We start from the raw sequence: 57,671 nt of genomic DNA, 5'->3' as shown, positions 1-57,671 counted from the left end.
CGACTGTGTGGACACGCCGCATCGGCGGCACCGGACAAAAAAAGCCCGTCCACATGGAACGGGCTTCGAGTCGTTAGCGTGAGCAGCCTCGACTGCGGCACGCGACGGGTTCGTTGCAGCGCTTACTTATGCTTCGCGTTGATCACGGCTTCGGCCACGTTGCTCGGCGTTTCGGCGTAGTGCTTGAACTCCATCGTGTAGGTGGCGCGGCCTTGCGTGGCGGAGCGCAGCGACGTCGAATAGCCGAACATCTCCGCGAGCGGCACTTCGGCGCGCACCAGTTTGCCGCCGCCGCCGGCGATGTCTTCCATGCCCTGCACGAGTCCGCGACGGCTCGACAGGTCGCCCATCACGTTGCCCATGAAGTCTTCCGGCGTTTCCACCTCGACGGCCATCATCGGTTCGAGCAGCACCGGCTTGGCCTTGCGCATCGCTTCCTTGAACGCCATCGAGCCGGCCATGCGGAACGCGTTTTCATTCGAGTCGACGTCGTGATACGAACCGAAGGTCAGCGTCACCTTCACGTCGACCACCGGATAGCCCGCCAGCACGCCGGCCTTCAGCGTTTCCACAATGCCCTTGTCGACCGCCGGAATGTACTCGCGCGGAATCACGCCGCCCTTGATCGCATCGACGAACTCGTAGCCCTTTCCTTGCGGCGCCGGCTCGAGCGTGATCACCGCGTGGCCGTACTGGCCGCGGCCGCCCGACTGCTTGACGAACTTGCCTTCGACATCCTCGATCTTGTTGCGCACCGTTTCGCGGTACGCGACCTGCGGCTTGCCGACGGTCGCCTCGACGCCGAACTCACGCTTCATCCGGTCGACCAGAATCTCCAGGTGCAGCTCGCCCATCCCGGAGATGATCGTCTGACCGGATTCCTCATCCGTTTGCACGCGGAACGAAGGGTCCTCCTGCGCGAGACGGTTCAGCGCGATACCCATCTTTTCCTGGTCGACCTTGGTCTTCGGCTCGACGGCCTGCGAGATCACCGGCTCCGGGAAGATCATCTTTTCGAGGATGATCACGTGGTTCGGATCGCACAGCGTGTCGCCGGTGGTCGCTTCTTTCAGGCCGACCGCCGCGGCGATGTCACCCGCGTAGACTTCCTTGATTTCCTTGCGCTCGTTCGCGTGCATCTGCAGGATCCGGCCGAGGCGCTCTTTCTTTTCCTTGACCGCGTTGTAGACGGTGTCGCCCGAATTCACCACGCCCGAATACACGCGGAAGAAAATCAGCTGGCCGACGAACGGGTCCGTCATGATCTTGAACGCGAGCGCGGAGAACGGATCGTCGTCGTTCGGATGACGCTCGATTTCCTTGTCGTGTTCATCGTGGCCGGTGATGGCGGGCACGTCGACCGGCGACGGCAGATAGTCGATCACCGCGTCGAGCATTGCCTGCACGCCCTTGTTCTTGAACGCACTGCCGCACAGCATCGGCACGATCTCATTGGCGATGGTGCGCGCGCGAATACCGTGCTTGATTTCCTCTTCGGTCAGCGTGTGGCCGACCAGGTATTTCTCGAGCAATTCCTCGCTCGCTTCGGCGGCGGCCTCGACCATCTTGTCGTGCCATTCCTTCGCGGTGGCCGCGAGTTCCGCCGGAATCTCGCGGTACTCGAACTTGATCCCCTGGTTCTCTTCGTCCCAGAAGATCGCCTTCATCTTGACCAGGTCGACCACGCCCTGGAAGTGTTCTTCCGCGCCGATCGGGATCTGGATCGGCACCGCGACGCCTTTCAGACGATCGCCGATCTGCCGCTGCACGCGGAAGAAGTCCGCGCCGACGCGGTCCATCTTGTTGACGAACGCGATGCGCGGCACCTTGTACTTGTTCGCCTGGCGCCACACCGTTTCAGACTGCGGCTGCACGCCGCCGACCGAGTCGTACACCATGCACGCGCCGTCGAGCACGCGCATCGAGCGCTCCACTTCGATCGTGAAGTCGACGTGGCCCGGGGTGTCGATGATGTTGATCCGGTGTTCGGGATAGTTGCCGGCCATGCCTTTCCAGAAGGCGGTGGTGGCCGCCGACGTGATGGTGATGCCGCGCTCCTGCTCCTGTTCCATCCAGTCCATCGTCGCCGCACCGTCGTGAACCTCGCCGATCTTGTGGGTCACGCCGGTGTAGAACAGGATGCGTTCAGTGGTGGTGGTTTTGCCGGCATCGATGTGAGCGCTGATGCCGATATTCCGGTAGCGCTCGATGGGAGTCTTGCGGGGCACGTGAACCTCCTTGGAATAGCGCGCCTGAAACGCTCGCCGGACGGCAGTCTGTGCTACCCGGGGAGCCTGGGTGCTGCTTTGCTGAGATTACTAGGATAGCGCGTCGGCCTGTCTTTTGCAGGAATCTTGCCAGCCGGGCGCGGCCGCCTGCCGGCGGGCTTCGGCCACCGGCGATCAGCGGCGCGGCGCTTGCTGGCGCCGCGGTGCCAGAAAGAAAAAAGCCGGCGCCTTGCGAAAGGCACCGGCTTTTCCGGGGGCGGTGAAACGCAGCGGCGGCGCTCGCCGCCGTGGCCGCCGCGAACTACTGCGGCACGGCCGGCAAACCCTGGATCTGCATGCCCGGTCTGATGCCCTTCGACGTGAACCAGCCCTTGGGCATCTCCAGTGCAAACACGCCGTTGTGCGTCGGGCAGTGGTTGTTGGTGGTCTCGGCCTGCATCTCGTCGATGTCGGTGATCGTGCCGTCCGCGCGCATGAAGGCGATCGACAGCGGGATCAACGTGTTCTTCATCCAGAAGCAATGCCCGGCGTTCTCGTTGAAGACGAACAGCATGCCTTCGTTCGGTCCGAGATTCGTGCGATACATCAAACCTTGTTCGCGGTCCGCGTCGTTGGCGGCGACCGCGGCATCGATCACGAACATGCCCGCGGTCAGCTTCACGCGCGGAAATTCGCTGGGCTGCTTCGCGCCCGGCGGCATCTGCTGCGCATGAGCAGGCGCGGCGGTGGTGGCGGCGAACGACAACGCCGCGAGCGGCAGCGCAACGGCAACAGCGAAACGCGCAATCAACGAGCGCATGGAAAATCGCACGGCATGACTCCTTGCTGGAAATTAACCCGCGAATGTTACGCGAGCGCGTCAAAAACAAAAAGGCAGATCGCCTTGCGGTGATCTGCCTTACAACGCCGTAAGAACGGCAGTGAAGCTAGTTCTTGACTGCGTTTTTACAAGCAACTTACTCCGAAGCTGCAGCAGCTGCTGCTGCCTTCTTGTGCGACTTCTTGTGAGCGTGCTTCGTGGTCTTCTTTGCCGACGAAGCTGCTGCTGCCGGAGCTGCCGAAGCTGCTTCCGGTGCCGAAGCTTGTGCGAATGCTGCCGTTGCGAAGAGGCCAGCGACCAGAGCGGCGATCAGTTTGTTCATTTTGTGAATCCTCAGCTTTAGTTAATTAACCAAATGACCCGGCTATATGTAGAGTCATGTCGGTAAACGTGCCATCCACCTTTCGGTTGACAGCCGTATCGAACAAATTTTCGACACGTCTGCTTAGCGCTCAGACTCCCTGCGCTCACTTCTAAAACGGTTTGCGCAAAGGCCCTTAAGGCTGAATGCCGGATAGCTTCGGGCGGCATCTGCGTCGAATAACGCGTGAGCTCGCGCACCGGTTGACGTAAATTTTCTGGAAATTTTTATTGCGACAGCGCGATGCAAATGAGTGTCTTCGTTGCTATCGCGAACGTATTTGTTTCACGCCTTTTTCGCGATAGTTTCACGCGTGCTTTTGTTTGCGGATACAACGAGTTAGCTTATTTATTCGCAGTGGGAAACAGAGGCGTGAGCTGAGATTGATGGGCGCGTGTGCTGACGCGCGCGGGTTCAGGCGACACCTTCCCACGGTGCCTTCGGCGGCAATTCGACGCTCTCTCCCGGTTGGAGTCCGAGTGAAAAAACGTCAAGCGCGCCGATGCCGACGCGCACCAGACGCAGCGTCGGAAAACCTGCCGCGGCTGTCATGCGACGCACCTGACGGTTCTTGCCTTCGGTGATCGACAACTCGATCCACGTGGTCGGTATCGCGGCGCGATAGCGAATCGGCGGTGTGCGTGTCCAGAGCGTGTCGGTCGGTTCAACATAGTCGGCGCGGCAGGGGCGTGTCACGTAGTCGCCGAGATCGACGCCGCGCGCGAGCTTCTTCAATGTCGCCGCATCGACCGCGCCTTCCACTTGCGCCCAATAGCGTTTGACGAGCTTATGACGCGGTTCGGCGATGCGCGCTTGCAGCGCGCCGTCGTCGGTGAGAAGCAGCAGGCCTTCGCTGTCGGAATCGAGCCGGCCGGCCGGATAGACGCCGGGCACTTTGACCCAGTCGGCCAGCGACGCGCGTGTCTCATGCGGCGAGAATTGACAGATGGTGCCGAACGGCTTGTTCAGTGCGAGAAGGCGCATAGCGGGAATGGATAAAAGTCGCGCGGACCCGGTCACGGCGGCATGCGTCGCGAAGGCCTTCGGGAGAGCCGCCGGTCCGGCGATGGATCGCGCGATGATAATGCAAAAATGGAGATGGCGACTCTTCTATCTTATAAAAGACACAGGAGCGATGCCTTGCTATGTCAGGTTTCGTCCATGTTGGAAAACCCCGAGCCCTTGCCGCCTCGTTGCGGCGACTGCGTGGGCTAGAATAACTGCCAGGCCGCTTGCGGGCGTCCGGCATTGCGCGTAGCGAGGAGCGCCCATTTTCGCAGTCTCCCATCAGCTTTCTGCACAGCCTTCACTGGAGTCCGATCATGCCGTATCAGCACATCAAGGTTCCGACCGGTGGTGACAAGATCACTGTCAACGCCGATTTCTCGCTCAATGTTTCCGACCAGCCGATCATCCCGTTTATCGAAGGCGACGGCACGGGTCTCGACATCACGCCGGTCATGATCAAGGTCGTGGATGCCGCGGTGCAGAAAGCGTACGCAGGCAAGAAGAAAATCCACTGGATGGAAATCTACGCGGGCGAGAAGTCGACCAAGGTGTACGGCCCGGACGTGTGGCTGCCGGAAGAAACGCTGCAGGTGCTCAAGGAATACGTGGTGTCGATCAAGGGGCCGCTCACGACGCCGGTGGGCGGCGGCATCCGTTCGCTGAACGTTGCGCTGCGCCAGGAACTCGACCTGTATGTTTGCCTGCGTCCGGTGCAGTATTTCAAAGGCGTGCCTTCGCCGGTGCGCGAGCCCGAGAAGACCAACATGGTGATCTTCCGCGAGAACTCGGAAGACATTTACGCCGGCATCGAATGGCCGGCTGAATCGGAACAGGCGAAGAAGGTCATCAAGTTCCTGCGGGAAGAGATGGGCGTGAAGAAGATCCGCTTCCCGGAGTCGTCGGGAATCGGCATCAAGCCGGTGTCGCGCGAAGGCACCGAGCGTCTGGTGCGCAAGGCGATCCAGTACGCGATCGACAACGATCGCCGCTCGGTCACGCTGGTGCACAAAGGCAACATCATGAAGTTCACCGAAGGCGCGTTCCGCGACTACGGTTATGCGCTCGCGCAGAAGGAATTTAGCGCGGAACTGATCGACGGCGGCCCGTGGATGAAGGTCAAGAATCCGAAGACGGGTGGCGACGTCGTGGTGAAGGACGTGATCGCCGATGCGTTCCTGCAACAGATCCTGCTGCGCCCGGCTGAATACGACGTGATCGCCACGCTGAACCTGAACGGCGACTACATATCCGATGCGCTGGCCGCGCAGGTCGGCGGTATCGGTATCGCACCGGGCGCGAACCTGTCGGACTCGGTCGCGATGTTCGAAGCCACGCATGGTACAGCGCCGAAATACGCGGGCAAGGACTATGTGAATCCGGGCTCGGAAATTCTCTCGGCGGAAATGATGCTGCGCCACCTTGGCTGGACCGAAGCGGCTGACCTGATCATCAAGTCGATGGAGAAATCGATTCTGCAAAAACGCGTCACCTACGACTTCGCGCGCCTGATGGAAGGCGCGACGCAGGTGTCGTGCTCGGGCTTCGGCCAGGTGCTGATCGAGAATATGTAGAGCGTATAGAACGAAGCGGGCTGAAGTGATCCAATTCGCATAGAACACCCCGGCGTCGCGACGCGGCCGGGGTATTTTTTTGCCCGCTGAAGCGAGCAGCCACTATCGATCGAGACAGCGGCAAGCGCGTCTCGGAAATGCGCCGGGAACGGCCAGATGCGCATGTGACCGATAGTTGGGAGCCACGCTTGTCCGATAAGAACTAGACCGGACAAGAAGGCGTCGCACAAAAAAAGAAACCCGGCATGAACCCGGGTTTCAAAGGACGGGTAACGAACAGTCTCAGGTAGGTGCCTGAATGTTCGATGCCTGTTTGCCTTTCGGGCCTTGCACGACCTCGAAGGTTACCTTTTGGCCTTCCTTGAGGGTCTTGAACCCATTCATCTGGATGGCCGAGAAGTGTGCAAACAGATCCTCACCACCTTCGTCAGGCGTGATGAATCCGAAACCCTTTGCGTCATTGAACCATTTGACCGTACCAGTTGCCATGCCAACTTCCCCTGTAACTCATGTCACTACCACGAGCCCTCGAAAAGCTCCGCGACCACGCAAGGCAGCCGCTCCCTCCTCACAAGCTCACCATCGGCATTTTTTCGAAATTATGGCTCAGTGAAAAAAGTGCCAGCTTGATTGTTGGGGCTCTTTATTCGAGTGTCAAGAAAATTTTGAGATGTCGTTGCCGCGTTGCAAACAGGCGCTTTCCAGGGTTTTTCCCGCTTCCGTTATGTGCGGTTGCGCAAGCGGGGCGGCTTGAAAAGTCGCATAATCGACGCACATGCTGTGCTACGGGTCGCCCGCCGCTGCCAGGCTCCGGCGGGCGCCAGCAGCCAGCTCCGGCAGGTTGTGCGATACTCGATCCGACTGCGGTGCAACACGGCCGCTGCATCACTGGATAGGGGCCGGCTCCGCAATCGGCTCGTCGAATTGCGCACGCATGGCGGGTCATTACCCATCAGGCGTTAGCGAACGGGCTCACCGGCCGGTTGGCCGGGTTTTGACAGGATTGCGGGCCTGTCCTAGATGTTTAGAATGGGTGTATGGCGATTATCCCGGACAAGCAGGACGGCACCGTACTGGAGCGGCAGGAGAAAAAGCTCAAGCCGCCATCCATGTACAAGGTGGTGCTGCTGAATGACGACTTCACGCCAATGGAATTTGTCGTGATGATCGTGCAGGAATATTTCAATAAAGATCGTGAAACCGCAACGCAGGTGATGTTGAAGGTGCATCGCGAGGGCAGGGGAGTTTGTGGGGTCTATACGCGGGACATCGCGTCGACCAAAGTCGAGCAAGTCGTTACCCACGCACGGCAGGCCGGGCATCCGCTGCAGTGTGTGATGGAGGAAGCATGATTGCCCAGGAACTGGAAGTCAGCCTGCACATGGCGTTCATGGAAGCACGCCAGGCGCGGCACGAGTTCATAACGGTCGAACATCTTTTGCTGGCACTGTTGGACAATCCGACGGCGGCGGAGGTGTTGCGTGCATGCGCGGCCAATATCGAGGATCTGCGCCAGAACCTGCGCAACTTCATTCATGACAACACGCCTACCGTGCCCGGCACGGACGACGTCGACACGCAGCCCACGCTGGGATTCCAGCGTGTGATCCAGCGCGCGATCATGCATGTGCAGTCCACCTCGAATGGCAAGAAGGAGGTGACCGGCGCGAACGTGCTGGTCGCGATCTTCGGCGAGAAAGATTCGCACGCGGTGTACTACCTGCAACAGCAGGGCGTAACGCGTCTGGACGTGGTCAATTTCATCTCGCATGGCATCGCCAAGACGAGCAGCACGGACGCCGCGAAAGCGAGCGACGCGAATGCCGAGTCCGACGACGCCGCCGCGCAGAAGGAAACGCCGCTCGCCCAGTTCACGCAGAACCTGAACCAGATGGCGAAAGACGGCCGCATCGATCCGCTGATCGGGCGCGAGTCGGAAGTCGAGCGTGTGGTGCAGGTGCTGTGCCGCCGCCGCAAGAACAATCCGCTGCTGGTCGGTGAAGCAGGCGTAGGCAAGACGGCGATCGCCGAAGGGCTCGCGTGGCGCATCACGCGCGGCGAAGTGCCTGACATCCTCGCGGATGCGCAGGTGTACTCGCTCGACATGGGCGCGCTGCTCGCCGGCACCAAGTATCGCGGCGACTTCGAACAGCGCCTGAAGACGGTCCTCAAGGAATTGAAGGAGCGCCCGCACGCGATCCTGTTCATCGACGAGATTCATACGCTGATCGGCGCAGGCGCTGCGTCGGGCGGCACGCTGGACGCGTCGAATCTGCTGAAGCCGGCGTTATCGTCGGGCACGCTCAAGTGCATCGGCGCGACTACGTTCACCGAATATCGCGGCATCTTCGAAAAAGACGCGGCATTGTCGCGCCGCTTCCAGAAGGTCGACGTGACCGAGCCGACCATCGAGCAGACGGTGGCGATCCTGCGTGGCTTGAAGTCGCGTTTCGAAGAGCATCACGGCGTAAAGTATTCGTCGGGCGCGTTGTCGGCGGCGGCTGAGTTGTCGGCACGCTTCATCACGGATCGTCATTTGCCGGACAAGGCGATCGACGTGATCGACGAAGCGGGCGCCGCGCAACGCATCCTGCCGAAGTCGAAGCAGAAGAAGACCATCGGCAAGAACGAGATCGAGGAAATCATCTCGAAGATCGCCCGCGTCCCGCCGCAAAGCGTGTCGCAAGACGATCGCAGCAAGCTGCAAACGCTGGATCGCGATCTGAAGAGCGTGGTGTTCGGGCAGGATCCGGCCATCGACGCGCTGTCGGCCGCGATCAAGATGGCGCGCGCGGGTCTCGGCAAGCTGGACAAGCCGATCGGTGCGTTCCTGTTCTCCGGCCCGACGGGCGTCGGCAAGACGGAAGTGGCGAAGCAGCTGGCGTTCACGCTGGGCATCGAGCTGATTCGCTTCGACATGTCGGAATACATGGAGCGTCATGCGGTCAGCCGGTTGATCGGCGCGCCGCCGGGCTATGTCGGTTTCGACCAGGGCGGTCTGCTGACCGAAGCTGTCACGAAGAAGCCGCATTGCGTGCTGCTGCTCGACGAAATCGAGAAGGCGCATCCGGACATTTACAACGTGCTGCTGCAGGTGATGGACCACGGCACGCTGACCGACAACAACGGCCGCAAGGCGGACTTCCGCAACGTCATCATTATCATGACGACGAATGCGGGCGCCGAGGCGATGGGCAAGTCGGTGATCGGCTTCACGAACCGTCGGGAAACCGGCGACGAGATGGTCGACATCAAACGCATGTTCACGCCTGAGTTCCGTAACCGTCTGGACGCGACGATCAGCTTCCGTTCGCTCGATGAAGAAATCATCATGCGCGTGGTCGACAAGTTCCTGATGCAGCTGGAAGATCAGCTGCATGAGAAGAAGGTTGACGCGCTCTTCACCGACGCGTTGCGCAAGCATCTGGCCAAACACGGTTTCGATCCGTTGATGGGCGCGCGGCCGATGCAGCGTCTGATCCAGGACACGATCCGTCGTGCGCTGGCCGACGAACTGCTGTTCGGCAAGCTGATGAACGGCGGCCGGGTATCGGTCGACGTGGATGCGGAAGACAAGGTGCAGTTGACCTTCGACGAGCATCCGGCGCCGCGCAATCCGAATCCGGAAGCGGTTGAAGTCGAGTAAGTCTCAGGCAGTATCGAAGAAAGCAGAACGGCGCGGGTTCAACCCCGCGCCGTTCTGCTTTTTACGCTCTGCTTTGCCTCGGTCGATGCTCCGACCGAAGCAACCGGTCAGTGCTTGCCGGTGCTGCCGAACCCGCCCGCGCCGCGCTCGCTTTGCTCGAAGTCGTCGACGATGTTGAACTCGGCCTGCACGACCGGCACGATCACCAGTTGCGCAAGACGTTCCATCGGATTCAGCACGAACGTCGTCTCGCCGCGATTCCATGTCGAAATCATCAGTTGGCCTTGATAATCGGAGTCGATCAGGCCGACCAGATTGCCGAGCACGATCCCATGCTTATGGCCCAATCCCGAACGCGGCAGAATGACCGCTGCATAGCCCGGGTCGCCGACGTGAATCGCCAGGCCGGTCGGCACCAGCGCGGTTTCGCCGGGCTTCAGTGTCAACGGTTCGTCGAGACAGGCACGCAGGTCGAGGCCCGCGCTGCCGGTGGTGGCGTAAGCGGGGAGTTGCTCGCGCATGCGCGCGTCGAGAATCTTCAGATCGAGTTTCATGCAGATTGGAGTGAGGTTAGGGCGTGGTGGTATTTGAGCCGAGCTGGAATGCGTCGGCGAGAAGTTCGTAGGAGCGCAGCCGCGCGCGATAGCTGCCCGCGACGGTGAGCACTATCAGCTCATCGGCCTTGAATTGTTCCTGCAATGCGTGGAGCCGCTCAGTGACGGTCTCCGGCGTACCGATGATGCTGCGCTGCTTTTCCCGATCGACCACGAGCTGCTCGCGCTCGCCGTACTCCTGCGCGAGACCCTGTTCGACAGTCGGAATGGGTTCGTTCAGGCCATACGCCATTTGCACCCGGCGCAGATCGACGGCTTTTTCGAGGTCGGCGGCTTCCTGCTCGGTGTCCGCGCAGATCACGAAGACAGCAGCGGCCAGATACGGTTGCGCCGCCTCCTGACTGGGCTGGAATCGCTCGCGATAAGCAAGCGCGACTTGTTCGCCGAAGTGCGGGTTGATGAAATGCGCGAACGAGAAAGGGATGCCGAGCTGTGCCGCCAGCAGGCCGCCGAACTCGCTCGAACCGAGCATCCACAGTTGCGGACGGGTTTCGATCTGCGGCTGCAGCAGCACGCCATGCGCGATGTGGCCTGCGGGCAGCGCCCCGTGCATCAGGCCGATCAGATCGGCCACCTGCTGCGGGAAAATGTCGCCGCGATTGTACTCGCCGGCGGCGACCGCTTGCGTCGCGCGCATGTCGCCGCCCGGCGCGCGTCCCACGCCCAGATCGATACGATTCGGGAACAGCGCCTCGAGCATCATGAATTGCTCGGCGACCTTGAACGGGCTGTAGTACGGCAGCATCACCCCGCCGGAGCCCAGCCGAATGCGTTTGGTCACGCTGCCCAGATGCGCCAGCATCACCTCGGGGCATGGATTGGACACGCCACGCAAGCCGTGATGCTCGGCGCACCAGTAGCGTGTGTAGCCGAGGTCGTCGGCGAGCTGTGCGAGTTCGACGGTGGAGGCGATTGCGTCGGCCACCGAGCACCCGGCGATCACAGGCGTTTGATCGAGCACGGAAAGTAGCGTCATGTCAGTACGGCTCCAGATGATTCCACTCGTCAGAGCGACTCGCGGCGACTACAACGATACGCCGTCCCAGATTCAGCGAATCAGACTTGTGTCGGGCAGGCGCTTCGCGATTTCCGCGATCAGCGCGCGCGCGAGCGTCAGCTTGTCAGCGCGCGGCAGCCTGGTGGCGCCGCCTGCTTCAAACAGGATCACTTCGTTATCGTCGAGACCAAAGGTGAGGGGGCCGAGATTGCCGATCAGGAGCGGCACGTTTTTGCGCACCCGCTTTTCTTCGCCATGTAGCTCGAGGTTGTCGCTTTCCGCCGCGAAGCCGACCGCGAACGGCGGATGTGGCAGGTTCGCCACCGAGGCCAGAATGTCCGGATTCTCGACGAATGTGAAGCTTGGCAGCGCGCGTCCGGCGGTCTTCTTGATCTTGTGTTCGCTAGCGTGATCGACGCGCCAGTCGGCCACCGCGGCGACGCCGATGAAGATATCGGCGTCCGCGACCGAGCGCATCACCGCATCGTGCATCTGCTGCGCGGTTTGCACATCCTCGCGGAACACGCCCCACGGCGTTTCCAGCGCGACCGGGCCGGCGACCAGATGGACGTCGGCGCCTGCCTGCTGCGCGGCGCGGGCCAGCGCGAAACCCATCTTGCCGCTGGAGCGGTTGGTGATGCCGCGCACCGGATCGAGCGGTTCGAAGGTCGGCCCGGCGGTCAGCAGCACGCGCCGGCCGGACAGAATCTTGGACGAGAAGAACGAGGCGATCGCTTCGTAAGTGGCCGCGGCTTCGAGCATGCGCCCGTCGCCGATTTCGCCGCACGCCTGCGGACCCGAGTCCGGGCCCAGCACGTCGACGCCGTCCGCGCGCAGTTGCGCGACGTTGCGCTGCGTCGCCGGGTTCTGCCACATCTGCCGGTTCATCGCCGGGACCACTAGCAGCGGACAATCGCGTGCGATGCACAGCGTCGACAGCAGGTCGTCGGCCATGCCGTGCGCGAGTTTGGCGAGGAAGTCGGTGGAGGCGGGCGCGATCACGATCGCGTCCGCTTCACGCGACAGATCGATGTGCGCCATGTTGTTCGGCATGCGCGCGTCCCACTGGCTGGTGTAGACCGGGCGGCCCGAGAGCGCCTGCATGGTGACGGGCGTGATGAACTGGGTGGCCGCTTCGGTCATGACGACCTGCACGGTCGCGCCTGCCTTGGTCAAGAGACGCGTGAGTTCGGCGATCTTGTAGCAGGCGATCCCGCCCGTCATGCCGAGGACCAGATGTTTTCCTGCGAGTTCAGCGGTTGCCAACGAAAGCCTCCGACAAAGCGTGGTGGCGGGCGGCAGGGCGGGGCGTTGCACCCCCGCCGCCGCGCCTTTCAAACCGGACGCGAAGCGCGGACGTCGGCGCCTCGCGTCCGTGACGTTAGCGTGTGCGGCGCACGCGCCGCAACTCGTCGACCACGAGCAGGATCGCGCCGATCGTGATCGCGCTGTCGGCGAGATTGAACGCCGGCCAGTGCCACGCGCGCACGTGGAAATCGAGGAAGTCGATCACGTGGCCATATGCGAGCCGGTCGATCACATTACCGAGCGCGCCGCCCAGAATCAGCGAGAGCGCCGTGCAGAACATCTTCTGGCCGCCGTGACGCTTGAGCAGATAGCAGATCACCAGTGCGGCGACCACGCCGAGCGCGGTGAACGCCCAACGTTGCCAGCCGCCCGCCATCGCGAGGAAGCTGAATGCCGCGCCGCGGTTGTACACCAGTACCAGGTTGAAAAACGGCGTGACCTCATGCGGAACACCGTAGGCGAACACCTTCTGCACCGCGATTTTCGTCAACTGGTCGAACAGGATGACGATCAGCGCGATGCCCAGCCAGGGCGCCAGCGAACTGCTTCCGGTGGACGTTTTCGACACGGTTCTCGCCATTATGCCGCGCTCCTCGTTTCGCCGTTGCCGAACAGGTTGCTGAAGCAGCGGCCGCACAGCGTGGGGTGCTCCGCGTTCGCGCCGACGTCCGCGCGATAGTGCCAGCAGCGTTCGCACTTCAGGTACTTCGAGGCGATGACTTCGACGCCTTCTTCCGCTTCGCTATCGACCTTGGCGACGTTCGCGGCCGACGTGATCAGCACGAACTTCAGGTCGTCGTCGAGGCTCGCGAGCGCGTCGTAACGCGCGCCGCTCGCGCGGATTTCGACTTCCGCCTGCAGCGACGAGCCGATCAGGTTCGCGACGCGCGCTTCTTCCAGCGCCTTTGTCACGTCGCTGCGCGCGGCGCGCAACAGCGTCCATTTGTCGAGCAGCTCGCCCGCGTTCGGCACGGCCGGGAACGCATGATAGGTCTCGGTGAAGATCGTTTCACTGTTCGGCTGAAATACCTTCCACGCTTCTTCCGCGGTGAACGACAGGAACGGCGCCATCAGGCGCAGCAGACCGTGCGCGATGTGATACAGCGCGGTCTGCGCCGAACGGCGCGCGACAGAGTCCGCCGCGGTGGTGTAGAGACGGTCTTTCAGCACGTCCAGATAGAAGCCGCCAAGGTCTTCCGAGCAGAACGTTTGCAGCTTCGCGACCACCGGATGGAACTCGTACTTCTCGTAATGCGAAAGGATGTCGTTTTGCAGGTTCGCCGACAGCGCCACCGCATAGCGGTCGATTTCGAGCCAGTCTTCCACCGGACGCGCGTGTTGGGCGAAGTCGAAGTCCGACAGATTCGCGAGCAGGAAGCGCAGCGTGTTGCGGATGCGGCGATAGCTTTCGGTGACGCGCTTCAGGATTTCTTCGGAGATCGCCAGTTCGCCTGAGTAATCGGTCGACGCGATCCACAGGCGGATGATTTCCGCGCCGAGGCGGTTCGCCACTTCGTGCGGGTCGATGCCGTTGCCGAGCGACTTGCTCATCTTGCGGCCTTCGCCGTCGACGGTGAAGCCGTGGGTCAGCAGCGCGTTGTACGGCGGGCGGCCGTCGAGCATCGACGCGGTCAGCAGCGACGAGTGGAACCAGCCGCGGTGCTGGTCCGAGCCTTCCAGATACAGGTCGGCCGGGAATTGCAGTTCGTCCTTATGCGAGCCGCGCAGAACGTGCCAGTGGGTGGTGCCCGAATCGAACCACACGTCGAGCGTGTCGCGGTTCTTCTCGTACATGTTGGCGTCGTCGCCGATCAGTTCGCGCGGGTCAAGCGTTTGCCACGCTTCGATGCCGGCCTTCTCGACGCGTTGCGCGACTTCTTCGAGCAATTCCTGGGTACGCGGATGCAGCTCGCCGGTTTCCTTGTGCACGAAGAACGCCATCGGCACGCCCCATTGGCGCTGGCGCGACAGCGTCCAGTCGGGGCGGTTGGCGATCATGCTGAACAGGCGCTGCTTGCCCCACGCCGGATAGAACGCGGTGTTTTCGATGCCTTCGAGCGCGGTCTCGCGCAGGGTCTTGTCGGTGTCGTTCGGCTTCACGTCCATGCCGGCGAACCATTGCGACGTCGCACGATAGATGATCGGCGTCTTGTGGCGCCAGCAGTGCATGTAGCTGTGCGTGTACTTCTCGGTGCGCAGCAGCGCGCCGGCGCCTTGCAGCGCTTCGACGATCTGCGGATTGGCCGCCCAGATCGACAGCCCGCCGAACAGCGCGAGCGATTCGATGTAGCGGCCGTCGCCCATCACCGGATTGATGATGTCGGAGTCGGCCATGCCGTGCGCCTTGCACGACACGAAGTCTTCCACGCCGTACGCCGGCGACGAGTGCACGACACCCGTACCGGATTCGGTCGTCACGTAGTCGCCGAGATAGACCGGCGCGGTGCGCTTGTAGGCCGGATGCGCGGACGCCAGCGGATGGTTGAAGCGCAGGTTGACGAGGTTCTCGCCCAGCGTGGTGGCGACGATCGCGCCTTCCAGCCCGTATTGCTTCAGGCACGCTTCGACGCGCTCCTGCGCGAGGATCAGCAGGCCGCGTGGCGTATCGACCAGCGCATAAACGATTTCCGGATGCAGGTTCAGCGCCTGGTTGGCGGGGATGGTCCACGGCGTGGTGGTCCAGATCACGATGCCACCTTCGTTGCGCGGCAGCGCCTTCAGACCGAACGCCTGCGCAGTCTTTTCCGGCTCGGCGAAGCCGAACAGCACGTCGATGGTCGGATCGGTCTTGTCCTTGTACTCGACTTCCGCTTCAGCCAAAGCCGAGCCGCAGTCGAAACACCAGTTGACCGGCTTCAGGCCGCGGAACACGTAGCCCTTTTCCATGATCTTCGCGAGCGCGCGGATTTCGCCGGCTTCGTTCGCGAAGTTCATCGTCCTGTACGGATTGTCCCAGTCGCCGAGCACGCCCAGACGCCGGAAGCCGACCTTCTGCTTCTCGATCTGTTCGGTCGCGTAGGCACGCGCCTTCTGCATCACTTCGGCCGCCGGCAGCGACTTGCCGAACTGCTTTTCGATCTGGATTTCGATCGGCATGCCGTGGCAGTCCCAGCCCGGCACGTAGACTGCGTCGAAGCCCGCCAGATTGCGCGCCTTGACGATCATGTCCTTGAGGATCTTGTTCACCGCGTGGCCGAGGTGGATGTCGCCGTTCGCATACGGCGGGCCGTCGTGCAGGATGAACTTCTTACGGCCCTTGCTGGCGGCGCGGATCTTCTCGTAGACCTTGCGTTCCTGCCAGTCCTTGACCCATTGCGGCTCGCGCTTGGGCAGATCGCCGCGCATCGGAAACGGCGTGTCGAGCAGGTTCACCGGGTAGCGTGACTGCGGTTTCGAATCGGCTTTCTTGTTGCTCATGATGTGGTCGCGGTGAATTCGTTCTATGCGCAGCGGCGCGCGGGTTGCGCACAATGCGCGAGGGCGTTGTTGGGCGCGCCCGGCAGGCATGTCGCGTGATCCACGGACGCCTTTCGATGCGCGCGGCGACGGTACACGCGGCGCTTAAGCGCTCGCCCGTACCGCGGCGGCTATCTAATTCGGTCGGTGGCCGAGGTGGCGAAACCGGTGGAGCGGCTGCCCGGCGTGCCGGCGCCGACGGCCGCGAACCACGCGCGCGCATTGGCGACGTCGCGCGCAATGGCGGCGGTCAGCGTTTCGAGGTCGACGAATTTTTCCTCGTCGCGCAGCTTCTTCAGAAATTCGATGCGCACGAGCTTGCCATACGCGTCGCCGTGCCAGTCGAGCAGGTGCACTTCGAGCAGCACGCGGCCGGAGTCGTCCACGGTGGGGCGCAGGCCGAGGCTTGCGACACCCGGCAGCGGTTGGTCCGCCACGCCGTGCACGCGCACGACGAAAATGCCGGCAAGCGCCGGGCGCTTGTGGGCGATCGGCAGATTGAGCGTGGGGAAACCGAGATCGCGGCCGAGCTTCATGCCGTGCACGACGTGGCCGCTGATCAGGTAATCGCGGCCCAGCGCGGCGCGCGCCGCGTCGAGGTCGCCCGCCACCAGCGCCGCGCGCACGCCGGAACTGGAAATGCGCGCGCCCGACGGATCGGCGACCGTGGCCATCTGTTCGACTTCGAAGCCATACTGCTGGCCCGCCGCCTTCAGTGACGCAAAGTCGCCCGCGCGCTTTGCGCCGTAGCGGAAGTCGTCGCCGATCATCACCCAGCGCGCGTGCAGCCCGTTGACGATGATCCGTTCCACGAACGCATCCGGCGACTGGCTCGCGAAAGTGTGATTGAAGTGCTCGACCACCACCCGGTCGACGCCGTTGGTGCGCAGCGCCTCCAGCTTGTCGCGCAGCATCGCGATGCGCGGCGGCGCGCCGGCCGGATTGAAGAACTCGCGCGGGTGCGGCTCGAAGGTCATCACGCAGACGGGCAGGCCGCGCGCATCGGCGGCCGCGCGCACATGGGCGAGCAAAGCCTGATGGCCGCGGTGGACACCGTCGAAGTTGCCGATGGTCAGTGCGCAGGGCGCACGGCTTTCAGCATTGGGAAGACCGCGGAAGACTCTCACGATAGCGGGTTGCAGTAGGGCGGCCGGGATGCCGCAAAACAAACGATTATAAACGCTCGGCGCAGCAGACGGCTCTCGCGTCGCGGTTTAGGTGTTGCCGAATGATAAAATCCGCGCATGAAAAAACTCGTCATCCTGATTTCGGGGCGGGGAAGCAACATGGAAGCCATCGTTCGCGCCTGTTCGGCCGAAGGCTGGCCGGCGCAAGTCGCCGCCGTGATTGCCAACCGTCCTGATGCCGCGGGTCTTGCGTTCGCGGCGTCGCACGGCATTGCCACGGCGGTGGTCGATCACCGCCAGTTTTCCGGGCGCGACAGCTTCGACGCCGCGCTCGCCAAAGAAATCGACGGTTTCGCGCCGGATCTGGTGGTGCTCGCCGGCTTCATGCGGGTGCTCACGCCAGGTTTCGTCGATCACTACGCCGGACGCATGCTGAACGTGCATCCATCGCTGCTGCCGAGCTTTCCGGGTCTGAAAACCCATCAGCAGGCGCTCGACGCGGGCGTGCGGCTGCACGGCGCGTCGGTGCATTTTGTCACGTCGCAGCTGGATCACGGGCCGATCGTCGTGCAGGCGGCGGTCCCCGTGGAAACCGGCGACACGCCCGCCACGCTTGCCGAACGCGTGCTGGCAACCGAACATATTATTTATCCACGCGCGGTGCGCTGGTTCGTCGAAGGGCGTCTTGCGCTCGACGGCCTGCGCGTCACGCTTACGCCGCCGGAGCCGCAATGGCTCTTTGCCGGTCACACCGCCGGAGAGGGCGTATGAGATTGCATGGTTTTTTGATTGGACAAACCGAGACTTTGCTGGCTGAAGTCCTGAAACTCAACGGCCCCGCCGACGCCACCACCAGCCGCTTTTTCCGCGCCCATCCGAAGCTCGGACACGGCGAGCGCGGCGTGATCGCCGAGGCGGTGTTCGCCGTGTTGCGCCGCCGGATGGAATTCGCCCACCTCGCCGAAAGCGGCGCGGGCAGCCCGGCGCGGCGCATGGCCTTGCTGGGTCTGATGCAGACGGCGGGGCGCTCGGCGCTCAAGCCGTTCGTGTCGGATAGCGAATCGAAGTGGCTCGAGCACGTCTCGATGATCGACCCGGAAAGCCTGCCGCTGCGGATTCGCCTGAATCTGCCCGACTGGATTTGTCAGGCGCTGGACAAGCGTTTCGACGCCGCGGAACTGGCGCAGCTGGCTGCGGCGCTGAACTACCCGGCGCCGCTGGATCTGCGCGCGAACCCGATCAAGGCGAGCCGCGACGACGTGCTGAACGCGCTGTCGAAGGCCGGCATCGAAGCCGGCGCGACGCCGTTCGCGCCGTTCGGCGTGCGCGTGGTCGGCAAGCCGCCGCTCACCAAGCTCGACGCGTTCCAGCACGGCTGGCTCGAAGTGCAGGACGAAGGCAGCCAGTTGCTGTGCTCGCTGGTCGCGCCCAAGCGTGGCGAGATGATCGTCGACTTCTGCGCGGGCGCGGGCGGCAAGACGCTGGCGCTGGGCGCGGCGATGCGCTCCACCGGGCGTCTGTACGCGTTCGACATTTCCGAGCGGCGTCTGGCCAAGCTCAACCCGCGCCTGGCGCGCAGCGGGCTGTCGAACGTGAATCCGGTGTTGATCGACAGCGAACACGACGCGAAGATCAAGCGCCTGGCCGGCAAGATCGACCGCGTGCTGGTCGATGCGCCGTGCAGCGGTTTGGGCACGCTGCGCCGCAACCCCGACCTGAAGTGGCGCCAGTCGCCGGAATCGGTCGCAGAACTGGCGCCGAAGCAGGCGTCGATTCTGGCGAGCGCGGCGCGTCTGGTGAAGAAGGGCGGCCGTCTCGTCTACGCCACCTGCTCAATTCTGGAAGCCGAAAACGAGGCCGTGGTGCAGCAGTTCCTTGCCAATCATCCCGATTTTGCGCTGGTGCCCGTGCGTGACGTGCTGGCCGAGCAGCGTATCGATCTGGAAATGGGCGACTACCTGTCGCTGTGGCCGCACCGCCACGCAACCGACGGCTTCTTCGCGGCCGTGCTGGAACGCCAGAGCTAAGCAACCGGCTTTTTGCCGGCACGCGCAGGTTCGTTGCTGAAACCGCGCGCTCCGGCGATATCAGCGACATCATGCGAAACACCATTTTTCCTCATATGTTCGGGTTCGGCGACCTCGCGCGCGACTTCGGCCAGCCCGTGATGCTGTGGCAGGTCGGCATCCTGCTCGCGACGCTCGCGCTTGCGTGGCTGCTCGCGCGCGTCTTGCGCCGCGGGCTGGACCAGCGCCAGCCGACGCGCTCTCAAACCTTGCGCTTTGGCGCCGAGAGCCTGAACCGGGCGTCCTTTCCGCTGATCGGCGCGGCGCTCGTATGGCTTGCCCGGGCGATCGCCGGGCAGTTCATGCACACGTCGCTGCTGGATCTGGCGCTGGTGCCGCTGTTCGGCATCGGCTTGATTTACATCGTGTTTTTCTTCGCGCGACGGGTTTTCAGCCGGGACGGCGAGATTCATCCGTGGCTGTTCCTCGTCGAGAAGATCGTCTCGCTGGTCGTCTGGGTCGGCATGGTGCTCACCGTGATGGGCATTCAGGACGACGTGATCGCGTGGATGGGCAGCGTCCAGTTCCGGATCGCCAACGCGCACATGACGCTGCTTTCGCTGATCACGGGCCTGCTGTGGGTGGGCGTCACGATGATCGTCGCGATGTGGCTCGGCTCCGCGTTCGAAGACCGCCTGATGCGCTCGACCACGCTCGACGCCAATCTGAAGGTGGCGGTGGCGCGGGTCGGCCGCGCGGCTCTCGTGCTGGCGGCGGTGTTGATCAGTCTGTCGCTGGTCGGCATCGACATCACCGTGCTGGGCGTATTCGGCGGCGCGCTCGGCGTCGGGCTAGGCTTCGGCATGCAGAAGATCGCCAGCAACTACGTGTCGGGCTTCATCATCCTGCTCGACCGGTCGCTGCGCATCGGCGACACGATCAACGTGAGCGGCCTGCAAGGCAGGGTCACGCAGATCCGCACGCGTTATACGGTGGTGCGCGGGCTCGATGGCATCGAGACGCTGATTCCGAATGAAAAGCTGATTACTGACGTGGTGCAGAATCAGTCGTCGTACCTGACGCGCGGCTATGCGAAGGCGGCGGTGCAGGTCGCGTACGCGTCCGACGTCGAGCAGGCGATGAGCCTGCTCGCGCGAGCCGCCGAGGACGTTCCGCGGGTGCTGCGTGAGCCTGCGCCGACGCCTTATCTGGCGAGCTTCGGCCCGGACGGCATCAATCTCGAACTGGGCTTCTGGATCGAGGACGCGGCAACCGGAACCTCGGGCGTGCGCTCGAGCGTCAACCGCAATATCTGGCGTCTGTTCTCCGAGCACGACATTTCGATTCCCTTCGCGCAACGCGAAGTGCGGATCGTCGGCAATGCGGCCGACGCGATGCTGAATCCGGTAACAATGACCGCTCCGGCGGTCAGTCAGGCGGAGAGCGCCCGCTGACGGGTACCTGGAGCCCGCCGGCAGAACTAAATTTAGCTCCGGCGGGCTTGCTTCTCTTGATACCGCACAAAAAATCCCTATTTGTTACAAACACTTGGAACGCTTCGAGTAGAATGTCGTCCAATCCCGCTGTATGCTTTCACTTTCTTGACACGCGCATTTCGCGTGTGTCTCGTGTCTCTCGTTCCACAGGTAAATTGCCTTGTTGAATTCTTTGCTCGCTTTCCTTGCCCACGGCCTGTTGCACTTCTCGTGGTGGCAACTCGTCGTGTATACGCTGGTCGTGACGCACATTACGATTATCGGAGTGACGGTCTATCTGCACCGTTGCCAGGCGCACCGCGCGCTGGAACTGCACCCGATCGCCAGTCATTTTTTCCGCTTCTGGCTGTGGATGACCACCGGCATGCTGACCGGCCAATGGGCCGCGATACACCGCAAGCATCACGCCAAGTGCGAAACCGAAGAAGATCCGCACAGCCCGCAAACGCGCGGCATCTGGAAGGTGCTGCTCGAAGGCGCGGAACTGTATCGCACCGAAGCGAAAAACGAAGAAACGATGCGCAAGTTCAGTCACGGCACGCCGAACGACTGGATGGAACGCAACGTGTACACCAAGTACCCGATCCTCGGCGTGAGCCTGATGATGGTGCTGAACGTCGCGCTGTTCGGCGTCGTCGGTCTGACGATCTGGGCCGTGCAAATGGTGTGGATTCCGTTCTGGGCCGCTGGTGTGGTCAACGGCCTCGCGCACTTCTGGGGCTATCGCAACTTCAACTCGTCGGATGCGAGCACCAACATCTTCCCGTGGGGCATCATCATCGGCGGTGAAGAGCTGCATAACAATCATCATACGTATGCGACGTCGGCCAAGTTGTCGAACAAATGGTACGAGTTCGATATCGGCTGGATGTACATCCGCATCATGTCGGCGTTCCGTCTGGCCAAGGTGAAGAAGGTCGCGCCTACGCCGCGTCTGACCACCGGCAAGCTGGTGCTCGATCAGGATACGCTGCAAGCCGTGCTGGCCAACCGCTACGAAGTGATGGCCCGCTACGGCAAGGCGCTCAAGCGCGCATATCGTCAGGAGCTCGCGCATTTGAAGGAAGTCGGCGCGCGCGAAAAGTATCAGGTCATGCGCGGTGCCCGCACCTGGTTCCATAAAGAAGAAGCGGGGCTGGACGAGCCGCAGAAGCGTCTGTTGCCGCAGATTTTCGCGAACAGCCAGAAGCTCAAGACCTACATCGACATGCGCAATGAACTCGCGGCCATGTGGGAGCGCTCCAACGCGTCGCGCGATCAGTTGCTGATCCAGTTGCAGGACTGGTGCCATCGCGCCGAGCAGAGCGGTATCAAAGCGCTGCAGGATTTTGCGATGCGACTACGTCGTTATGCTTGATCGCGAAATCCATTAAAATTTCGTTACGTCACAAAACCCCGCGTTGGCGGGGTTTTGCTTTTTGGGCCGCGGAAACTGCAACGATACGAGATTGACGGTCCGCGGCGGCAGAGCGAAGGCAGAGGAGATCATGGATCAGCAGACGATCAGGACGGTCGAGTACGATCGGCCGCAAGCGCAGGGCACGACCTGCGGGATCGGGCAGGCGTGGGCGAAGGTCCCCGACATGCCGTCGGCGGAAGAGAAGGTGGCGCTGAAGGCGCGCATCCGCGCATTGCTCGAGCGCGAAAAAGCCGTGCTTGTCGCGCACTATTATGTCGACGCGGAATTGCAGGAGCTTGCCGATGAAACCGGCGGCTGCGTGGCCGATTCGCTGGAAATGGCGCGTTTCGGGCGCGATCACGCCGCCCAAACGCTGGTGGTGGCAGGTGTGCGCTTCATGGGCGAGACCGCGAAAATCCTCAGTCCGGACAAGCGCATTTTGATGCCGGATCTCGACGCGACTTGTTCGCTCGATCTTGGCTGCCCGGTGGACGAATTCTCGGCCTTTTGCGACGCGCACCCGGATCGCACGGTGGTCGTGTATGCGAACACTAGCGCGGCGGTCAAGGCGCGCGCGGACTGGATGGTGACGTCGTCGATCGGGCTGGAGATCGTCGCCGATCTGCACGCGCGCGGCGAAAAGATCATCTGGGCGCCGGACCGGCATCTCGGCAGCTATATCCAGAGCAAGACCGGCGCGGACATGCTGCTGTGGCAGGGCTCGTGTCTCGTGCACGACGAGTTCAAAGGCATCGAGCTCGATTTGTTGCGCGCCGAATATCCGGGCGCGAAAGTGCTCGTGCATCCGGAATCGCCGGCGAACGTGGTCGCGCAAGCGGACGTGGTCGGCTCGACCACCCAACTGATCGACGCCGCGCAAAAGCTCGACGCAACGCATTTCATCGTGGCGACCGATCTCGGCATCCTGCACAAGATGCAGCTCGCGGCACCTGGCAAGACGCTGATTGCCGCGCCGACGGCGGGCAACAGCGCGACCTGCAAGAGCTGCGCGCACTGTCCGTGGATGGCCATGAACGGCCTCGCGAATCTGGCCGACGTGCTGGAGCGCGGCCACAACGAAATCTTCGTCGATCGTGCGATCGGCGAGCGGGCGCGTCGGCCGATCGACCGGATGCTGGACTTTGCCGCGCGTCACAAGAAGCGCGTGCAGGCGAGCGGCGATCTTGCGCGTGACGCGCAACTGTATTCGAACGTGGGGGCGGCGTGATGGGGGCGGTTGAAGGGGAAGTTGAGCGCAATCAGATCGACGCGGTGTCGCCGCTGTTCGCTGAGATTCACGCGCAGTACGGCGCGGCGTTCGATGCTGCGTTGGCACGCAACGTCGCCGATGCGCTCGCCGAAGATGTCGGTGCGGGCGATCAGACAGGCCGCCTTGTTCCCGCCGACGACGTGCGCGACGCGCGCGTCATCGTGCGCGAGGATGCGGTGCTGTGCGGCGTGCCGTGGTTCAACGCGGTGATGCTTCAGGTCGATCCGCGCATCGACGTGCAATGGCGTTACCGCGAGGGGGATCGGATGGCCGCGGACACGCCGGTCTGTGAAATGCGCGGACCGGTTCGCGCGCTGTTGACCGCGGAGCGCAACGCGCTGAACTTCCTGCAATTGCTATCGGGCGTGGCGAGCGCAACGCGCCGCTATGTCGACGCGATCGCTCATACGCGCACGCGCATTCTCGACACGCGCAAGACCTTGCCGGGCTTGCGGCTGGCGCAGAAGTACGCGGTGCGCGTGGGTGGCGGGGCGAATCAACGGCTCGCGTTGTACGACGGCATTCTCATCAAGGAAAACCACATTGCCGCCGCGGGCGGCGTGGGTGCGGCAATGGACGCGGCGCTCGCGTTGAATGCGGGCGTGTCGATCCAGATCGAGGTCGAGACGCTCGAGCAACTGGAAACCGCGCTAGCTCATCGCGCGCAATCCATTCTGCTGGACAACTTTTCGTTTGATGCGATGCGCGACGCGGTACGTATCACAGCGGGGCGCGCGGTGCTGGAGGTGTCCGGCGGCGTGAACTTCGAGACCGTGCGGACGATCGCGGAAACGGGCGTCGATCGCGTCTCGCTCGGGGCGCTGACCAAAGACGTACGCGCCACGGATTACTCGATGCGGATCGTTTGACGCAAGCGCTGTGGCGGTAGCGATCAATGACAATGGCCATCGCCGGATCACTTCGGCGATGGCCTTTTCGTTTGATTCAGCTCGACACAGTCACACGTTGCGATTACGCACGTGCTCCGGCGACAGAACCGTCGGCAGCGCTTTGGGCAAAGTTGCCGGCCAGTCGCGGCTGAAGTGCAGGCCACGGCTCTCACGCCGTGAGCGCGCACCCTCGACGATCAACGATGCGACGTCGACCAGATTGCGCAGTTCGAGCAGATCGCGGCTGACCTTGAAGTTCGCGTAATACTCGTGGATCTCGTCACGCAGCAGCGCAAGCCGGTGCTTCGCGCGCGCCAGCCGTTTGTCGGTGCGCACGATGCCGACGTAATTCCACATCAGCCGGCGCAGTTCGTCCCAGTTGTGCGCGACCACCACTTCTTCGTCGGGATCGGACACGCGGCTTTCGTCCCAATCCGGCAGCGGCGCATGGACGGCGGCGCTGAAACCTTCTGCCTCGATGGCTTGCGCGGCGGAGCGTCCAATCACGAGACACTCGAGCAGCGAGTTGCTGGCAAGCCGGTTCGCGCCGTGCAGGCCGGTGCAGGACGTCTCGCCAACAGCATAGAGGCCCGCGAGATCGGTGCGGCCCGCCAGATCGGTCACAACGCCGCCACACGTGTAGTGCGCGGCCGGCACGACCGGGATCGGTTCCTTGGTGATGTCGATGCCGAATTCCAGGCAGCGAGCCAGAATCGTCGGGAAATGTTCGCGCAGGAATTCGGGCGGTTGATGGCTGATGTCGAGGTACACGCAGTCGATGCCGCGCTTCTTGATTTCGAAATCGATCGCCCGCGCGACGATGTCGCGTGGCGCGAGTTCGGCGCGCTCGTCGTGGTTCGGCATGAAGCGCGTGCCGTCCGGCAACTTCAGGATGCCGCCTTCGCCGCGCACCGCTTCCGAGATCAGAAACGACTTCGCGTACGGATGGAACAGGCAGGTCGGATGGAACTGGATGAATTCCATATTCGACACGCGGCAGCCGGCCCGCCACGCCATCGCGATGCCGTCGCCGGTCGCGGTGTCAGGATTGGTGGTGTAGAGATAGACCTTGCCGGCGCCGCCGGTGGCGAGCACCGTATGCGCTGCTTCAATCGTCACGGTACGGCCGCTTTGCAGATCGAGCGCGTACAGACCGTGACAACGGCGGCCTGGCAAGCCGAGCCGGTCCGACGTGATCAGGTCGATCGCGTAGTGATCTTCGAGCAGCGTGATATTCGGGTGGCAGCGCACCCGTTCGCTGAGTGTGGCGACTACTGCGTGGCCGGTCGCATCCGCGGCATGAATGATCCGCCGATGACTATGGCCGCCTTCGCGCGTCAGATGAAAGCCGAGTTCGGCTGCGTCGTCTTTGGTGAACGGCACGCCTTGCTCGATCAGCCATTCGATCGCGGCACGCCCATGCTCGACGATAAAGCGCGTCGCGGCCTCGTCGCACAGGCCGCCGCCGGCGATCAGCGTGTCGCGCACGTGATTTTCGATGCTGTCCGCCGAATCCAGTACCGCGGCGATGCCGCCTTGCGCCCAGTCGCTTGCGCCTTCGGTCATCGATCGCTTGGCGACCACTGCAACCCGCCGGGTCTCCGCAAGATTGAGCGCAACGCTCAAACCAGCCAGACCGCTACCGACAATCGCCACATCGAATTCCATTGCCTACATCTCCGTCTTTCGTTTTGCCATGACGGCGCGCATCCGCGCGCCGCTAAAACAAGCAAGGATACGCGCGGCGACGGACGAGCGAAAGCTGGCCAAACGGGATAAGACTATTCGCGTGAGCGACGAGTGAATAAACAACGTGGAGGTGACGCAACAACGACGCCCGGAAAACAAAAAAGCCTCGCACGAATGCGAGGCTTTTCTGCATGTTTTTGCCTTCGTCAGGCAGGAGCCAAGATTTACTTAATCTTGGTTTCCTTGTACTCAACGTGCTTACGGACGACCGGATCAAATTTCTTGATCAGCATCTTTTCCGGCATGTTGCGTTTGTTCTTCGTCGTCGTGTAGAAGTGACCCGTGCCTGCGGTCGATTCCAGCTTGATCTTGTCGCGTGCGCCTTTCGCCATGATTTACTCCTTAGGCTTCACCGCGTGCGCGCAGATCTGCGAGCACAGCGTCGATACCGTTCTTGTCGATCAGGCGCAGGCCGGCGTTCGAAACGCGCAGACGCACCCAACGGTTTTCGCTTTCCACCCAAATGCGGCGGTTTTGCAGGTTCGGCAGGAACCGGCGCTTGGTTTTGTTGTTCGCGTGGGAAACGTTGTTGCCGCTCATCGGCGCTTTCCCAGTTACTTGGCATACGCGTGCCATGAGAGCACTCCTAATACGCTAATTCTGAGTTCGAACGCCGTGAAAGTTTCCCGAAAAGAGCCGTGCTGAAGTTCTTGATTACGTTCTTGAACTAGAGTTGCTTGGCCTTTCCGGAACGCCTTGATGGCTTCGGAACAGGGGGTTGGAAATAGGCAAACCGGAATTATAGCGGAAAAAAAGCCGCAAAATCAAACCTTATTTGCGATCCCGGACACGGCGCACCGCTGTCGCGGCCCTGATCCTTGCGCTGTCACGGCCAGCCGGCGCGGGCGAACGAGTAGACGCTGTCGGCGCCGATCACCAGGTGATCGATCAGTTGTACGTCGATGAGCGCCAACGCGTCGCGCAGCGTGTGCGTCAGGCGGCAGTCGCTGGCGCTCGGCTGGACGGCGCCGGAAGGGTGGTTATGCGCGACGATCAGGCTGGCGGCATTCACGCTCAGCGCGCGCCGCACGATTTCGCGAGGATACACCGCCATGCGCGTGAGCGAGCCTTGCGCACTTTCCTCGCAGCGTATCAGCCGGTGCCGGGCGTCGAGAAAGAGCGACACGAAAACTTCCTGCGGACGGCCGCCGATCAGCAGGCGCAGATAGTTTTCCACGGCTTCGGGCGAGTTCATCAACGAGCGCCTGCGCATTTTATCGACCAGCGAGCGGCGCGCCATTTCCATGATCGCGAGCAGTTGGGCCTTCTTCGCCGGCCCGATCCCGCGGATGCCGTCGAAGTCTGTGTAGGTCGCGTCGAGCATCGCGCGCAGCGAGCCGAACCGCTCGAGCAACGAGCGCGCGACGCTGAAGACGTCATGGCCGGGCAGGCCTGAGCCGAGCACCAGCGCGATCATCTCGGTATCCGATAGCACGCCGGGCCCCTGATCGATCAGCCGCTCGCGCGGCATGTCGCTTTTATGCCATTTGCCGCGCAGCAGCGCTGGACGGCCCGGCGCACCGGCCGCCGTGACGGTGTGCGGCAGAGGCGCGGGCAACGCCGCTGCCACGGGTAGATCGTCAATTGTGCTGACGTAATCGGCCATATAGATAGAATCCTCCGCTCCGGTTGGTGGCGCAGCGCGACGTTGCGGCCCGGCCGCGATGCGCGCGAGTGACCCAAGCCGCCGCCCGCTATGTGGCTTACAATAGTCACTTTGCGCACGGCACCCCGATGGTTTGCCACACGCGTCGTCTGCGGCGCACGCGTGCAGCGCGCTTCGACTGAGCGAGCACTGCATGAGCATCATCGACATTTCCGAGGTGAAACCCGGTTCACACGTGACGCTTCACTACCGGCTTTCCCTTGCCGATGGCGCCGAAGTCATCAATACGTTTACCGACAAGCCGGCCACGCTGCTGCTTGGCGCCGGTCAACTGGCGCCGCCGCTGGAAGATATTTTGCTGGGTTTGAAGGTGGGCCACCATTCGACCTTTCGGCTAGCCCCGGGTCAAGCGTTCGGTCCCCGCAATCCGGAACTGATTCAACGCGTGTCGCTGGCCACGCTGCGGGAAAACAGCATGATCGGCGAGGATTTTTCGCCGGGCGACCTGGTCGAATTCAACGCGCCGGGCGGCGGGCGCTATGCCGGTGTTCTAAAAGAAGTCGGCGAGACGTCGGCCCTGTTCGATTTCAACCATCCGCTTGCCGGCCAGGCGCTGGCGTTTGAAGTGAAAATCATCGGGATTCTGTAAACATGAGCATCACGGATACGACTCTTGCCGAAACCGAGATCCTGCTGGCGCAGCCGCGTGGATTTTGCGCCGGCGTCGATCGGGCGATCGAGATCGTCGAGCGGGCCATCAAGCTGCATGGGTCGCCGATCTACGTGCGCCATGAAATCGTCCATAACGCCTACGTGGTCGAAGACTTGCGCAAGAAGGGTGCGATCTTTATCGAGCGGCTGGAAGAAGTGCCGCCCGGCAATACGGTCATTTTCAGCGCGCACGGCGTGTCGAAAGCCGTGCGGTCGGAGGCCGAGTCGCGCGGTCTGCGGGTGTACGACGCCACCTGTCCGCTCGTGACCAAGGTGCATATCGAAGTCGCGAAGATGCGCCAGGACGGCTTCGACATCGTCATGATCGGCCACAAGGGCCACCCGGAAGTCGAAGGGACGATGGGGCAGGCGGGCGAGGGCATGCATCTGGTCGAAGACATCGAAGACGTGCAGGCATTGCAGCTGGCCGATCCGTCGCGGATCGCGTTCGTCACGCAAACCACGCTGTCCGTCGACGATGCGGCCGAAATCATCGGCGCGTTGAAGGCCAGGTACCCGTCCATCCGTGAGCCGAAGAAGCAGGACATCTGCTACGCCACGCAGAATCGCCAGGACGCGGTGAAGTTCATGGCGCCGCAGTGCGACGTCGTGATCGTGGTCGGCAGTCCGAACAGCTCGAACTCCAACCGGCTGCGCGAGCTGGCCGAAAAGCTCGGCGTGCCTGCCTATATGGTGGATTCGCCCGATCAGATCGATCCGGTCTGGGTCGAGGGCAAGCGCCGTATTGGCGTAACGGCCGGTGCTTCGGCGCCGGAGGTGCTGGCGCAAGCGGTGATCGCCCGGTTGCGCGATCTCGGGGTGCGCAATGTGCGCGCGCTCGACGGTATCGAGGAAAACATCGCGTTTCCGCTGCCGCGCGGACTGGGTCTGCCGGCCTGACAATTCGCGGACCGTGTTGAAAGGAAAGCGCGCCCGAGGGCGCGCTTTTTTTACGCCCGCAACTCGGCGGGCTCGCGGAAAATAAAGTGCCATATCATCGCGTTCGAGCGGTTTAAGTGATCTCGCGCACAATTTATTTTGAATTGTGATCCGGTTTTTTATCGATTTCCCAGTGATGCGTCCCCGTTTCTACGACGCCAAATCAGTTGCGCTGAATTTTGACGCACTAAAATAGTGCGTGATCCTTGATATCGGCGAAAACGTAATACTTAACGCGAAGCATGGTGCAATCGGGCATCGGACCGATTCGCCGCAACACTTGATGCCATTGGATCCTGCGGTGGTGCAACTGATGCACGAAAAACAGTCGCAACCAGGTTGCTCCTTTTAGCGGATTTTGCCTCCAAACTAAGGTTGCAATGCAGGAAAACCCTGCCGGTTCAACAATATTGCCAGCCGTAAAATTGGAGTTACAATGCGCGCGTTCTCAAGGCCTTAAGGTCCCGAACAATGGATTTTGCAAGGCGCAGGAGACCTACTTAATGCGAGTCAAATTTGCTTACGCCGTGTCCATCGCGACAGCGGTTGCGATGTTGACCGCGTGCGGCAAGAAGCAGGATGGCGAGTCGGCAGCGGCTGCATCGGCGGCCGCGGTTGCAGTGGCCCCCGCTAGTGAAGCGACTATCGTGAAGATCGGTCATGCGGCCCCTTTGACAGGCGGCATCGCACATCTCGGCAAGGACAATGAAAACGGCGCGCGTCTGGCGGTCGAGGAAATCAATACACAGGGTTTGACGATCGACGGCCGCAAGATCCAGTTGCAGCTCGACGCGCAAGACGACGCGGCGGACCCGAAAGCGGGGACCGCGGTCGCGCAGAAGCTGGTCGACGATCATGTGGTCGCGGTGGTCGGGCATCTGAATTCGGGGGTGTCGATTCCAGCTTCGAAGATCTATAGCGATGCGAGCATCGTGCAGATCTCGCCGTCGTCGACCAACCCGGCGTACACGCAGCAGGGTTTCAAGACGACCTATCGGGTCGTCGCCACCGACGCGCAACAAGGTCCGGCGCTCGCCAATTACGCCACGAAGGCGTTGGGCGCCAAACGCATCGCGATAGTGGACGATGCAACCGCCTACGGTAAGGGGCTCGCGGACGAATTCGCGAAGACCGTTGAGGCGAGCGGAGCGAAAGTCGTCGCGCGGGAAGCGACGAACGACCGGGCCACGGATTTCCGGGCCATCCTCACAAAGATCAAGAGTGTTCAGCCGGACGTGATCATGTTCGGCGGCATGGACGCAACGGGCGGGCCGTTTACGAAGCAGGCGGCGGCGCTCGGTATCAGGGCAAAAATCCTTGGCGGCGACGGCGTGTGTACCGACAAGGTGGGTGAGCTGGCGGGTACCGCCGTGCAAAACCTGGTCTGTTCGGAGGCGGGACTCGCGCTTTCGAAAATGGACCGGGGAGCGGCCTTCGAAAAGAAGTACGAGGACCGCTTCCACACGCCGGTGCAGATTTACGCGCCGTTCACGTATGACGCTGTGTACGTGATTGTCGATGCAATGAAGCGCGCTAATTCGATCGAGGCGCCCAAGGTGCTGGCTGCGATGCCGTCGACCGATTACAACGGGGTAATCGGTCACATCGCGTTCGACGACAAGGGTGATTTGAAAGAGGGCGCCATTACGCTTTACGACTTCAAGGACGGCAAGAAAGCAGTTCTCGACGTCGTGAAGATGTGATGACGGGATGTTTAGCCTGACGGCACCGAAACCACCCAACGGTGCCGTTTTTGCATCCGTCCACGGCGAGCCCCCGACCGCATCCCGGTCGTCAGGGCGAACCGGCGGCGGATAACCCTTACCGGTCTTTTACATCAGTACCCGCAGTGCCGTTGAGATTCCGTAGCGCATCACCGCCCACCGGCTGATGAAGAACGCGAATCCAGTCGCACGGGCTAAGGAGCATTAAATGGATATCTTCATCCAGCAGATCCTAAACGGACTGGTGCTTGGCAGCGTTTATGCCATCATCGCACTGGGCTATACGATGGTTTACGGCATCTTGGGCATCATCAACTTCGCTCACGGCGACGTGTTGATGGTGGGCGCGATGGTTGCGCTCTCCGCCATAGGCGTGCTGCAGAACCACTTCCCCGGCCTCGGCAACGTGCCGACGCTGATCATCGCGCTGAGCATCGCGGCGGTGGTCTGCTCGCTGGTCGGCTACACGATCGAGCGCGTGGCCTACCGGCCGCTGCGCAAGGCGCCACGTCTCGCGCCGCTGATCACCGCAATCGGTGTGTCGATCCTGCTGCAGACCCTCGCGATGATGATCTGGTCGCGCAACCCGCTGCCGTTCCCGCAGCTGTTGCCCACCGACCCGATCAACGTGATCAAGGCCACCGACACGACGCCTGGCGCCGTGATCTCGATGACCGAAATCGTGATCATCGTGGTGGCGTTCCTCGTGATGGGCGGTCTGCTGCTGCTCGTGCACAAGACCAGGCTCGGCCGCGCGATGCGTGCGATCGCCGAGAACCCGGGCGTCGCGAGCCTGATGGGCGTGAACCCGAACTTCGTGATTTCGGCGACCTTCATGATCGGCTCGGCGCTCGCCGCACTGGCCGGCGTGATGATCGCGTCCGAATACGGTAACGCACACTTCTACATGGGCTTCATCCCCGGCCTGAAAGCCTTTACCGCGGCGGTGCTGGGCGGTATCGGCAATCTCGGCGGCGCGATGGTGGGCGGCGTGATCCTCGGCCTGATCGAACAGCTGGGCGCCGGCTATATCGGCAACCTCACGGGCGGTGTGTTCGGCAGTAACTATCAGGACGTGTTCGCATTCATCGTGCTGATCATCGTGCTGGTGTTCCGTCCGTCGGGTCTGCTCGGCGAACGCGTTGCGGATCGCGCTTGATCCCGGGCCATAAGGAGTAAACAGACATGACCTCAATTCAACCGATCGAGCCGTCGACGACGCTCATCCCCGAAAAGAACCTCACGAAAACGCTGATCGTCGGCATCATCACAGCGATCTTCGTGATCGCCGCACCGATGATCATCGGCGCGGCCGGCGGCAACTACTGGGTCCGCGTGCTCGACTTCGCGATGCTGTACGTGATGCTCGCACTGGGCCTGAACGTGGTGGTCGGCTTCTGCGGCCTGCTGGACCTGGGCTACATCGCGTTCTACGCGATCGGCGCCTACACGGCCGCGTTGCTGTCCTCGCCGCACCTCGGGACACAGTTCGAGTGGATCGCGCATCTGGCGCCTCATGGCCTGCACGTGCCGATCTGGATCATCGTGCCGATCGCGATGGCGTTTGCCGCGTTCTTCGGGATTGTGCTCGGTGCGCCGACCCTGCGTCTGCGTGGCGACTATCTCGCGATCGTGACCCTGGGCTTCGGGGAAATCGTGCGGATCTTCATGAACAACCTCGACCGTCCGGTGAACATCACCAACGGCCCGAAGGGGATCACGGGGATCGATCCGGTGCAGGTCGACGGTTTCAGTCTCGCGCAGACGCACTCGCTGTTCGGCTTCCAGTTCCCGTCGGTGTACGCGTACTACTACCTGTTCGTGCTGTGCGCGCTGCTCGTGATCTGGACCTGCACGCGCCTGCAGCATTCGCGGATCGGCCGCGCATGGGCCGCGATCCGTGAAGACGAAATCGCCGCCAAGGCGATGGGGATCAACACCCGCAATGTGAAGCTGCTGGCGTTCGCGATGGGCGCGTCGTTCGGCGGCCTGTCGGGCGCGATGTTCGGTTCGTTCCAGGGCTTCGTGTCGCCGGAGTCGTTCACCTTCTGGGAATCGGTCGTGGTGCTGGCGTGCGTGGTGCTCGGCGGGATGGGCCACATTCCTGGCGTGATTCTCGGCGCGGTGCTGCTCGCGGTGTTCCCGGAATTCCTGCGCTCGACGATGGGTCCGCTGCAGAACATGATCTTCGGCCACGAAATCGTCGATACCGAAGTGATCCGTCAGTTGCTGTACGGCCTCGCGATGGTCGTGATCATGCTGTACCGCTCGGAAGGCCTGTGGCCGTCGCCGAAGCACGAAGACAAGATTGCGAAACTGGCGAAGCGCAGCGGCAAGAAGCCGGTGCGTGCCTGAGGCCTGGGGGAGAAATCACATGAGCGATAACGTTAGCAACAACGTGGGCAGCGACCAGATCCGCCTGTCGGTGAAAGGCGTCAACAAGCGCTTCGGCGGCTTGCAGGCGCTGTCCGAGGTCGGCCTGCAAATCAAATCCGGCCAGATCTACGGCCTGATCGGCCCGAACGGCGCCGGCAAGACGACTTTCTTCAACGTGATCACGGGTCTGTACACGCCGGATTCGGGCGAGTTCAAGCTCGACGGCATCGAGTACACGCCGACGGCGGTCTACCAGGTGGCGAAGGCGGGCATCGCCCGCACGTTCCAGAACATCCGTCTGTTCGGCGGCATGACCGCGCTGGAAAACGTGATGGTCGGCCGGCACGTGCGCACCAGGCACGGCCTGCTCGGCGCGGTGTTCCAGACACCGGCCGAACGCCAGGAAGAGCGCGAGATCAAGGAACGCGCGATCGAGCTGCTCGACTACGTCGGCATTACGCAGTACGCGGACTACACGTCGCGCAACCTGTCGTATGGCCACCAGCGTCGTCTGGAAATCGCCCGCGCATTGGCGACCGATCCGAAGCTGCTTGCGCTCGACGAACCGGCGGCCGGCATGAACGCGACGGAAAAAGTCGAGCTGACCAAGCTGCTCGACAAGATCCGCTCGGACGGCAAGACGATCCTGCTGATCGAACACGACGTGAAACTCGTGATGGGTCTGTGCAACCAGATGACGGTGCTCGACTATGGCAAGGTGATTGCGCAAGGTTTGCCGCAGGACGTGCAGAAGGATGCGAAGGTGATCGAAGCTTATCTGGGTGCGGGAGTCCACTGATGTCCACAATGCAAGCAATGTTGAAAGTCAAGGGCCTGCAGGTCAATTACGGCGGCATCCAGGCAGTCAAGGGCATCGACCTCGAAGTCGGGCAGGGCGAGCTGGTCACGCTGATCGGCGCGAACGGCGCGGGCAAGACCACGACGATGAAGGCGATCACGGGTCTGAAGCCGTACTCGGCGGGCGACATCGAGTACATGGGCCAGTCGATCAAGGGCGTCCCGGCGCACGAACTGCTCAAGCGCGGTCTGGCGATGGTGCCGGAAGGCCGTGGCATCTTCGCGCGCATGTCGATCGTCGAGAACATGCAGATGGGTGCCTATCTGCGTACGGACACGGACGGCATCAAGTCGGACGTCGATCGCATGTTCGGCTTCTTCCCGCGCCTGAAGGAACGCGCGACGCAATACGCGGGCACGCTGTCGGGCGGCGAACAGCAGATGCTGGCGATGGCGCGCGCGATCATCTCGCGTCCCAAGCTGTTGCTGCTGGACGAACCGTCGATGGGGCTGTCGCCGATCATGGTGGAGAAGATCTTCGAAGTGGTGCGGTCGATTTCGGCCGAAGGCATGACCGTGCTGCTGGTCGAGCAGAACGCGCGGCTCGCGCTGCAAGCGGCGAATCGCGGCTATGTGATGGACTCGGGTCTGGTCACGATGTCCGGCGACGCGAAGCAGATGCTCGATGATCCGAAGGTGCGTGCGGCTTATTTGGGTGAATAAGCCACGCTGAATCAATCAGCCGTACCGATGAAACAAGGCCGCATGCGCGAAAACGCACATGCGGCCTTCTCTTTTCCATTCAGGCGTGCGACCGATCAGCCGGCCGGCACCGGATCCGCCAACGCGTCAAGGCGCTTGCCGAGACTGATCACCGCATCGGCGCGATAACCGAGCGCCTCGTAAAACGCGCGGACTTCGGCCTTCGTGGACAGCACCTGCAGATTCAGCTTCGGACAGCCGAGCCCGGTCAACGCGTGTTCGACATGCGCGACCAGACGCGTGCCGATACCGTGACGGCGCAGCGATTCATCGACCGCAAGCGAATACAGCCAGCCACGGTGCCCGTCGTAGCCTCCCATCACCGTGCCGACGATGCGCTCGCCGAGCACCGCGAGAAAGGACAGCTCCGGTCGCGTGTTTGCATTGGGTTACAGCGTGTCGAGAATCGAACGCAGCATCGCCATCATCTGGTCGATCTCTTCGTTCGTCACGTTCAGCGCCGGCATGAAGCGCAGCAGGTTCGGACGCGCCGCGTTCAGCAGCAGGCCGTCGGGCTGCATGTCGCGCGCCTTCTCGACGATCTGGTTGCCGATGTCCTTGCCGAGCAGCAACGCGCGCAGCAGGCCCTCGCCGCGTTCGCCCTTGAAGCCGCGTTCCTCCGACAACTCCAGCAGCTTCGCGCGCAAATAATCGCCGCGTGCCCGCACGCCTTCGAGGAAGCCCGGCGCCGTCAGTTGCGAAATCACCGAGTAGCCGACCGCGGTCATCAGCGGATTGCCGTTGTAGGTGCCGCCCTGATCGCCGGCTTCGAACACCGCGACGTCCGCTTTCGCCAGCAGCGCCGCGAGCGGCACGCCGCCGCCGATGCCCTTGCCGAGCGTCATGATGTCCGGCTCGATGTCCGACAGCTCATACGCGAACAGCGTGCCCGCACGGCCGCAGCCGCTTTGCACTTCGTCGACGATCAGCAGCAGGTTGTGCTTTTTGGTCAGCGCGCGCAGTTGCTGCATGAATTCGCGCGTGGCGGGAATCACGCCGCCTTCGCCCTGAATCGGTTCGAGCATCACGGCGACCGTCTTCGCATTGATGAGCTTTTCCACCGACGCGATGTCGTTCAGATCCGCCTTCGGGAAGCCCGGCACTTGCGGTGCGTAGATCGTGTCCCAGCCCGGCTTGCCGCTGGCCGACATGGTCGCGAGCGTGCGGCCGTGGAAGCTGTGATCGAACGTGATGATTTCGAACGCGCCGTCCTTGAACTTCTTGCCCCACTTGCGCGCGAGCTTGATCGCGCCTTCGTTGGCTTCGGCGCCGCTGTTCGCGAAGAACACCTTGTCGAAGCAGCTGTGTTGCGTGAGCAAACCGGCGAGTCGCGCCATCGGTTCGTTATAGAACGCCGGCGACGGATTGAGCAGCAGCTTCGCCTGCGTGTTCAGCGCTTCGATCATGCCGTCGTTGCAATGGCCGAGACTGTTGACCGCCCACCCCTGGATGAAGTCCAGATAGCGCTTGCCGTTATTGTCATAGAGCCATGAGCCCTTGCCGTGCGTGAAAACGATTTCGGGCCGGTTCGTGATGTACATCAGCGACTCGATAGGGTACTCATTGAAATTCATGACGGCGGGCTCCAGGCAACGGGGTGAAGGTGAAATGACGAGTTGGCCAACTATGAAACGGCGGCCGGAAAAACAGAAAAGCCACGGCACGCCGTGGCTTTCATGATTCGAACAGCTTGCGCCCTTGTACGGCGCGAATCCGTGACGAAGCCAGCGGCGTCCCTAAGGGAGCGGCGAGCGGCGACGTCGAAGTTCGGACTGGATGCGGTTCATGCGCGAAAGAATACGACAAGGAAAGTGCCGGTGTAAACCACGAATTTGCATGAATTTGCACCGATGGGCATGAAGACGGATTTTTGCGCGTCCGCCTTCATGCTGACACGTTGCGCGCGCACGGCGTCGTCGACGTGTCGGCGAGGCCGTGCATTCGATCAAACCGCGTTCGCCAGATCCGCTTCGCTCGTGAAGGAGTCCGCATAGAACTCGTCTTCCGGCAGGCCATGATGCTGGGTGAAATCGCGCTGTGCCGACTCGACCATCACCGGCGCGCCGCACGCATACACCTGGTACGCCGACAGATCGGGCAGGTCTTCGATCACCGCGCGATGCACGAAGCCGACCCGGCCGGTCCACGCGTCGCTCGCGTCCGGCTCCGACAGCACCGGCACGAACTTGAAGTTCGGAATCTCGCGCGCCCATTGTTCGGCCAGTTCGAGCAGGTACAGATCCTTCTTGCGGCGGGCGCCCCAGTACAGCGTCATGGGCCGTTCCAGGTTCTTGAACACAGCGTGCTCGACGATCGCCTTCAACGGCGCGAAGCCGGTGCCCGACGCGAGCAGCACGATCGGCTTGTCCGAATCTTCGCGCAGGAAGAACGTGCCGAGCGGTGCTTCGAAGCGGAGGATGTCGCGTTCTTTCATCGTGTTGAACACGTGATCGGTGAACGCGCCACCGGGCATGTGACGGATATGCAGTTCGACCGGGCCTTCCGTATGCGGCGCGCTCGCCATCGAATAGCTGCGGCGCTTGCCGTCTTTCAGAATGAATTCGAGGTACTGGCCGGCCAGATATTGCAGACGCTCGTTGGCGGGCAGTTGCAGCTTCACGACGATGACGTCGTCGGCCTTGCGCTCGATCGCGTTCACGCGACACGGCAGCTTCTTGATCTGCACGTCGCCGACACCGGCCACTTCGCGGATGTCCACTTCGAGATCGGAGCAGGCGGTCGCGCAGCACAGGAGCGCCATGCCACGCGTCTTTTCGTCGTTCGACAAGGCCGACGACGAATGCGCGCGCTGTTCGATCTCGCCGCTCACCACGGCGCCTTTGCACGAACCGCAAGCGCCGTTCTTGCAACCGTACGGCAGGCCGATGCCCTGGCGCAAGGCGGCGCTCAGCACCGGTTCGTCCTGTTCTACCTGAAACTGCCGGCCGCTTTGCCGGAGCGTGACGTTAAATGCCATAAAGTGTTCGAAATCGAAAAGTCGGGAATCGTTATCGGACCCGCCGGATCAACCGCGCGGTACCTGCCGCGCTTGACGGCTACAATGCGTCCATCATGAAAGTGACACGAAACTTCCGCCGGCCGCGCGTGTTAATCGTAGGATGCGGCGATGTCGGCATGCGCTGCGTGCCGCTGTTGCGGCCGCGCGCGCATGTCTTCGCGCTGACCAGTCACGCCGAACGCAGCGCCGAGTTGCGCGCCGCGGGCGTGACCCCGCTGGTCGGCGACCTCGATGTGCGCCGCAGCCTGAAACGGCTCGCGGGCCTCGCGCCGACGGTGCTGCATCTCGCCCCGCCGCAAAAAACCGGTGACGACGACCGCCGTACCCGTGCGTTGCTCGCTACGCTGAGCACGCGCCGCGATGGCGCGCTGCGTGGTGCGGTGGCGCCCGCCGTATCGCTGGTAGGGCGCTTGCGCCGCGGGTTACGCCCGGTTCGTGTCTCGTGGGCGCAATCTGAAACAGCCGATATTGTACCCGACGGGGTGCGCCGGACCGCCGGTTCGCGTGCGCCCGTGCGTCTGGTCTACGCGAGCACGACGGGTGTCTACGGCGATTGCGGCGGCGCGTGGATCGACGAAACGCGCGCGACGCGGCCGGCCAATGCACGCGCGAAACGCCGCGTGTCGGCCGAGCGGCAATTGCGGCGCGCGAGCGCTCGCGGGAGCGTCGTTGCCAGCATCGCGCGGATTCCGGGTATCTATGCGCGCAACCGTCTGCCGCTCGCGCGGCTCGAAAAGGGCACGCCGGCCCTGATCGATGCCGACGACGTCTACACCAGTCACATTCATGCGGACGACCTGGCCGCGATTCTCGTGCGCCTCGCGACGCACGGCAAGCCGGCGCGCGTGATCCACGCGTCCGACGACTCGTCGCTGAAGATGGCGGAGTACTTCGACGCGGTGGCCGATGCTTTCGGCGTGGCGCGCGCGCCGCGCATCACGCGTGCGCAAGCCGAGCAGCGGATCGATCCGAGCCTGCTGTCTTTCATGCGTGAATCGAGACGGCTCGTGAACCGGCGTCTGAAGGAAGAATTGCGCGTGCGTTTGCGGTATCCGAGCGTGGCGGATTTTCTAGGTGAAGTGAAAGAGTGAAGGTGTGAGGGCGTGAGCGCGGTCTGAAAGCAAGGCGGCAAGCCGGCCAGAAGCCAGGTAAAAGCACGACAAAAAGCACGACAAAAAAACTCACCGCGCCAGGCATCGCCCGGCAAGATTGCATCGCGCGTTGTGCCGCTTCAATGCGTCGGCGCCGCGCGCGGCCTCGTTGCATCAGGTCAGCGACGGCAGCATTTCCAGCAGCAGGAAACACAGCATCCCGCCAATCAAAGCGCCGATCAGGTTCGGATGATATTTGTGCCGCAGCCGCATGATGACCAGCAGTCCGCCGACCAGCAGCAGTCCGAGACATGTGAAGGCAATCATCACCTGCGAGATCGCGATGGTGTCGCCGATATGCATGGCGCGCCTCCTTGAAACCTTTGTCGTCTTTTGTTTAAACGAGTATAGGGCGACCTGTAACGAAGAGCATGCTGCGATGCAGCGGTTCTGCGCGCGTTCCGCACCAGCCCATTCGCCATTCCGCGGGCTTTTCCTGCTGCATCAAGGCCTTGAACGGACGCTACCGGTTTACCCGCTCCGTAAAGAACCGAGGTCGGTTGCGTCGAGCCATTGCCACGCGCCTGGCACGAGCGTGGCGGGCAACGAAAGTCCGCCGATCCGTTCGCGATGCAGCGCTTCACAACGATTGCCAACTGCCGCGATCATCCGCTTGACCTGGTGATACTTGCCTTCCATCACGGTGAGCGCGAGCGTGTGAGTGTCGCGCGCCTGGGCGTCGACCGCGGCGATCGGTTTTGTCTCGCCGTGCAGCAACACGCCGTCGCGCAGCGCGCTCAATTGCACGTCGTCGAGCGGATGACGCGTGGTCGCGACATACAGCTTCGGCACTTTGCGTTTCGGCGACGTGAACAGGTGCACGAACTTGCCGTCGTCGGAGAGCAGCAGCAGGCCGGTCGTGTCCTGGTCGAGGCGGCCCACGCATTGCACGCCGCGCTCGGCGAATTGCGGCGGCAGCAGGCTGAACACGCTCAGATGATGTTGCGGGTCGCGCGAACACTCGTAGCCGGCGGGCTTGTTCAGCAGCAGATACGCGTGCTCGCGAAACGGCCAGACAACCCCGTCCACGCTGAAGTGGAAGGTGGTGTCGTGGGTCGGGAAATCGGCGTCGGCGTCGGTGCAGACAACGTCGCCGATGCTCACGCGTGCGTCGGCGATCAGCGCTCGGCATTGACGGCGCGAGCCGAAACCTTGAGTGAAGAGGATGCTTTCGAGATTCATGGCGAGCGAAGAATAACACCGCAAGAAGCGGAGCGCCCGGCGGCGCCGGACGGACCACGATGGTCTCCCCAAGTCCAGCCGCAGGTGTTCATCGATGCACGCCACGTCTTCATCATCATCCGCGATCCGTTTGCCCGCCGCTTTCCAGCGGCTCGCGTGGTCGAATCTGGCCGCGCCCGCCATCGCGCGACGGCTCGCCTTCGGCCGCGTGCTGATCATCGGGCCGTCGTGCGGTCTGCTTGCGTCGCTCGTGATGGTGGCGACGCTCGCCGCGCCATTGTTCTGGCTCGCGACGGCGAGCTTCTTCCTGCTCGGCGCCGGACCGATTCTGTGGGTGGTCGGCTCGACCACGCTGCGCCAGGCGATCACTCCCGAACGGATGATAGGCCGCGTCTCGGCGCTCATCTTCATGTCGCCGGCGGCGCGGCTTGCGCGTATTCCCGAGCAAAGCGCCGCGGCCTGCTGAAGTGAAAACGCATTTTCATCACGCAGCGGCCCGACACGGATGAGCCGCCTTTTCAGCCCATCGCTCATCCGTGAAAACCCTCGAAAATGAAAATGAATTTTTTTCTGGAAGATTTCCATGTAAATATACTTTCACGCATTCCAACTACAACCGCCGCGTCTATACGTTCGCATGATCCATCATCAGCCCGTTGCTTCCAGTCCCGCCGAGCAGGCCATTGCCGCGCGTATCGCCGCGGCGATGCCGACCCTGACGCCGATTCACCGGCGCATGGGCGACTACGTGCTGGCCAATCTGTTTCGCGCGGCGACCATGCGGATCGACGAACTGGCGAACGTGGTCGGCGCGTCGGTGGCCACGGCGAATCGCTTTGCCCGCGCGCTCGGTTTCGACGGCTATCCGCAGTTTCGCGAGGCGCTCGTGCGCGGCTTCGAGGCGACGCTCGCACCGGTCGAGCGCTTGCGTAGCGCGCAGGAGTCGCTCGCGGCCGGCGACGCTCTGATCGACGCGTCGCTGGAGCAGGCCGCCAACAATCTGCACGCGACCCGCACGGCCATCGACCGCGCCGCCGCCGATGCCGCCGTCGAAGCGATCATCGCCGCGCGCCGCGTGTTCGTGCTCGGCTACGGCGCGAGCGCCTTTCTCGCGGGCCTGATGGAACACGGCCTGATGCCGTATCACGACAACGTGCAGTCGCTCGCGCTGATCGGCGGACCGTCGCATGCGGCGCGCCGTCTGTTTGCTTCGAATGAAGGCGATCTGGTCATCGGTATCGCGTTTCCGCGCTATGTCGAAGACACGATCGAACTCGCGCGCCGCGCGGCAAGCCGGGGCGCTCGCGTGCTGGCGCTGACCGACAGTCCGCGTTCGCCGCTCGCGCAATTCGCCGACCTCTCGCTCTTTATCCGCGCCGACCGGCGCCTCGCCGCGAATGCCGATTCGGCTGTGCTCGCGGTGATCGAAGCGCTGTGCGACGCGCTCGCGTATCGCACCAAACGCTCCGTGAAGGCGGCCGCCGACGTCAGCGAATTCGTACTGCCCTGGCTCACCGATCCGCACGCCGGGTCGGCCGATGCAGCGGGCGAAGCCGCGCGCGCCACGACCCGAGCTACCCGATCCACCCGCACTCCCAAAACCAAACGATGAACTCCAACGCAGTCATTGCCATTCATGGCGGGGCAGGGACGATCCTGCGCGCGTCGATGTCGGCCAGCGCCGAGACCGAATACCACGCTGCCCTGCATGCGGTATTGAGCGCCGGCCAGCGCGTGCTCGCCGACGGCGGCAGCGCACTCGACGCCGTCAGCGAAGCCGTGCGTCTGCTCGAAGACTGCCCGCTCTTCAACGCGGGACGCGGCGCGGTGTACACGGCAGCCGGCACCCACGAACTCGACGCGGCCATCATGGACGGCAGCACGCTCGAAGCCGGCGCGATCTGCTGCGTGAAGCGCGTGCGCAATCCGATTCTGGCCGCGCGCAGCGTGCTCGAACGCAGCGAGCATGTGCTGTTCACCGGCGCAGGCGCTGAGGCGTTCGCGGCCGCGCAAGGGCTCGAATTCGTCGAGCCTGCCTATTTCGATACCGAAGCACGTCATCGTCAATGGCTGATCGCGCGCGGTCAGCAGCGCGCGATGCTCGATCACGACGGCGCGACGCTCGCGGCCGCTTCGTCGTCGAACCACGGCGCCGATGCACATGATGCACACGACGAACCCACGCCGCACGAGCCGATCGATCCGAACCGCAAGTTCGGCACCGTCGGCGCGGTCGCGCTCGACCGGCACGGCCACGTGGCGGCGGCTAGCTCGACCGGCGGCGTCACCAACAAGCAGGTCGGCCGGGTCGGCGACACGCCGTTGATCGGCGCGGGCTGCTATGCGGACGACGCGACCTGCGCGGTCTCGACCACCGGCTCCGGCGAAATGTTCATGCGCATGGTCGCGGCCTACGACGTTGCTGCGCAGATGGCCTATCGCAACGTCTCGTTGCAGGAGGCGGCGCACGACGTCGTGATGAACCGCCTGCCGAAGATCGACGGCCGCGGCGGTTTGATCGCCGTCGATGCGCGCGGCAACCTCACGCTGCCGTTCAATACCGAAGGCATGTATCGCGGTTTCGCGCGGCTCGGCGAAACGCCGGTGACGGCGATCTACCGCTAGGGCGTTTTGCGTGGCTAGCGCCTCGCTCAGCGCCTGAACTCCCGCTTGAACTTTCGCCTGAACCCACGTTAGCCGCGTTCGAATTCAAAGGAACCATCGTGCCGACTTCATCGCACACCGCCCGCCCGCTTATCGAAACCTTGCCGCCGCGACGCGTGCTCGCGGTCGACGATCTGTCGGTCGCGTTCCGCCGCGGCGACTCGACCTTCAACGCAGTGCGCAATCTGTCGCTGACGGTCGAGCGCGGCGAGACGCTGGCGATCGTCGGCGAATCCGGTTCGGGCAAATCGGTGACCTCGCTCGCGTTGATGCGGCTGATCGAGCACGGCGGTGGGCGCCTGGCCGGCGGCAGCATCGCCTTCCGGCGCCGCGACGGCAGCGTGCTCGACCTCGCGCAAGCGTCGCCCGGCACGATGCGTTCGATTCGCGGCGCCGACATCGCGATGATCTTCCAGGAGCCGATGACCTCGCTCAATCCGGTCTTCACGGTCGGCGATCAGATCAGCGAAGCGATCGCGCTGCACCATGGCAAGAGCCGCCAGGCCGCCCATGCCGAAACCCTGCGCCTGCTCGAACTCGTTCGGATTCCTGAGGCACGGCGCGTGGCGGCGCGCTTTCCGCATCAACTGTCGGGCGGCATGCGCCAGCGCGTGATGATCGCGATGGCGCTGTCGTGCAAGCCCGCGCTGCTGATCGCCGACGAGCCGACCACCGCGCTCGACGTGACGATCCAGGCGCAGATCCTGCAACTGATCCGCGGCTTGCAGGACGAAATGAATATGGGCGTGATCTTCATCACGCACGATATGGGCGTGGTCGCCGAAGTGGCCGATCGCGTGCTGGTGATGTATCGCGGCGAGAAGGTCGAGGAGGGCGCGTCGGACGCGCTGTTCGCCGCGCCGTCGCATGCTTATACGAAGGCGTTGCTCGCGGCGGTGCCGCGTCTGGGCGCGATGCAGGGCACCGATAAACCGGCGCGGTTTCCGATCCTCACCGTCGAACAGGCGAGCCTGAGCAGCACCGACGAAGCCGTGCGGCCTGCCGCAGCGGGCGCCAAAGAAGCGCAGCCGGTGGTGCCGCAAAGCACGCCGCCGATTCTGCGCGTGCGTGATCTGATCACGCGCTTTCCGGTCAGGAGCGGCATGTTCGGCCGCGTGACGGGCCGCGTGCACGCAGTCGAAAAAGTCAGCTTCGATTTGCGCCCCGGCGAAACGCTGGCGCTGGTCGGCGAATCGGGTTGCGGCAAGTCGACCACCGGCCGCTCGCTGCTGCGCCTCGTCGAAAGTCAAAGCGGCTCGATCGAATTCGCCGGCAAGGAAATCAGTTCGCTGACCGGGCCCGCGTTGCAGGCGCTGCGGCGCGACATCCAGTTCATTTTCCAGGACCCGTTCGCGTCGCTGAATCCGCGTTTGACGGTCGGCTTCTCGATCATGGAGCCGCTGCTCGTGCACGGCGTCGCGCAGGGCGCCGAAGCGCAGGCGCGGGTGGCATGGCTGCTCGAAAAAGTCGGCTTGCCCGCCGAAGCCGCGCGCCGCTATCCGCACGAGTTCTCCGGCGGCCAACGGCAGCGGATCGCGATTGCGCGCGCGCTGGCGTTGAATCCGAAAGTCGTGATCGCCGACGAATCCGTGTCCGCGCTCGACGTCTCGGTGCAGGCGCAGATCGTCAATCTGATGCTCGATCTGCAACGCGAACTCGGCGTCGCGTACCTGTTCATTTCGCACGACATGGCCGTGGTCGAGCGCGTCAGTCATCGCGTCGCCGTGATGTATCTCGGCCAGATCGTCGAGATCGGTCCGCGCCGCGCGGTGTTCGAAGCGCCGCAGCATCCGTACACGAGAAAGCTGATGGGCGCGGTGCCGGTCGCCGATCCGGCGCGCCGTCACGCCAAACGCATGCTCGCCGCCGACGACATTCCGAGCCCGATCCGCGCGCTGGACGACGAACCGATCGTGGCGCCGCTGGTGGCGGTGGGACCGGACCATTTCGTCGCGCAGCATCGTGTCGGCGGCGCTTATTGAAGTAAGACCCGAAGCAACACCTCAAGTAGAGAACCGCAGCACAGACCTGTAGCAACAACCCCAGCAAAACGATTCCTCTCGCAACCTCAACCTGTTTCATTTCGCAGCCTGGAGCCAACCTCATGAACCTGCTAGTCCCGTCTTCTCCGTTTCGTTTGCGCGCGCTGGTCAGCGGCGGCGCGGTGGTGTTCGCGATGCTCGCGGGCAATGCGGCGCACGCCGACACCACGGCTGTGATGGCCGTCGCGTCGACCTTCACGACGCTCGATCCGTACGATGCCAACGACACGCTGTCGCAAGCCGTCGCGAAGTCGTTCTATCAAGGGCTGTTCGGTTTCGACAAGGACATGAAGCTGGTCAACGTGCTGGCCGACAGCTACGAAGCGAGCCCGGATGCGAAAGTCTATACATTCAAGCTGCGCCACGGCGTGAAGTTCCAGGACGGCACCGACTTCAACGCCGCCGCGGTCAAGGCGAACTTCGACCGCGTCACCGATCCGGCGAACAAGCTGAAGCGCTACAACATGTTCAGCCGCATCGAGAAGACCGAAGTGGTCGATCCGTACACGGTGAAGATCACACTGAAGGCGCCGTTCTCGGCGTTCGTCAACGTGCTGGCACATCCGTCGGCGGTGATGATCTCGCCGGACGCGATGAAGAAGTACCGCAAGGACATCGCGTTCCATCCGGTCGGCACGGGGCCGTTCGAACTGGTCAAGTGGGATCCGGCCGGCGACCTGATGGTGAAGAAATTCGCCGGCTACTGGAAGAAGGGCTACCCGAAGATCGACGCGATCGACTGGAAGCCGGTGGTCGACAACAACACGCGCGCCGCGCTGATGCGTACCGGCGAAGCGGACTTCGCGTTCCAGGTGCCGTTCGAACAGGCCGCGCAATTGCAGTCGAGCCCGAAGGTCGATCTGATCGCGTCGCCGTCGATCATCCAGCGCTATATCAGCCTGAACGTGAACCAGAAGCCGTTCGACAACCCGAAGGTGCGTGAAGCGCTGAACTACGCGATCAACAAGGAAGCGCTGACCAAGGTCGTGTTCGCCGGCTACGCGACCCCGGCCGATGGCGTGGTGCCGCAAGGCGTCGACTACGCGACGAAGCTCGGGCCATGGCCGTACGACCCGGCCAAGGCGCGCGCGTTGCTGAAGGAAGCGGGCTATCCGAACGGTTTCGAAACCACGCTGTGGTCCGCGTATAACTATTCGACCGCGCAGAAGGTGATCCAGTTCGTGCAGCAGCAACTGGCGCAAGTCGGCATCAAGGCGCAGGTCGAAGCGCTCGAAGCGGGCCAGCGCGTCGCGAAGGTGGAAAGCGCGCAAGACCCGGTTACCGCGCCGGTGCGGATGTACTACGCGGGCTGGTCGTCGTCGACGGGTGAGTCCGACTGGGCGGTCACACCGCTGCTCGCATCCGTGTCGTTCCCGCCGAAGATGATGAATACGGCGTACTACAAGAACGACGCCGTCGACAGCGATCTGAAGCAGGCGCTCGAAACTACCGACCGCACGCAGAAGGCCGTGCTCTACACCGACGCGCAAAAACGCATCTGGGCCGACGCGCCGTGGATCTTCCTCGTCAAGGAGAAGGTCGTGTACGCGCGCAGCAAACGTCTGTCGGGTGCTTATGTGGCGCCGGACGGCTCGTTCAATTTCGACGAGATCGCGGTCAAGTAGCGCGCTGAAGGTCCGGCCTGCGGATTCGATGAATACGCAGGCGCGGATCGCCGCCATCGAGGCGCTCGCGCCGCACCAGATTCTTCGTTACCCGCATCATTGCCGGATTGGGTTCCATGCTGAACTTTCTCGTCAAACGTCTCTTTGGCCTGCTGCCGACGCTCTTCTTCGTCGCCGTGCTGGTGTTTCTGTTCGTGCATCTGCTGCCGGGCGATCCGGCGCGGCTCGCCGCCGGTCCCGAGGCGGACGAGGCGACGGTCGCGCTGGTGCGCACCGATCTCGGACTCGACCGGCCGATACCGCAGCAGTTCGTCCATTTCTTCTGGCGGGTCGCGCACGGCGACTTCGGCATCTCGACGCGCAGCAAGCGGCCAGTGAGCCAGGAAATCGCCGAACGCTTCATGCCGACACTGCTGCTGACGGTAGCCAGCATGGTCTGGGCGGTCGTGATCGGCATGGCGCTCGGCATCGTCTCGGCGGTGTGGCGCAACCGCTGGCCCGACCGGCTCGGCATGACGCTGGCGGTGTCGGGCATTTCGTTTCCCGCGTTCGCGCTCGGCATGGTCCTGATGGAGATTTTCTCGGTGAAGCTCGGCTGGCTGCCGATCGTCGGCGACGGCTCGTGGCAGAGCTACGCGCTGCCGTCGCTGACGCTCGGCGCCGCCGTCGCGGCGGTGATGGCGCGCTTCACGCGGGCGTCGTTCGTCGAAGTGATGCACGAGGATTTCGTGCGGACCGCGCGCGCCAAGGGCGTGCCCGAGCGGCTCGTGATCGCCAAACACTGTCTGCGCAACGCGCTGATTCCCGTCATCACGATGATGGGTCTGCAATTCGGCTTTCTGCTGGGCGGCTCGATCGTGGTCGAAGTGGTGTTCAACTGGCCTGGCCTCGGACGCCTGCTGGTGGACGCCGTGTCGATGCGCGATTATCCGGTGATTCAGGGCCTGGTGCTGTTGTTCTCGCTCGAATTCATCATCATCAACCTGGTCGTGGACGTGTTGTACGCCGTGATCAACCCGACCATCCGTTTCAAGTGAGGCCCGCATGAGCACGACCGCCACCGAGCCGACCGCGGCCAACGCCGCTCCCGCCGAACGCGCGATCCGCACACCATGGAGCGAGTTCTGGCGCAAATTCCGTAAGCAGCACGTGGCACTCGCCGCCGGCATTTTCGTGCTGCTGCTGATTGCGGTTGCGATCGCTGCGCCGCATATCGTGCCGTACGACCCGGAGAATTTCTTCGACTACGATGCGCTGAATGCGGGGCCGTCCGCGGCGCACTGGTTCGGCGTCGATTCGCTGGGCCGTGATATTTTCAGTCGCATTCTCGCGGGTTCGCGTATCTCGCTCGAAGCGGGCTTTCTGTCCGTGGCGATCGGCGCGCTGATCGGCACATTCTTCGGACTGCTGGCCGGTTACTACGAAGGCTGGTGGGATCGCATCACGATGCGCGTCGCCGACGTGCTGTTCGCGTTCCCCGGCATTCTGCTGGCGATCGGCGTGGTGGCGATTCTCGGCAACGGCATGATCAACGTGATCTGCGCGGTGGCGATCTTCAGCATCCCCGCGTTCGCGCGGCTGGTACGCGGCAATACGCTGATGCTCAAGCAACTCACGTATATCGAAGCGGCGCGCAGCATCGGCGCGTCGGACTGGACCATCATCGTGCGTCACATCTTGCCGGGGACGATCTCGTCGGTGGTGGTGTACTTCACGATGCGTATCGGCACGTCGATCATCACCGCGGCGAGCCTGTCGTTTCTCGGCCTCGGCGCGCAACCGCCGACCCCCGAGTGGGGCGCGATGCTCAACGAAGCGCGCGCCGACATGGTCACCGCGCCGCATATCGCGCTGTTTCCGAGTCTCGCGATCTTCCTGACGGTGCTGGCGTTCAACCTGCTTGGCGACGGCTTGCGCGACGCGCTCGATCCGAAGCTCGACCGGCCATGAGCGCCGCGGGCAATTCAACGCGGCCCGCACCGCCGCATATCGGCACATTGCCGGGCGGTCCGCTAGGTACGATTGCGGACGTCGCGGGCGTGACCGTCGGACATTGCACGCTCGATCAAGACGCGCTGCAAACCGGCGTGACGGTGATTCGTCCGCATCGTGGCGATCCGTTCGTCGACAAGGTGCCGGCGGCGGTGTCGGTGATCAACGGGTTCGGCAAAAGCATCGGGCTCGTGCAGGTCGAGGAACTCGGCACGCTGGAAACGCCGATCGCTCTGACCAATACGTTCGGCGTCGCCGCGCTCGCGCAAGCGCAGATTCGTGCGGCCATCCGCGCGAATCCGCAGATCGGGCGCGAGTGGTCGACCGTCAATCCGCTGGTGTTCGAATGCAATGACGGCTACCTGAACGACATCCAGGCGCTGGCCGTCACCGAACAGCATTTCAACGACGCGTTCGACAACGCGAGCACGCAGGTCGCGAGCGGCTCGGTCGGCGCGGGGCGGGGCATGTCGTGCTTCGATCTGAAGGGCGGCATCGGTAACGCGTCGCGCGTGGCCGGCGTAGCGGGCCGCGACTATACCGTCGGCGCGCTCGTGCTGGCGAACTTCGGCCGCCTGCCGATGCTGACGCTCGACGGCACGCCGCTCGGCCGCGTGCTGGCGGAACGCGCGGCCCAACTTGCGGCAGCGGCTGCCGCTACCGCCGCGAAACCCGAGCAAGGCTCGATCATCATGATCGTCGCCACCGACGCGCCGCTCGACGCGCGCCAGCTCAAGCGTCTCTCATTGCGAGCGGCAGCCGGTCTGGCACGAACCGGCTCGGTGTACGGCCACGGCAGCGGCGATATCGCGCTGGCGTTTTCGACGGCTCATGCGGTGCCGCACGATGCCGACTTCATCACACTGCCGCCGCTCGTCGCCGATGCGCGTCTGGACCCGCTGTTTCGCGCGTGTGCGGACAGCGTCGAGCAGGCGATCGTCGACGCATTGTGGAGCGCCGTATCCGTGACGGGCCGCGACGGCCATCGGCGTCTCTCGCTGCACGACAGCGTTCCCGATCTCGCGCAACTACTGAAGCTCACACCCTGATGAAAGTCCTCATTTCCGCCGATATCGAAGGCGTCGCCGGCGTGTTTCATCCTGAGCAAACGCGCGCGGGCAACGGCGAATACGAAACAGCACGCCGCTGGATGACGCTCGAAGCCAACGCCGCGATCGAAGGCGCGTTTGCCGGCGGTGCCACTCAGGTGTGGGTCAATGACTCGCACGGCGGCTTTCGCAACCTGCTGCCCGATCTGCTCGATGCGCGCGCCCAGGTCGTGCTCGGCAAACCGCGCACGCTCGGCATGATGGCCGGGCTCGAATACGGCCCGGCGCTGGTCTTCATGATCGGCTATCACGCGATGTCGCAAACGCGCGGCATCCTCGCGCACACGATCAACAGCTTTGCATTCGCGCGTGTCATGCTGAACGGCGTCGAAGTCGGCGAAGCAGCCGTGTACGGCGCGCTCGCCGAAGAATATGGCGCACGTGTCGCGCTTTTATCCGGCGACGACGTATTCGCGGAAGAAGCCGCGCCGCGTTTTCCGCACGCGCGTTTTGTCGTCACGAAGCGCGCGACCGGGCACGCGAGCGGTGTTACGCAGTCCCCGGCCAGCGCGCGCGAAGCGATCAGAAGCGCCGCGCGTGAAGTGCTCCAGCAGCACGCCGCCGATGGTTATGCGCAGCACGCGACGCGCGCCGCAGCGAAGCCCGTCGACTGCGAGCTGCGCGTGCAAACCAGCGCGCTTGCCGACCTGTTCTGCCAATGGCCGGCGCTCACGCGCGTCGACGCCGTGACGTTGCGCTTTAGCGCGGCATCGGCGGAACATGCGGTGCGGATGCTGAACTGTCTGTCGGCGATGTCGTTCATGCTGCGTTAACTGTAGCCGGGTGGTGGCTGCGTGGTCTTGCCGACGTAGCCATTTCACTGCGCTTACGGCTCGCCCAAAGAAGGCAGCCTGTGATGACACGTTTTGTGCGAAAGAGGTACTCTCTGGCATTCCAGAGGCACCGTCTTTCTCACTGAGCGGGGTACATCATGGGTAAGCAGACTATTGCGGATTATCTGGCCAAAACACTGGCGGCAGCGGACGTCGAACGGATTTGGGGCGTGACGGGCGACAGCCTGAACGGCTTGTCGGATAGCTTGCAACGGCTCGGCTCGATTCGCTGGATGCACACGCGTCACGAAGAAGTGGCCGCCTTCGCCGCCGGCGCCGATGCCGCCGCCACCGGCAAGCTCGCCGTCTGCGCGGGCAGTTGCGGTCCGGGCAATCTGCATCTGATCAACGGCCTGTACGACTGTCATCGCAATCATCAGCCTGTGCTCGCGATCGCCGCGCACATTCCGTCCTCGGAAATCGGCCTCGGCTACTTTCAGGAAACCCATCCGCAAGAGTTGTTCAAGGAGTGCAGCCACTTCGTCGAGCTGGTGACGAATCCGTCGCAGTTTCCGCGCGTGCTGGCGCGCGCGATGCGCACCGCGATCGAGGAGCGCGGCGTCGCGGTGATCGTATTGCCGGGCGATGTCGCGCTCGGCGAAGCGCCCGAGGAAACGCCGGCATGGGCCGGCACGCTGGAGCGCTCGACGGTGGTGCCGTCCGAGGCCGATCTTGACCGGCTCGCCGATCTGCTGAATCAGGCGGGCGGCGTGACGCTGCTATGCGGCAGCGGCTGCGCGGGCGCGCACGACGAAGTGGTCGCCTGCGCCGACCAGCTCGGCGCGCCGACCGTGCATGCGCTGCGCGGCAAGCAATACGTCGAGTGGGACAACCCGTTCGACGTCGGCATGACCGGGCTGATCGGCTTCAGCTCCGGCTATCACGCGATGATGTCGTGCGACACCCTCGTGATGCTCGGCACTGACTTTCCGTATCGCAACTTCTATCCGACGCACGGCAACGTGGTGCAGATCGACCGGCGCGGCTCCGCGCTCGGCAAACGCGCGCCGGTGAAGCTGGGTCTCGTCGGCGACGTCAAGGCGACCTTGCAGGCGCTGTTGCCGAAGCTCAAACGCAAGACCGACCGGCGCTTCCTCGACAACGCGCGCAAGCACTACGCGGACACGCGCAAGGGCCTCGACGATCTTGCGCGGCCATCCGATCCGGGGCGCGCGATTCATCCGCAATACCTGACGAGCATTGTCGATCAAGTCGCCAACGAAGACGCGGTGTTCTGTGCCGACGTCGGCACGCCGACGCTGTGGGCCGCGCGCTATCTGACGATGAACGGCCGGCGCAGCCTGCACGGTTCGTTCAATCACGGCTCGATGGCGAATGCCATGCCGCAGGCGCTCGGCGCGCAAGCGGCGCAGCCGGGCCGCCAGGTGATTTCGCTGTCGGGCGACGGCGGTCTGTCGATGCTGCTCGGCGATCTGCTCAGCGCACGTCAACTCGATCTGCCGATCAAGGTCGTGGTGTTCAACAACAGCACGCTCGGCTTCGTCGCGATGGAGATGAAGGCGGGTGGCTATCTGGAAGCCGGCACCGATCTCGCCGCAACCGACTTCGCGGCGATTGCGCGCGGCGCGGGAATCTACGGTGTCCGTATCGAACAGTCGGAGAACATCGAACCGGCGTTGCGCGAGGCGTTCGCGCATCCGGGGCCGGCGGTGATCGACGTGGTGACCGCGAAGCATGAACTCGCGTTGCCGCCGAAGATTCAGTGGGCCCAGGCGAAGGGCTTCAGTCTGTATATGTTGAAGGCGGTGCTGAACGGGCGAGGTGACGAGGTCGTCGAACTGGCGACCACGAATCTGCGCTGAGGTCTGAGGTGGATTGATGCGCGCGCAGGTGGAGCGTGCGGATGCGCGATGAGGTTCGCGCATCCGCCCACGCGAGGTTATTGCTGGCGGCTCAACTCACGCGCCGCGCGGTCGATCACGTCGGCGATCGCGCCCGCATGCGATACCGGTGCGAGGTGGCTCGACGCCACCGGCACGACTTTCGCGCCCATCCGGTCGGCCATGAATTTCTGGACTTCCGGCGACACCGCCCGGTCTTTCGTGGTCAGCACGTACCACGACGGCTTGTCCTTCCAGCCGACCTGGCTGACCGTTTCGCTGAAGGCCTTCGCGGCGATCGGCACTTGCGCGGCGGAGAGCACGCGCGTCACGTTCTCGGGCACGTCCGCGGCGAAGTCGGCGTGGTAGCGGCCGCGGTCGAGCCAGAGGAAGCCGCTCGGGTCGGTGCTCATGGCTTGGCCCGCGGGCATCGGCGGGGCGCGCTTCAGCAGGTCCATCGCCGACTCGCGCAGCTCCGGCGCGATCGCGGCGACGTACACGAGGCCCGCGACGTTCGGCGCGTTCGCGGCCACTTCGGTGATCACCACGCCGCCCCACGAGTGCCCCACCAGCATGGTCGGACCCTCCTGGCGCGCGAGCACGCGGCGGGTCGCGGCGACATCGTCGGCGAGCGACGTGAGCGGGTTCTGCACCGAACTCACGTGATAGCCCTTCTGCTGCAATTTCGCGACAACACCGTTCCAGCTCGACCCATCGACGAAGGCGCCGTGAACCAGCACGACGTTGCGCACCGGGCCCGTCATGGGCGGGGCGGGGGGCTCGGGGGCCGAAGCTGTTTGGGGGGCGGCTTTGGCGGGCGCGGCGGCCGGCGCCGCGGGTGTCATGGGCGCTATCGGCGCCGGGGCGGGCATTTCGGGCGCGCTGGCTTCCGTGCCGGGCTGGTCGGCTGGTTCCATCGTGGGGGCCGCCGTTTGCGCGAAGGCGGCTACCCCGGCGAAGCAGAGATACAAAGCAGCGGCGCAAAGCAAACGTTTGGGCGACATGTTGAATCTCCGCAGGCTGAGACCTCGACTACGGCAACATACCGAAGCGCCGCGCGAGTGACAATCACTATCCGCGCCGTTAAGTGCGGCGTAGAACCAACGCGGGTTGCTCCCAGTATTTAGGTTATATCGGCCGGGGTAGAATTTGCGGTTTTGCCGGGCCGGATCATAAGTCCGACTGGGTGATCGATATCCATACACTGGGGCGCAATTTGAACAGTGCACAGCAACAAGACGGCCTGAAGCGCGGGCTAAAGAATCGCCACATCCAGTTGATCGCGCTGGGCGGCGCGATCGGCACCGGCCTGTTTCTCGGCTCCGCCAGCGTGTTGCAGGCAGCCGGCCCGTCGATGATTCTCGGCTACGCGATCGGCGGCGTCATCGCCTTCATGATCATGCGGCAGCTGGGCGAAATGGTCGCGCAGGAACCGGTCGCCGGTTCGTTCAGCCACTTCGCGTACAAGTACTGGGGCGACTTTCCCGGCTTTCTGTCCGGCTGGAACTACTGGGTGCTGTACGTGCTCGTGAGCATGGCCGAGCTGACCGCGGTCGGCACCTACGTGCATTACTGGTGGCCGGGCGTGCCCACATGGGTGTCGGCGCTGGTGTGCTTCGCCGGCATCAACGCGATCAATCTCGCCAACGTCAAGGCGTACGGCGAAACCGAGTTCTGGTTCGCGATCATCAAGGTCGTGGCGGTGATCGGCATGATCCTGTTCGGCGGCTATCTGCTGATCAGCGGCCATGGCGGCCCGCAGGCGTCGATCACCAACCTGTGGAGTCATGGCGGCTTTTTCCCGCACGGTTTTCAAGGGCTGTTCATGATGCTCGCGGTGATCATGTTTTCGTTCGGCGGGCTTGAGCTGATCGGCATTACGGCGGCTGAGGCCGCCGATCCGCAGAAGAGTATTCCGAAGGCCGTGAATCAGGTGATCTACCGGATTCTGATTTTCTACATCTGCTCGCTGGCGGTGCTGCTGTCGTTGTACCCGTGGAACGAGGTGGCCGCCGGCGGCAGCCCGTTCGTGATGATCTTCTCGCAGATCGGCTCGACGCTGACCGCGAACGTTCTCAACGTGGTGGTGCTGACGGCGGCGCTGTCGGTGTACAACAGCGGCGTGTATGCGAATAGCCGCATGCTCTACGGTCTCGCGGAGCAGGGCAACGCGCCGCGCGCGCTGATGAAGGTCGACCGGCGCGGCGTGCCGTATATGGCGATCGGCTTGTCGGCGCTCGCGACGTTCACCTGCGTGATCATCAACTACCTGATTCCGGCCGAAGCGCTCGGCCTGCTGATGGCGCTGGTGGTCGCGGCTTTGGTGTTGAACTGGGCGCTGATCAGCCTGACGCATCTGAAGTCGCGCAAGGCGATGGTCGCGGCGGGCGGGACGCTGGTGTTCAAGTCGTTCTGGTTTCCGGTCAGCAACTGGATCTGCCTCGCGTTCATGGCGCTGATCCTCGTGATTCTGGCGATGACGCCGGGACTGTCGGTGTCGGTGTGGCTCGTGCCGGTGTGGCTGGTGGTGATGTGGGGCGGCTACGTGTTCAAGCGTCGGCGCGCGTACGCGCAGGGTGGTGCGCAAGTGGCGGGGCAGTAAGGCTTTTTGAGGCGGCGTGGGCGGCGGGTTTTGCGCTCACGCTGTGTCGGGTCGTTCTGGTTTGTTGCGGTCTCTTCAGGCTGCGGGCTCAGGCAGACCAGTTCAGCCAGCCAGAAACGACAAACCCCGCAGGCAGCAAGCGCTGGCGGGGTTCGAGGAAATACGGCAAAGCGGTCAATCGAATGCTTGGTGCCAGGGCCGGAATGGAAAAATTCCGGCTATCGCTTTGCTGGAGCGGGTTCGTGGAATTTTGCCGGTACGGATACCACCAAAAATACCACCGGGCGTGGGTACTGGGTCATTCACGTGCTCTTGGCTGGCCGTTGTGTCTTTTGCATATGTGTCATGTCGAGACTCCGCTTCAAATCTAATTGGGCCGTATTCCGACCATCTACGGCCAGTCGCGCTGACGCATGCTGACCGACTCGAAAACCGAGTGCTCCGGACGTTCAAGCCGGATTCTCGGGGACAACTGTAGGCCTTTGCCGACATTTGAGTATCAGCGTTGGTAAGGCGGCTACGAGTCGCTTTTCTGACAGTCGCAAGTCGACGATCGCGAATGACCGGTCTCACGGAAATCGAATCCACACTTTCGACCCTTCTCGGCCATTCACCGGTTGATCGAACGAACGGCAGGTCTCACCATATAGCGGCCGAAGGCCATGAGCACGACGTCGGCAATCGCGCAGGCCGCCATCGGCGTGCCGTGCCATCCGGGCATGTCCCGAAGTAGCCGTCCAGTCGTCCACTGGCCAATTCGTCGCAACGGTTGGCTCAGGAGTAGGCTGAACCATATCAGGTGTTGCAAACGGCGGATCTCGCCGACACTGCATAGGCTGCCCCGTCCACCTCGCGACACAATGCGGTTCGCTTCCCGTCTCCAAAGTCCGCGAGCCGTCCTGGCGCCTGGCTATGCAGCGTCACCTCTGCCCGTCGGCCCGTATGCGGCCAGGAACACGTCGACCGCTCGCTGAACGACTTTGGCGATGTTGCGGGAACTGGTATCTGCCGGCGCGCCAACCAGGCACAGCTCCAGCAGCTCCGCTTCATACAGACCGCGCAGATGCGCGGTCGCGACGGCTGCGTTACAGCTGCGCAGTTGCCCGGTGTCAATCGCTTGCTGCAGGAAGTCAGTCACCAGTTGCCAGGCGGGCTTCGGGCCGCGGTCATAAAACAGAGCGCCGACGGTCGATCGGCCGCCTTCATGATGTGCCAGACGGCGCACTGCCAGTATCGGCGGCTTGACCGTCGCGGCGAGATAGTGTTTACCGAAGCTCGTCAGCGTCTCGCGAATCGGCAGCGAAGTCTTGAGTAGCGCCGCCGCCACTTTTGCTTCCTCCGCGGCAGCCATCATGACGTCCGCGAACATCACTTCCTTAGACTCGTAATAGCTGTACAGCGTGGCTTTTGATCCGCCTGCGCGCGCCGCGATCTCGGACATTGATGCCCGTTCGAAGCCCACTTCGCTGAACACCTGGAACGCGGCGTCAATGATCGCCTGCCGCTTTTCTTCTGTCTTAACCCTCATTTTCAATGCGCTCCTCCGGTCTGTTCGACCGAACAACGACAGGACCGGCGGCGGCACGCCCGTAGCCGGCCTTCGACTGCCAACATTGTGATTTTACCATACCTGAACCGTACAGTTTATTTTTGTTGACAGCAACTATTCTTATAACTAGACTGTTCAGTATTGAAAACGCGATCAACGGAGCAGGGGATCATGCAAGAGAGCACGGACATTCGAAGTCGGGCGAAACCGGTGAAGCTGGCCGTCGCGTTCGCATTCGCCATGGTGGCGAGCGCCTGCGCGCAACTGCCTGACATGCCGCAAAAGCCGGTCACCAAGGACATCAGCAGCTATGAGACGGCACAAAGTCTCGGTGCGGGCGCGGGCAGGCAGGCCGGTTACCAGGCCGGCACCGCGTCCGCATGGCCCACCGATCAGTGGTGGCTCGGTTATCACGATCCGCAGTTGAACGCGCTGGTCGGGGAAGCGCTCAAGGATGAGCCGACGCTGGCGGCCGCCCAGGCACGGCTGCACAACGCCGAGGCGTCGGCGCAAGTGGCAGGCGCGGCGCTGCTGCCTGAAGTGAGTGCGCAAGGCTCTGTCGAAAAGCAGAAGCAGAGCTACAACAACGGCACACCCTCCGCTTTCGTCCCGCACGGATGGCGCCCCTACGGCAGCGCCGAACTCAATTTCAGCTACGAAATCGACTTCTGGGGCAAGAATCGGGCTTCGCTAGCCGCCGCCACATCGGAACTGGAAGCGGCGCGCGCCGATGCGGCGCAGGCCCGCATGGTGTTGTCGGCGTCGATCGCCGCGGCGTATGCGGACCTCGCGCGCCTCTTCGTCGAGCGCGACAGCGCGCAAGCGGCACTCCAGGTGCGCACGCAATCCGCCCAGCTGTTCAGGGAGCGTTTCGCGAACGGACTGGAAACGCAGTCCGGCGTCAAGCAGGCCGAGTCGAAGCAGCAAAGCGCGCAGGCCGACCTGCTCGCGCTCGACGAATCGATTGCACTCGAGCGCAACGAGATCGCCGCGCTGATGGGTGCCGGTCCCGACCGCGGTTTGCGTATCGAGCGTCCGGCCGTCGATCTGACCCAGCCTGCCGACATGCCCGCCAACCTTGCGCTCGGCTTGCTTGGCCGCCGCCCGGACGTCGTGATTGCGCGCCTGCGCGTGGAGGCAGCGGCCAAGCGCATCGACGTCGCGCGAGCCGGCTTCTATCCGAACGTCAACCTTGGCGCA

At 63.2% G+C, this 57,671-nt stretch carries 50 protein-coding genes and 2 pseudogenes; 29 read left to right on the top strand and 23 right to left on the bottom strand.

All coding sequences use genetic code 11. The features are described from left to right. Positions 1-122: 122 nt before the first annotated feature. The 4 genes from fusA to HV744_RS25395 all read right to left on the bottom strand — a co-directional run bounded on the left by fusA (position 123) and on the right by HV744_RS25395 (position 4,393). A complete protein-coding gene (gene fusA, locus HV744_RS25410) occupies positions 123-2,228 on the bottom strand; it encodes an elongation factor G (RefSeq protein WP_175152134.1) in 2,106 nt (701 codons plus the stop codon). 301 nt (positions 2,229-2,529) lie between these two features. Then, entirely contained in the window at positions 2,530-3,039 is a 510-nt protein-coding gene (locus tag HV744_RS25405; protein WP_175152133.1) for a DUF192 domain-containing protein, read from the bottom strand. 145 nt (positions 3,040-3,184) lie between these two features. Continuing rightward, positions 3,185-3,370, bottom strand: coding sequence for a hypothetical protein (locus HV744_RS25400; RefSeq protein ID WP_175152132.1), 186 nt, complete (start codon positions 3,368-3,370; stop codon positions 3,185-3,187). A gap of 453 nt (positions 3,371-3,823) precedes the next feature. Then, positions 3,824-4,393, bottom strand: coding sequence for a pseudouridine synthase (locus HV744_RS25395; protein WP_175152131.1), 570 nt, complete (start codon positions 4,391-4,393; stop codon positions 3,824-3,826). 338 nt (positions 4,394-4,731) lie between these two features. Here HV744_RS25395 and icd point away from each other — a divergent pair, with 338 nt between their 5' ends. Continuing rightward, a complete protein-coding gene (icd, locus tag HV744_RS25390) occupies positions 4,732-5,988 on the top strand; it encodes an NADP-dependent isocitrate dehydrogenase (protein WP_175152130.1) in 1,257 nt (418 codons plus the stop codon). 282 nt (positions 5,989-6,270) lie between these two features. On the opposite strand, the gene HV744_RS25385 is transcribed toward icd, so the two are convergent. Then, a complete protein-coding gene (locus HV744_RS25385; RefSeq protein ID WP_175152129.1) occupies positions 6,271-6,477 on the bottom strand; it encodes a cold-shock protein in 207 nt (68 codons plus the stop codon). Between the two features lie 548 nt (positions 6,478-7,025). Here HV744_RS25385 and clpS point away from each other — a divergent pair. Then, on the top strand, positions 7,026-7,340 hold the full coding sequence (gene clpS, locus HV744_RS25380) for an ATP-dependent Clp protease adapter ClpS (protein WP_006050100.1): 315 nt from the start codon (positions 7,026-7,028) through the stop codon (positions 7,338-7,340). Continuing rightward, entirely contained in the window at positions 7,337-9,634 is a 2,298-nt protein-coding gene (gene clpA, locus HV744_RS25375) for an ATP-dependent Clp protease ATP-binding subunit ClpA (protein WP_175152128.1), read from the top strand. The genes clpS and clpA overlap by 4 nt, the downstream gene beginning before the upstream one ends. A gap of 107 nt (positions 9,635-9,741) precedes the next feature. Here the strand turns inward: clpA and dut are convergent, their stop codons facing one another. The 6 genes from dut to HV744_RS25345 all read right to left on the bottom strand — a co-directional run bounded on the left by dut (position 9,742) and on the right by HV744_RS25345 (position 17,136). Beyond that, on the bottom strand, positions 9,742-10,188 hold the full coding sequence (gene dut, locus HV744_RS25370; RefSeq protein WP_175152127.1) for a dUTP diphosphatase: 447 nt from the start codon (positions 10,186-10,188) through the stop codon (positions 9,742-9,744). A 16-nt stretch (positions 10,189-10,204) separates the two neighbouring features. After that, the gene (locus tag HV744_RS25365; RefSeq protein ID WP_175152126.1) at positions 10,205-11,224 is read right to left on the bottom strand and encodes an LLM class flavin-dependent oxidoreductase; all 1,020 of its coding nucleotides are present in this window, start codon (positions 11,222-11,224) and stop codon (positions 10,205-10,207) included. Between the two features lie 72 nt (positions 11,225-11,296). Then, a complete protein-coding gene (gene coaBC, locus HV744_RS25360; protein ID WP_175152125.1) occupies positions 11,297-12,511 on the bottom strand; it encodes a bifunctional phosphopantothenoylcysteine decarboxylase/phosphopantothenate--cysteine ligase CoaBC in 1,215 nt (404 codons plus the stop codon). Positions 12,512-12,626: 115 nt separating this feature from the next. After that, the gene (gene lspA / locus HV744_RS25355; protein WP_175152124.1) at positions 12,627-13,133 is read right to left on the bottom strand and encodes a signal peptidase II; all 507 of its coding nucleotides are present in this window, start codon (positions 13,131-13,133) and stop codon (positions 12,627-12,629) included. Next, positions 13,133-15,970 (bottom strand): isoleucine--tRNA ligase, encoded by a 2,838-nt coding sequence (gene ileS / locus HV744_RS25350; RefSeq protein ID WP_175152123.1) that lies wholly within the window; start codon positions 15,968-15,970, stop codon positions 13,133-13,135. The genes lspA and ileS overlap by 1 nt, the downstream gene beginning before the upstream one ends. A 170-nt stretch (positions 15,971-16,140) precedes the next feature. After that, positions 16,141-17,136 carry a bifunctional riboflavin kinase/FAD synthetase gene (locus HV744_RS25345; protein ID WP_175152122.1) on the bottom strand — a complete coding sequence of 332 codons (996 nt, stop codon included), beginning with the start codon at positions 17,134-17,136 and terminating at the stop codon, positions 16,141-16,143. A 117-nt stretch (positions 17,137-17,253) separates the two neighbouring features. On the opposite strand from HV744_RS25345, the gene purN reads away from it, so the two are divergent. The 6 genes from purN to nadC all read left to right on the top strand — a co-directional run bounded on the left by purN (position 17,254) and on the right by nadC (position 24,176). Then, positions 17,254-17,907, top strand: coding sequence for a phosphoribosylglycinamide formyltransferase (gene purN, locus HV744_RS25340; RefSeq protein WP_175152121.1), 654 nt, complete (start codon positions 17,254-17,256; stop codon positions 17,905-17,907). Beyond that, on the top strand, positions 17,904-19,163 hold the full coding sequence (locus HV744_RS25335; RefSeq protein WP_175152120.1) for an RsmB/NOP family class I SAM-dependent RNA methyltransferase: 1,260 nt from the start codon (positions 17,904-17,906) through the stop codon (positions 19,161-19,163). Before purN ends, HV744_RS25335 begins: the two co-directional genes overlap by 4 nt. Positions 19,164-19,234: 71 nt before the next feature. After that, positions 19,235-20,596, top strand: coding sequence for a mechanosensitive ion channel family protein (locus HV744_RS25330; protein WP_175152119.1), 1,362 nt, complete (start codon positions 19,235-19,237; stop codon positions 20,594-20,596). A 202-nt stretch (positions 20,597-20,798) separates the two neighbouring features. Beyond that, positions 20,799-21,995, top strand: a complete 1,197-nt coding sequence (locus tag HV744_RS25325; protein ID WP_175152118.1) for a DesA family fatty acid desaturase — start codon at positions 20,799-20,801, stop codon at positions 21,993-21,995. Positions 21,996-22,125: 130 nt separating this feature from the next. Next, entirely contained in the window at positions 22,126-23,265 is a 1,140-nt protein-coding gene (nadA, locus tag HV744_RS25320; protein WP_175152117.1) for a quinolinate synthase NadA, read from the top strand. Continuing rightward, positions 23,265-24,176: a carboxylating nicotinate-nucleotide diphosphorylase gene (gene nadC, locus HV744_RS25315; RefSeq protein WP_175152179.1), complete on the top strand. Its 912-nt coding sequence runs from the start codon at positions 23,265-23,267 to the stop codon at positions 24,174-24,176. Before nadA ends, nadC begins: the two co-directional genes overlap by 1 nt. 90 nt (positions 24,177-24,266) lie before the next feature. Here the strand turns inward: nadC and nadB are convergent, their stop codons facing one another. The 4 genes from nadB to radC all read right to left on the bottom strand — a co-directional run bounded on the left by nadB (position 24,267) and on the right by radC (position 27,552). Next, on the bottom strand, positions 24,267-25,865 hold the full coding sequence (gene nadB, locus HV744_RS25310) for an L-aspartate oxidase (RefSeq protein WP_175152116.1): 1,599 nt from the start codon (positions 25,863-25,865) through the stop codon (positions 24,267-24,269). Between the two features lie 245 nt (positions 25,866-26,110). After that, positions 26,111-26,278 (bottom strand): 50S ribosomal protein L33, encoded by a 168-nt coding sequence (rpmG, locus tag HV744_RS25305; protein WP_007180630.1) that lies wholly within the window; start codon positions 26,276-26,278, stop codon positions 26,111-26,113. Between the two features lie 10 nt (positions 26,279-26,288). Then, a complete protein-coding gene (gene rpmB / locus HV744_RS25300) occupies positions 26,289-26,522 on the bottom strand; it encodes a 50S ribosomal protein L28 (protein ID WP_007180631.1) in 234 nt (77 codons plus the stop codon). A gap of 250 nt (positions 26,523-26,772) precedes the next feature. Continuing rightward, positions 26,773-27,552 (bottom strand): RadC family protein, encoded by a 780-nt coding sequence (radC, locus tag HV744_RS25295; RefSeq protein WP_175152115.1) that lies wholly within the window; start codon positions 27,550-27,552, stop codon positions 26,773-26,775. A 193-nt stretch (positions 27,553-27,745) separates the two neighbouring features. Here radC and HV744_RS25290 point away from each other — a divergent pair, with 193 nt between their 5' ends. From HV744_RS25290 to HV744_RS25260, 7 genes are all read left to right on the top strand, one after another. Beyond that, complete coding sequence (locus HV744_RS25290) at positions 27,746-28,201, top strand: FKBP-type peptidyl-prolyl cis-trans isomerase (RefSeq protein ID WP_175152114.1); 456 nt, start codon at positions 27,746-27,748, stop codon at positions 28,199-28,201. A gap of 2 nt (positions 28,202-28,203) precedes the next feature. After that, entirely contained in the window at positions 28,204-29,163 is a 960-nt protein-coding gene (ispH, locus tag HV744_RS25285; protein ID WP_175152113.1) for a 4-hydroxy-3-methylbut-2-enyl diphosphate reductase, read from the top strand. 542 nt (positions 29,164-29,705) lie between these two features. Continuing rightward, complete coding sequence (locus tag HV744_RS25280) at positions 29,706-30,905, top strand: branched-chain amino acid ABC transporter substrate-binding protein (RefSeq protein WP_175152112.1); 1,200 nt, start codon at positions 29,706-29,708, stop codon at positions 30,903-30,905. 229 nt (positions 30,906-31,134) lie between these two features. Next, complete coding sequence (locus tag HV744_RS25275; RefSeq protein WP_175152111.1) at positions 31,135-32,085, top strand: branched-chain amino acid ABC transporter permease; 951 nt, start codon at positions 31,135-31,137, stop codon at positions 32,083-32,085. A gap of 26 nt (positions 32,086-32,111) precedes the next feature. Continuing rightward, the gene (locus HV744_RS25270; protein ID WP_175152110.1) at positions 32,112-33,281 is read left to right on the top strand and encodes an ABC transporter permease subunit; all 1,170 of its coding nucleotides are present in this window, start codon (positions 32,112-32,114) and stop codon (positions 33,279-33,281) included. 19 nt (positions 33,282-33,300) lie between these two features. Beyond that, positions 33,301-34,101 (top strand): ABC transporter ATP-binding protein, encoded by an 801-nt coding sequence (locus HV744_RS25265; protein ID WP_175152109.1) that lies wholly within the window; start codon positions 33,301-33,303, stop codon positions 34,099-34,101. A gap of 17 nt (positions 34,102-34,118) precedes the next feature. Beyond that, entirely contained in the window at positions 34,119-34,823 is a 705-nt protein-coding gene (locus HV744_RS25260; protein ID WP_425497828.1) for an ABC transporter ATP-binding protein, read from the top strand. Positions 34,824-34,918: 95 nt separating this feature from the next. On the opposite strand, the pseudogene HV744_RS25255 reads toward HV744_RS25260, so the two are convergent. The 3 genes and pseudogenes from HV744_RS25255 to HV744_RS25245 form a co-directional block, all read right to left on the bottom strand. Further along, positions 34,919-35,239, bottom strand: a pseudogene (locus HV744_RS25255) (GNAT family acetyltransferase); the annotation flags it as partial. Positions 35,240-35,251: 12 nt separating this feature from the next. After that, a complete protein-coding gene (locus HV744_RS25250; protein ID WP_175152107.1) occupies positions 35,252-36,436 on the bottom strand; it encodes an acetylornithine transaminase in 1,185 nt (394 codons plus the stop codon). Between the two features lie 371 nt (positions 36,437-36,807). Next, the gene (locus HV744_RS25245; RefSeq protein ID WP_175152106.1) at positions 36,808-37,839 is read right to left on the bottom strand and encodes a CDP-6-deoxy-delta-3,4-glucoseen reductase; all 1,032 of its coding nucleotides are present in this window, start codon (positions 37,837-37,839) and stop codon (positions 36,808-36,810) included. A gap of 95 nt (positions 37,840-37,934) precedes the next feature. Here HV744_RS25245 and HV744_RS25240 point away from each other — a divergent pair, with 95 nt between their 5' ends. Continuing rightward, positions 37,935-38,972 (top strand): NAD-dependent epimerase/dehydratase family protein, encoded by a 1,038-nt coding sequence (locus HV744_RS25240; RefSeq protein ID WP_175152105.1) that lies wholly within the window; start codon positions 37,935-37,937, stop codon positions 38,970-38,972. Between the two features lie 174 nt (positions 38,973-39,146). Here HV744_RS25240 and HV744_RS25235 read toward each other — a convergent pair whose 3' ends face one another. Further along, complete coding sequence (locus HV744_RS25235; RefSeq protein WP_175152104.1) at positions 39,147-39,335, bottom strand: hypothetical protein; 189 nt, start codon at positions 39,333-39,335, stop codon at positions 39,147-39,149. Between the two features lie 168 nt (positions 39,336-39,503). Next, the gene (locus tag HV744_RS25230; protein ID WP_175152103.1) at positions 39,504-40,214 is read right to left on the bottom strand and encodes a pseudouridine synthase; all 711 of its coding nucleotides are present in this window, start codon (positions 40,212-40,214) and stop codon (positions 39,504-39,506) included. A 106-nt stretch (positions 40,215-40,320) separates the two neighbouring features. Between HV744_RS25230 and HV744_RS25225 the strand changes: the two are divergent. From HV744_RS25225 to gsiB, 5 genes and pseudogenes are all read left to right on the top strand, one after another. Beyond that, positions 40,321-40,680: pseudogene (locus tag HV744_RS25225) on the top strand (MFS transporter); the annotation flags it as partial. 171 nt (positions 40,681-40,851) lie between these two features. Beyond that, entirely contained in the window at positions 40,852-41,826 is a 975-nt protein-coding gene (locus tag HV744_RS25220) for a MurR/RpiR family transcriptional regulator (protein ID WP_175152102.1), read from the top strand. Next, on the top strand, positions 41,823-42,839 hold the full coding sequence (locus HV744_RS25215; protein WP_175152101.1) for an isoaspartyl peptidase/L-asparaginase family protein: 1,017 nt from the start codon (positions 41,823-41,825) through the stop codon (positions 42,837-42,839). Before HV744_RS25220 ends, HV744_RS25215 begins: the two co-directional genes overlap by 4 nt. 98 nt (positions 42,840-42,937) lie before the next feature. Next, entirely contained in the window at positions 42,938-44,860 is a 1,923-nt protein-coding gene (locus tag HV744_RS25210; RefSeq protein ID WP_175152100.1) for a dipeptide ABC transporter ATP-binding protein, read from the top strand. A 122-nt stretch (positions 44,861-44,982) separates the two neighbouring features. Further along, the gene (gene gsiB, locus HV744_RS25205; RefSeq protein WP_175152099.1) at positions 44,983-46,545 is read left to right on the top strand and encodes a glutathione ABC transporter substrate-binding protein GsiB; all 1,563 of its coding nucleotides are present in this window, start codon (positions 44,983-44,985) and stop codon (positions 46,543-46,545) included. Here the strand turns inward: gsiB and HV744_RS38055 are convergent. Then, a complete protein-coding gene (locus HV744_RS38055) occupies positions 46,538-46,663 on the bottom strand; it encodes a hypothetical protein (RefSeq protein ID WP_281363670.1) in 126 nt (41 codons plus the stop codon). The genes gsiB and HV744_RS38055 overlap by 8 nt on opposite strands. Between HV744_RS38055 and gsiC the strand changes: the two genes are divergently transcribed. The 5 genes from gsiC (at position 46,662) to poxB (ending at position 52,302) form a co-directional block, all read left to right on the top strand. Then, positions 46,662-47,582: a glutathione ABC transporter permease GsiC gene (gsiC, locus tag HV744_RS25200; protein WP_175152098.1), complete on the top strand. Its 921-nt coding sequence runs from the start codon at positions 46,662-46,664 to the stop codon at positions 47,580-47,582. The genes HV744_RS38055 and gsiC overlap by 2 nt on opposite strands. A gap of 7 nt (positions 47,583-47,589) precedes the next feature. Next, a complete protein-coding gene (gene gsiD, locus HV744_RS25195) occupies positions 47,590-48,495 on the top strand; it encodes a glutathione ABC transporter permease GsiD (RefSeq protein ID WP_175152097.1) in 906 nt (301 codons plus the stop codon). After that, positions 48,492-49,586 (top strand): DmpA family aminopeptidase, encoded by a 1,095-nt coding sequence (locus tag HV744_RS25190; RefSeq protein WP_175152096.1) that lies wholly within the window; start codon positions 48,492-48,494, stop codon positions 49,584-49,586. The genes gsiD and HV744_RS25190 overlap by 4 nt, the downstream gene beginning before the upstream one ends. Continuing rightward, positions 49,586-50,419: a M55 family metallopeptidase gene (locus HV744_RS25185; RefSeq protein WP_175152095.1), complete on the top strand. Its 834-nt coding sequence runs from the start codon at positions 49,586-49,588 to the stop codon at positions 50,417-50,419. The genes HV744_RS25190 and HV744_RS25185 overlap by 1 nt, the downstream gene beginning before the upstream one ends. A gap of 158 nt (positions 50,420-50,577) precedes the next feature. Then, positions 50,578-52,302 (top strand): ubiquinone-dependent pyruvate dehydrogenase, encoded by a 1,725-nt coding sequence (gene poxB, locus HV744_RS25180; RefSeq protein WP_175152094.1) that lies wholly within the window; start codon positions 50,578-50,580, stop codon positions 52,300-52,302. Between the two features lie 77 nt (positions 52,303-52,379). Here poxB and HV744_RS25175 read toward each other — a convergent pair whose 3' ends face one another. After that, a complete protein-coding gene (locus HV744_RS25175; RefSeq protein ID WP_175152093.1) occupies positions 52,380-53,324 on the bottom strand; it encodes an alpha/beta fold hydrolase in 945 nt (314 codons plus the stop codon). A 212-nt stretch (positions 53,325-53,536) separates the two neighbouring features. Here HV744_RS25175 and HV744_RS25170 point away from each other — a divergent pair, with 212 nt between their 5' ends. After that, the gene (locus tag HV744_RS25170; RefSeq protein ID WP_175152092.1) at positions 53,537-54,922 is read left to right on the top strand and encodes an amino acid permease; all 1,386 of its coding nucleotides are present in this window, start codon (positions 53,537-53,539) and stop codon (positions 54,920-54,922) included. Positions 54,923-55,832: 910 nt separating this feature from the next. Here HV744_RS25170 and HV744_RS25165 read toward each other — a convergent pair. Continuing rightward, positions 55,833-56,450 (bottom strand): TetR/AcrR family transcriptional regulator, encoded by a 618-nt coding sequence (locus HV744_RS25165; RefSeq protein ID WP_175152178.1) that lies wholly within the window; start codon positions 56,448-56,450, stop codon positions 55,833-55,835. Positions 56,451-56,642: 192 nt separating this feature from the next. Here HV744_RS25165 and HV744_RS25160 point away from each other — a divergent pair. Beyond that, on the top strand, positions 56,643-57,671 hold a 1,029-nt coding region (locus HV744_RS25160; protein WP_175152091.1), incomplete at its 3' end, for an efflux transporter outer membrane subunit.

This window comes from Paraburkholderia ultramafica (genome assembly GCF_902859915.1).
Lineage (GTDB): Bacteria > Pseudomonadota > Gammaproteobacteria > Burkholderiales > Burkholderiaceae > Paraburkholderia > Paraburkholderia ultramafica.
Note: the sequence above shows the minus strand (reverse complement) of the source record. Positions and strands in the feature narration are given on the sequence as shown.

Coding starts and splice junctions, on each gene's coding strand:
- HV744_RS25265 (WP_175152109.1), top strand. CDS start 33,301: ATGAGCGATAACGTTAGCAACAACGTGGGCAGCGACCAGATCCGCCTG.
- rpmB (WP_007180631.1), bottom strand. CDS start 26,522: ATGGCACGCGTATGCCAAGTAACTGGGAAAGCGCCGATGAGCGGCAAC.
- HV744_RS25190 (WP_175152096.1), top strand. CDS start 48,492: ATGAGCGCCGCGGGCAATTCAACGCGGCCCGCACCGCCGCATATCGGC.
- ileS (WP_175152123.1), bottom strand. CDS start 15,970: ATGAGCAACAAGAAAGCCGATTCGAAACCGCAGTCACGCTACCCGGTG.
- HV744_RS25270 (WP_175152110.1), top strand. CDS start 32,112: ATGACCTCAATTCAACCGATCGAGCCGTCGACGACGCTCATCCCCGAA.
- HV744_RS25175 (WP_175152093.1), bottom strand. CDS start 53,324: ATGTCGCCCAAACGTTTGCTTTGCGCCGCTGCTTTGTATCTCTGCTTC.
- purN (WP_175152121.1), top strand. CDS start 17,254: ATGAAAAAACTCGTCATCCTGATTTCGGGGCGGGGAAGCAACATGGAA.
- HV744_RS25165 (WP_175152178.1), bottom strand. CDS start 56,450: ATGAGGGTTAAGACAGAAGAAAAGCGGCAGGCGATCATTGACGCCGCG.
- clpA (WP_175152128.1), top strand. CDS start 7,337: ATGATTGCCCAGGAACTGGAAGTCAGCCTGCACATGGCGTTCATGGAA.
- HV744_RS25335 (WP_175152120.1), top strand. CDS start 17,904: ATGAGATTGCATGGTTTTTTGATTGGACAAACCGAGACTTTGCTGGCT.
- HV744_RS25280 (WP_175152112.1), top strand. CDS start 29,706: ATGCGAGTCAAATTTGCTTACGCCGTGTCCATCGCGACAGCGGTTGCG.
- gsiC (WP_175152098.1), top strand. CDS start 46,662: ATGCTGAACTTTCTCGTCAAACGTCTCTTTGGCCTGCTGCCGACGCTC.
- HV744_RS25215 (WP_175152101.1), top strand. CDS start 41,823: ATGAACTCCAACGCAGTCATTGCCATTCATGGCGGGGCAGGGACGATC.
- HV744_RS25385 (WP_175152129.1), bottom strand. CDS start 6,477: ATGGCAACTGGTACGGTCAAATGGTTCAATGACGCAAAGGGTTTCGGA.
- rpmG (WP_007180630.1), bottom strand. CDS start 26,278: ATGGCGAAAGGCGCACGCGACAAGATCAAGCTGGAATCGACCGCAGGC.
- poxB (WP_175152094.1), top strand. CDS start 50,578: ATGGGTAAGCAGACTATTGCGGATTATCTGGCCAAAACACTGGCGGCA.
- HV744_RS25185 (WP_175152095.1), top strand. CDS start 49,586: ATGAAAGTCCTCATTTCCGCCGATATCGAAGGCGTCGCCGGCGTGTTT.
- HV744_RS25400 (WP_175152132.1), bottom strand. CDS start 3,370: ATGAACAAACTGATCGCCGCTCTGGTCGCTGGCCTCTTCGCAACGGCA.
- HV744_RS38055 (WP_281363670.1), bottom strand. CDS start 46,663: ATGGAACCCAATCCGGCAATGATGCGGGTAACGAAGAATCTGGTGCGG.
- icd (WP_175152130.1), top strand. CDS start 4,732: ATGCCGTATCAGCACATCAAGGTTCCGACCGGTGGTGACAAGATCACT.
- HV744_RS25290 (WP_175152114.1), top strand. CDS start 27,746: ATGAGCATCATCGACATTTCCGAGGTGAAACCCGGTTCACACGTGACG.
- gsiB (WP_175152099.1), top strand. CDS start 44,983: ATGAACCTGCTAGTCCCGTCTTCTCCGTTTCGTTTGCGCGCGCTGGTC.
- HV744_RS25395 (WP_175152131.1), bottom strand. CDS start 4,393: ATGCGCCTTCTCGCACTGAACAAGCCGTTCGGCACCATCTGTCAATTC.
- HV744_RS25230 (WP_175152103.1), bottom strand. CDS start 40,214: ATGAATCTCGAAAGCATCCTCTTCACTCAAGGTTTCGGCTCGCGCCGT.
- HV744_RS25250 (WP_175152107.1), bottom strand. CDS start 36,436: ATGAATTTCAATGAGTACCCTATCGAGTCGCTGATGTACATCACGAAC.
- dut (WP_175152127.1), bottom strand. CDS start 10,188: ATGAAACTCGATCTGAAGATTCTCGACGCGCGCATGCGCGAGCAACTC.
- ispH (WP_175152113.1), top strand. CDS start 28,204: ATGAGCATCACGGATACGACTCTTGCCGAAACCGAGATCCTGCTGGCG.
- clpS (WP_006050100.1), top strand. CDS start 7,026: ATGGCGATTATCCCGGACAAGCAGGACGGCACCGTACTGGAGCGGCAG.
- lspA (WP_175152124.1), bottom strand. CDS start 13,133: ATGGCGAGAACCGTGTCGAAAACGTCCACCGGAAGCAGTTCGCTGGCG.
- gsiD (WP_175152097.1), top strand. CDS start 47,590: ATGAGCACGACCGCCACCGAGCCGACCGCGGCCAACGCCGCTCCCGCC.
- nadA (WP_175152117.1), top strand. CDS start 22,126: ATGGATCAGCAGACGATCAGGACGGTCGAGTACGATCGGCCGCAAGCG.
- HV744_RS25330 (WP_175152119.1), top strand. CDS start 19,235: ATGCGAAACACCATTTTTCCTCATATGTTCGGGTTCGGCGACCTCGCG.
- nadB (WP_175152116.1), bottom strand. CDS start 25,865: ATGGAATTCGATGTGGCGATTGTCGGTAGCGGTCTGGCTGGTTTGAGC.
- HV744_RS25220 (WP_175152102.1), top strand. CDS start 40,852: ATGATCCATCATCAGCCCGTTGCTTCCAGTCCCGCCGAGCAGGCCATT.
- radC (WP_175152115.1), bottom strand. CDS start 27,552: ATGGCCGATTACGTCAGCACAATTGACGATCTACCCGTGGCAGCGGCG.
- HV744_RS25275 (WP_175152111.1), top strand. CDS start 31,135: ATGGATATCTTCATCCAGCAGATCCTAAACGGACTGGTGCTTGGCAGC.
- HV744_RS25240 (WP_175152105.1), top strand. CDS start 37,935: ATGAAAGTGACACGAAACTTCCGCCGGCCGCGCGTGTTAATCGTAGGA.
- HV744_RS25365 (WP_175152126.1), bottom strand. CDS start 11,224: ATGACGCTACTTTCCGTGCTCGATCAAACGCCTGTGATCGCCGGGTGC.
- HV744_RS25245 (WP_175152106.1), bottom strand. CDS start 37,839: ATGGCATTTAACGTCACGCTCCGGCAAAGCGGCCGGCAGTTTCAGGTA.
- HV744_RS25260 (WP_425497828.1), top strand. CDS start 34,119: ATGTTGAAAGTCAAGGGCCTGCAGGTCAATTACGGCGGCATCCAGGCA.
- nadC (WP_175152179.1), top strand. CDS start 23,265: ATGGGGGCGGTTGAAGGGGAAGTTGAGCGCAATCAGATCGACGCGGTG.
- HV744_RS25235 (WP_175152104.1), bottom strand. CDS start 39,335: ATGCATATCGGCGACACCATCGCGATCTCGCAGGTGATGATTGCCTTC.